We start from the raw sequence: 57671 nt of genomic DNA on the forward strand, positions 1-57671 counted from the left end.
AAATCAAGCAGGACTGGTTCGGCATGGTGCGGGAAGTCGCAGCACAGGCCACCCTGACGGTCGGTGAGGAAGATGCCTGGATGTACATGGGCGGCAAGCGCGGCGAGCACACCGAGCACCTAGGGCACATCCTGGCCGTGATGCAATTTCTGCCTCGCGCCTATCCGGATGCGACAACCTGGTAAGTCTGTCTTAATAGGGGAGCACTCCGGTGACCGAACACGAACCATCGTCTGTAGACGTATTGATTGCCAGCGACCGGGTACCGGCCAACGCCCGCCCGGAACTGCTGACAGAAGATGCAATCTGGGCACTGCTGGATAAAGTTCTGGATCCGGAAGTACCTGCCGTCAGCGTTGTTGAGCTGGGCATCGTTCGTGACCTGAGCTGGGATGGCACACACCTGACCATAGATGTAACGCCAACCTACTCAGGTTGCCCGGCAACCGAGCTGATCGAAGAGTTGATCGCCGAAGCCATGCGCGCCGCCGGCATTCGTGACCCGCAGATCAATCGTGTGCTAACCCCCGCCTGGACCACAGACTGGATAACCGAAGAGGGCCGGGAGAAGCTCCGGGCCTTTGGCATAGCACCGCCTGAGGGCAGTGCCAGCAAAATGAGCCTGCTGGGCGCCGATGAGGTGATCGCTTGCCCGCTGTGTGGCAGTACGCACACCGAGCGCCTCAGCGAATTTGGCTCCACTGCCTGCAAGGCACTTTATCGTTGCCTTGATTGCCGCGAACCCTTCGACTACTTCAAATGCATATAGAGCCGATACGATCATGAATAAATTCTACTCTCTGCCTCTCAAAGAGGTCAGGCCGGAAACAAGAAACGCCGTATCTCTAAGCTTTGATCTGCCCGAAGATGTGGCAGAAAAATTCAAGTACAAACAGGGTCAGCACCTTGTCGTGCGGACCAAGCTGGACGGCGAAGAAGTACGCCGCACCTACTCCATTTGCTCAAGTGTCAATGATCAGGAACTGCGCATCGCCATCAAACGTGTTCCCGGCGGCGCATTTTCCAACTTTGCCAACGAGCAACTGAAGCCTGGTTCCACTCTGGACGTTATGCCGCCACAGGGCCACTTCTCCATTGAGCTGGACCCGGAGCGCGAGGGCAATTACCTGGCCGTCGCGGCTGGTAGCGGCATCACGCCAATCTTGTCCATCGTGAAAACGACACTGGAAACCGAGCCCAAGAGCCAGTTCACCCTGTTCTACGGCAACAAGGGCACCAGTAGCACCATGTTCCGGGATCAGCTGCAGGATCTGAAAAACGAATACATGACCCGCTTTAACCTAGTGTACATCTTTACCCGGGAAGAGCAGGACATCGACCTGTACAACGGGCGCATTGATGGCGACAAATGTGATCAGTTATTTGACCACTGGATTGACGCCAAGAACCTGACCGGTGCCTTCCTTTGCGGCCCCCAAATGCTGACTGAAGTCGTACGGGAGTCTCTGGAACGTCACGGCCTGGACAAGTCGAAAGTTCACTATGAACTCTTCACTCCTGCCGGTGGTGTGCCTCAGGCACGTAAAGATCGTGCGGCAACCCAGGTGGATCCACAAGCTGTCAGCTCCGTTACCGTTAAGGCGGATGGCCGCTCGCTCACCTTCGATCTAGTGCGCGACACCAAGAGCATCCTCGATGCCGGTAACGATGAAGGTGCCGACCTGCCCTACTCCTGCAAAGCTGGAGTTTGCTCCACCTGCCGCGCCAAGGTAGTGGAAGGCGAAGTGGAAATGGACCAAAACTTTGCTCTGGAAGACTACGAGGTAGAAGCAGGCTACGTGCTGTCCTGCCAGTGCTACCCCGTGAGCGACAAGGTTGTCCTTGACTACGACGAAATGTGATTCTGGAGTTTTCTTACATGTCAGTTCTCAAGAGCTTTATTGCCGGTGAATGGATCGGTGAGCAGCAGGCAAAAGCCCTGCCCAGCGCCATTAACGGCGAGATCGTTGCGCACACGCACGGCGATACTCTGGATTTCAAAAAGGCCGCCGAATACGGCCGCAAGGTCGGCGGGAAAACCCTGCTGGCTATGGATTTTCAGGAACGCGCTCTGGCCCTCAAAGCCATGGCGTTGTACCTGCAAGAGCATAAAAAAGAGCTGTATGCCCTCTCGATGCACACCGGTTCCAGCAAAGCGGATAACGGTATTGATATCGACGGTGGCTTCGGCACCCTGTTTTCCTACGCCAGCATGGGCCGCAGGGAACTGCCATCCGGCAATGTGGTCCACGAAGGCCCCGTAACGCCGCTTGGTAAAAACAACCATTTCGCCGGCACCCATATTATGGTGCCCCGTGGTGGTGTCGCCCTGCATATCGATGCTTACAACTTCCCGGTGTGGGGCATGCTGGAGAAGTTTGCACCCACATTCCTGGCGGGTATGCCGTCCATTGTGAAACCGGCGACGTCCACCTGCTACGTGACCGAACTGGCTGTGCGCCTGATGCATGAATCCGGTGCGCTACCGGAAGGCAGCCTGCAGCTGATCATTGGCAGCACCGGCGACCTGTTCGAACACCTGGAAGAGCAGGATGTGGTTACCTTTACCGGCTCGGCAAAAACCGCCCGCATGCTGCGTAACCATCCGAACATCATCAACCGCTCGATTCCGTTTAATGCGGAAGCCGACTCGTTGAACAGCGCGGTTCTGGCTCCGGATGTAACGCCAGAGCACGAAGAGTTTGATCTGTTCGTGCGCGAAGTCGGTCGTGAAATGGTCGCCAAGGCCGGCCAGAAATGTACGGCGATCCGACGTGTCATGGTGCCTCAGGATCAGGTGCAAGCGGTGTGCGACAAGCTCAAAAAGCGACTGTCGAAAATCACCACGGGTGACCCTTCCGTCGAGGGCGTACGCATGGGGGCTTTGGCCTCTATCGATCAGCTGGAAGACGTGAAAGCCAACATTCAGGAACTGCTGAAAACCAGTGAGCTGGTCTTCGGCGGCGAAGGCAACTTCAAGCCAACAGGCGAAGGTACCGAAAAAGGTGCGTTCATCGAACCGCACCTGCTGGTATGCCGTAACCCGGAAAACGGCTGTGGCGCTCACGACATTGAAGCCTTTGGCCCGGTTGCCACGATTATTCCTTACAACACTCTGGACGAAGCCGTTGAGCTGGTTGCCAAAGGCCGTGGTTCACTGGTTACCACCGTAACCACCCGTGACCCTGTAACCATTGCCAAACTGGCTCCGGCGCTGGCTGCCTACCATGGCCGCCTGCACTTGCTGGATGCAGAGGCTGCAAAGGAATCTACCGGCCACGGTTCTCCCCTGCCCATGTTGAAACACGGCGGCCCGGGGCGCGCCGGTGGTGGTGAAGAACTCGGTGGCATTCGCGCCGTGTATCACTACCTGCAGCGCACCGCCATTCAGGGTTCTCCCACCATGTTGGCAGCAGTAACCGGCGAATATGTTCGCGGTGCCAAGGTGATCGAAAACGACATTCACCCGTTCCGTTATCACTTTGAAGATCTGCAGATCAACCAATCACTGCTGACCCACCGTCGTACGGTTACTGAGGCAGATCTGGTGAACTTCGGCTGCCTGTCGGGCGATCACTTCTACATGCACTTCGATGAAATCGCCGCGAAGAACAGCCAGTTTGGCAAGCGCATTGCCCACGGCTATTTCGTGCTGTCTGCCGCAGCCGGTCTGTTCGTTGATCCTGGCGAAGGCCCGGTGTTGGCGAACTATGGTCTGGACACCTTGCGCTTCATTGAGCCGGTCGCGCCGGGCGATACCATCCGCGCCCGCCTGACCTGTAAACGCAAAATTGATCAGGGCCGTACGTCGCCAGATGGCCACCCGCAAGGTGTGGTGGTTTGGGATGTTCAGGTCACCAACCAGGAAGACGAGCTGGTTGCCAGCTACGACATTCTGACGTTGGTCGCCAAGAAGCCGGAGTGATTCTTCCGGCATAAAAAAACCGCCAGTAGCTTCACGCTCTGGCGGTTTTTTTGCACCTGTCACATCACATGCCCAGATACGCCTCACGTACTTTTTCATTGCTCAACAGGTCACGACCAGAGCCTTCTATAACCACTCGCCCCGTCTCCAGAACATAGCCACGGTCGGCAAGGGCCAGCGCCTGGGAAGCGTTCTGCTCCACCAGAAAGATGGTCATGCCTTCGTTTTTAAGCTCTTTGACGATGTTGAAGATCTCTTCAATGATCAGCGGGGCAAGGCCCATGCTGGGCTCGTCCAGCAGTAACAACCTGGGTTTTGCCATCAAGGCACGCCCCATAGCAAGCATTTGCTGCTGCCCACCAGAAAGCTCTCCGGCCAGGTTGCGGCGCTTCTGCCGCAGAATGGGGAACTTCTCGTACATGCGCTCGAGATCGTTTTCTACCTCAGGGCTGCGACCACGTGTGTAGGCGCCCAGCAGAAGATTGTCCTCAACACTCAGATCTTTGAAGACCTGCCGACCTTCAGGAACCTGAACAATACCGCTGGCAACACGCTGGTCCGCACCGATTTTAAGCAGGTCTTTGCCTTCGAAGTTAATGCTACCGCTATCAGTTGGCTGCAGACCGGAAATCGTCATCAGCAGTGTCGATTTACCGGCGCCGTTGGCTCCGACCAGGGAAACAATCTCACCGCTATTGATACGAATATCAATCCCATGGAGCGCTTCAATCTGCCCGTAGGAGGTCTTCAGGCTCTTGATGGATAGCATTTCCTCAGTAGCATGCTGTGCCGTTCTACGCGGCGCGTGATGCAGCCCCAAGCCGCCCAGGCGTTCCGGGGTGTAACTCACAATGCGGTGGCGCAACTCCCGGAATTCATCCCGCACCCGTTCACCAAAAAGCGGGTCATTGGACTGATCACGAGATTCCGTAATCAGGCGCCAATCGTCTTCACTCAGGAGCTTGCGGGCCCGGGGAATGACCACGCCTTCTTCTTTCTTGATGTGCTTGCGCAAGGCTTCGGTAAATCGTGCCAACGCGTGGCTGAAGTCTTCCCTGCCATCAGGCCACTGCTCCATGCACACGCTTAACAGATGGCGCAACTCATTGATTTTCTGATCACCAATCACATAACCGTGGGCCAGTTTGTCCAATAGCGGCTTGGTGTCCGGTGACCTTTCACCCAGAACACGATACAACACAATTTCTTCAGGCGAGCTGTGCACTCGCCGTGCAAAGTGCTGAACATAGTCGAAGATTGTGCTGAACAAGGTTTCATCTGGCTGTTGTTCATTGATATTCATGTCGTGCTGAAACTGGTCCAGCAGGTCCAATATGCGCCAGAGCGCCTGATGCTCGTGAACGATCGTGCTGATGGCTTGTAGGCTGTAGCTGTCTTCAGGCGCAACGTTGGTCGGTGTCTGTGTCATTGTCGTTATTCCTCGCTCCGTTTAACCGCCCAGATAGGCTGCAATCACATCCGGGTTTGCACGAATCTGTTCCGGCGTACCTTCCGCCAGAACACGCCCGTAGTTAAGCACCAGCAAACGGTCGGAAATGCCCATCACCAGCTTCATATCGTGCTCTACCAACATCACCGTAATGCCCTGTTCGGCAATCTTGCGGATCAGCTCTTCCAGAGCAGCAGTCTCCACAGCGTTCAGGCCCGCCGCCGGCTCATCCAGCAGGACAACCTTGGGCTCTGCAGCCAGTGCCCGGGCAATCTCGAGGCGTTTAAGCGCACCATAGGACATAGCGGATGCTTCGGTATCGAGGTACTCGCCACAACCGACAAACTCCATCAGCTCAGCGGCTTTTTCCCGCGCGGCTTTTTCACCACGGGTAAGCGAAGGCAAACGGAACAGAGTGGTCAACAAATTGCTTTTCAGCGTCAGGTGCCGGCCCAGCATGACGTTTTCAATGGCGGTCATGTTCATACAGATTTGCATCTGCTGGAACGTTCGGCACATACCGCGCTCGGCCAGATCATTGGGCTGAAGCTTGGCGATGCTCTCGCCATTAAGCTTCACCTCACCACTGGTGGGCGTATACAAACCGGTGATCAGGTTGAACAAGGTCGTTTTACCGGCACCGTTGGGGCCGATGACCGAATACACCTGGCCGGCATCAACGGAGAAACTTACGTCTTCTACAGCGTGTACGCCGCCAAAGGCCTTGGACAGATTATTGACTTCCACCAGAGCGGTCATGCGTCACCTCCGGCAGACTTTGAGCGTCGTTTATTCAGATAATTCGCAGCCGTTGGCAGCAAGCCCTTGGGCATGAAGATCATGGTCAGCATCAGGATCAAACCAAACAACATCATTTCCATCTCCTGAAAATCTGCCAGCACTTGTGGTAACAACTCCAACACCACAGCACCAATGATCACGCCTATGGTCGAGCCCATACCGCCCAACACCACCATGGTGATCAGCAAAATCGAAAAGTCGAAACTTGCGATAGAAGGTGTAATGAAGCCCTGGAAGTGCCCGTAAAGCGCGCCCATCACACTGGCATAGACCGCTGAAATCACGAACACCAGGCTTTTGTACTTTGCGGTGTTCACGCCCACGACACTGGCCGCCACTTCCGAGCCATGAACGGAACGCAAGGCCCGGCCAATAGGCGAATCAATCAGGTTCTGCGCCAACCAGACGGCTGCGAGCAGTATTACACCAGCAAACAAGTACCAGGCCAGATCACCACTGATATCCATGCCAAACAGGGAGTACTGGCCAAAGACACTGAGCTCCCAGCCGAACACATCAAACGCAGGCATCGGCATGCCATCCGGCCCACCCGTAAGCTCACGCTCGTTATTCAGAATAATCGCGATAATGAAACCCACCGCGAGGGTTGCCATGGAGAGATAGTGGCCTTTGAGGCGCAGAATGGGGCGCCCGACAGCCCACGCAATAATCGCCACACCAATGGCACCAACAACCAGTGCTGGGATGGCCGACCAGCCATAATTGCTGGTCATGATGGCACTAAAGTAAGCACCTACCCCGAAAAACCCCGCATGCCCCAGACTGATCTGGCCGGCAAAACCCACTAACAGGTTGAGGCCGACGACAGCGCCGGCAATCAGCGCGATTTGCGTGGCCAGGCCATAATGAAACGGGTTGGAAATGAACAGTGGCAGGGCAAACACCACGATAGCGAGGAATACCAGACCCTTGAGACGAAACCGCGAAAATTGGGCCATCATCACACCCGCTCCACAACTTTGGCGCCAAACAGACCCCGGGGCATGAAGAACAGGACTACAAGAATCATCGAGAAGGCCACCGCATCTTTGTAATCAGACGACAGATACCCTGCGGCCATGGCTTCCACAACGCCAAGGGCCAGACCACCTACTACAGCACCCATGCCGCTTCCCAGACCACCAATGGCGGCTGCCACAAAGCCTTTCAGACCAAGGATGATGCCGATGTCATAGGAGGTGAAGGTAATCGGCGCTACCACAATACCGGCAACAGAGCCGAGCAGTGCAGACACCATGAACGCCAGCATAAGCACCACCTGGGTTCGGATGCCGACCAGACGTGCAGCGTCTTTATTCATTGAGGTGGCAAGAATCGCCTTGCCGGTCAGCGTGCGTGTAAAGAAGTACACCAACACGGCGACAAGAACCGCACCAACACCCAGCACCCAAAGGCTCTGGCTGTTAAGCACGGCTCCGAAAATCTGAATCGGCTCTTCACTGCTGAAGTTTGGCATAACGTGGTATTCCTTACCCCAGACCAGCTGAGCCAGACCACGAATGAAAATAGATGCGCCAATGGTAATAATGATCAGCGTAACCACATCCGCATTCTTGGCGGGTGCGATCGCCAGACGCTGCAAGGCAATACCCAGCACACCGGCAAGAACGACAGCAAGTACAATCGCGAGCAGCATCGGCACGCCCATGGCAGTCAAAGATACAGTCGCCATACCGCCAATCATCAGGAACTCGCCCTGGGCAAAGTTGATCACATGGCTGGCGTTATAGATCAACGTAAAGCCCAAAGCGATCAGAGCGTAGGTGGCACCAATGGTAATGCCCGTAAACAGGTATTGCAGGAATTCAGAAAACATAATCGATTCCGCTCGCGCAGCGGTAACCAGCCGTCCCGAAGGACAACTGGTAACCTATGGTACGGATAAAGGACAGGCTTAGTTGATCAGCTTCCAGCCGCCATCCTGAACTTCCAGGATGCGGAAGGATTCAGCTTCCAGACCGTTGTGATCTTCGGGTGACATATTGAAGGTACCCGTAACACCTACGTGGCCCTGAATGCTCTCAAGCGCATCACGTACTGCAGCTTTGTCTGTGCTGCCCGCTTTCTCGATGGCTTCAACCGCCAGCATCAGGCCGTCATAGGCATAGGCACCGAAGGTAGACACCTTGGAGTTCCAGCGCGCTTCGTACTCGGTTTTGTAAGCCTCAACCACCGGCTTTTGAGGATCGTCCGCTGGCAGCGACTCTGGTACCAGCAAGGGTGACGCAGGCAATCTCAGGCCTTCAGCACTGTTACCAGCCAGTTCGAGGAAGCCATCAGAAGCAACACCGTGGGATTGGTAGAACGGAAGCTCAATGCCCAGCTGGGCGTAGTTACGGGTAACGATGGCCGGGCCCTGACCAAAACCGAAGTTAAGAATGGTCTGCACGCCGTCGGTACCGCGAATATTGGTAAGCTGGGCAGTCATGTCAGTATCAGAACCGCCGTAGGTTTCATCAGCAACAATCTCGATTCCACCCATGGCGCTGGCCGCAGCAAGTGTTTGCTCCCGACCTGAACTGCCAAAACCACCGGTACCCGAGATCAGGCCGACTTTAGTCAGGCCACGCTCTTTCATATCGGTCAGCACACGCTCTGCCGCCATACGATCCGTTTGCGGAGTCTTGAAAACCCACTTTTTAACCGGATCAGTGATAACAACCGCACCCGCCAGGGAAATGAAAGGAATGCCCGCCTGCTCAACCATCGGCGCTGCCGCCATAGTGGCACCCGTGGTGCTGCCGCCAACAATAATATCTACCCGGTCTGAACGGATCAGCCGGCTTGCGAAATTACGGGCTTTTGAAGCGTTGCCTGCATCGTCGTAATGGACAAGCTCCAATTGACGACCCAGTACCCCGCCTTCTTTGTTGATTTTTTCAACGTACATTTCCAGAGTTTTCAGCTCCGGATCACCGAGAAAAGATGCAGGGCCTGTAACTGAAAGAAAAGAGCCGATGCGGATAGGGTCCGCAGCCTGAACGTTCATCGCTAATAGACCGGCTGCTGCAATAGCTGCAACCTTACTTGCTCGACGCGTTATTTTCTTGAACATTGTTATTGTTCTCCCGAATGTTATCAGGGCGTTTTGGTTTTATATGCCCCAGAGTTTCCGAAAACAGAACGATATTTCATGCAAAAAGGGTGCTTTGTGTATCACGTACCCTTTTACAATAGTCTGATTCCAGCGCAGCGCGACAGACATTGGTCTATCATCACAACAGCCTTATATGCGCCAATCCAATAATACGATACCGTTGACGAATATCAATGGAAAATATTGTATCACTACATTTCTGTCAACTATGTAGTAGACCAAACGGGGCGTGTATAGACCAATGGATGAATAGTTGGTTGTCGCTCACTACGGGGAAGGTAGGCGGCTTTACGCGGTGGCTGTAAACAGGATAATGACGCCAGTCCATCGCCAAGCCTGCAATTCCCATCGGGCCGAAAGTTTTGAAGAGATAAGAGACCATGTCAGCAAAACAACAGCTTGAAAGCCTTATTCTGGATTTTCAGAAAAAACGCCCTTTGAGGGCAGGCTCACTGATCATCACAATCTACGGCGATATCATCCATCCCCGCGGCGGCAATGTGTGGCTCGGTAGCCTGATGAAACTGCTCACTCCAATGGGCGTGAGTGAACGGCTGGTGCGCACATCGGTTTACCGGTTGGTTCAAGACGGCTGGCTACAAACCGAAAAGGTGGGCCGCTGCAGTTATTACAGTGTTACAGGGGCGGGCCTTCGTCGATTCCAGCAGGCCTTTGAACACGTTTATACCCTTGGCGCAGACGACTGGAACGGCAGTTGGTGTTTGGTTTTTCTTAACCAACTCGAGCCGGAAACCCGCGCTAAAGTACGCGAGGAACTAAAGTGGCTAAGCTTCGGCAATATGGCTTCCGGCGTTATGGAACATCCGCGCTTCACGCGTCATGAACTGGTGCCGCTATTACAGGAATGGGGTGCTCTTGAAGACACCATCGTTATGCAGACCCAGCCACTGGAACAGCGAAGCCCAAAGGCCCTACGTAGACAGGTAAAAGAAAGCTGGAACCTCGACGAATTGGGTTTTCGTTATAAGCGGTTTCTTGAAAAATTCCGTCCGCTCTGGCGCGAGCTAAGCACAAACGACAACCTGAGTCCGGAAGACTGTGTTACCGCGCGCATTCTACTGATTCATGAATACCGGAAAGTGTTGCTCAGAGATCCTCTACTACCAGATGAGCTCTTACCGGGGGATTGGGAAGGGCGTAGTGCCAAGCAGCTGTGCCGCAATCTGTACCGTGCGATTTACAGCCGTTCTGATACATATCTCGCTAGTGCTCTTGAAAACGCCTCCGGCCCACTACCTGGTCCTTCCGCCGGATTCTATCGCCGCTTCGGCGGCCTGACGGATGACTCCCACACCAACACCAAAACGGTTATAGCGGAAGGGTCAGCCTGACTCTTTCGCTTCACACACTCAGCCCCTCAAACGACCCGAACTTGATTTAGAACAACTGCAACCATCGTTCAATGGGGCCAGCCGCGTTACTGTATTGCAACTCTTCGACATCTTCTAAGCGAATACAAATACTGCTTTAAAAGCCTGCATTCTATTAAAAACGAATGTCGGGACCAATTAAGATGTATTTGTAATGAATCAACAGGAAAGACTATGACGCCTACCATCGCCATTCTCCTGATCATTACCTTCGTGTTATCCACGGTTGGTTTGCTGTTACTGATCTGGACTATTGCCAACAATCAGTTCAGTCACGGTCAGGCTGCGGCTCGCACTATTTTCTCCCCGGGCGAAGAAGGTCACAGTGAAGACCGTGCGCGGCCCGCCGACGAACCATTCACCGGTGATACCAGCGAACAGGCCCAAGCCATTGAGGCCCGCTGGACTGCCGATCAATCCTCCAGAACCGCGGTACTGACCTGGCTCAGCTCATCGGTTTTCTGGCTACTTTTAGGCTCGTTTTTCGGCCTAGCCTCTTCCATAAAGATGCACCTACCGGAGTTTTTGACGGCCAGTGAGTTTCTTACCTTTGGCCGAATTCGTCCCGTTCACCTTAATGCGGTTACCTACGGCTGGGCGTCCATGGCGGGCATTGGTGTGGCGCTGTTCTTGATTCCACGGCTGTTTAAAACGTCACTGGTCGGCGGCAAGTACGCCGTTATCGGCGGTTTTATCTGGAATATCGGTCTGATTCTGGGCTTGAGCGCCATCACGCTGGGCCTGTCCGATGGCGAGGAATGGCTGGAGTTTCCCTGGCAGGTCGATCTTCTGTTTGTGGTGGGCGGAGCGATGTGCGCCGCTCCCTTGCTACTAACTGCCGCTAACCGCAACGTTGAACACCTTTACGTAACCAGCTGGTACCTGATGGCGGCGCTGGTGTGGTTCCCCATTCTGTTTCTTATTGCCAACCTTCCCTTTGCCTTTCCGGGGGCGTCTGGCGCCACGGTTAACTGGTGGTTTGCCCATAATGTGCTCGGGCTCTGGGTAACGCCCATCGGCATAGGCATTGCCTACTACATGATTCCGAAAATTCTCGGAAGGCCAATTATTTCGTATCAATTATCGCTTATCGGCTTCTGGTCGTTGGCGCTGTTTTATAGCCAGGTGGGCATTCACCACCTCATTGGCGGCCCCATTCCCACGTGGCTGGTCACGCTTTCGATTGTTCACAGTGTGATGATGTCGATTCCGGTGATTACCGTTGCCATCAACCATCACGGCACCATGATGGGCAACTTCGGGCGCCTCAAAGACTCGCCAACTCTGCGTTTTGTATGGATCGGCGCGCTCATGTACACCGTGGCGTCGCTTCAGGGCTCTATGGAAGCACTGCGCAGCATTAACGTGATTACCCATTTCACACACTACACGGTGGCCCATGCGCACCTTGGTATGTACGCCTTCCTGAGTTTTATTCTGTTTGGCGCCGTGTATTTCATCATGCCCCGCCTTACAAACTGGGAATGGCCATGGCGCAAACTGATTAGCCTGCATTTCTGGCTAGTCAGCATCGGCATTCTGATTTACGTGGTATCGCTGACCGTGGCTGGCTGGAAACAAGGCGTTGCATTGCTCGATGCGGCAATGCCTTTCATGGATATTGTAAAAATGACACTTCCCGCTCTTCAGGCCCGTACTCTGGGCGGCGCTCTGATGACATTGGGGCATCTGGTGTTCGCATTCCATTTCATCGCCATGCTAATGCGCCAAGGCGCGGCCACTGAGCAACCGACACTCTTCCGCCCAGCCATCAAGGAGAACGCTCAATGAAACGTGCTCTCGCTATCATGGTCGGTGCAGCACTTATTCTGTTGCTGGCCACGCTTACGTTGGTGGTTATGCCTTACCTGCAAATGTCTGCTGAACAGGTGCCGCCAGACCTCAAACCATACACCGAGCAGCAACAGCGGGGCCGGCAAGTTTATATCGCCAATGGCTGTGTTTACTGCCATAGCCAGCAACCGCGCGACCCAAGCTTTGCGCCTGGAGATAAAGCGCGGGGTTGGGGCCGACCATCGGTGCCCGGAGACTACGCTTACGATGAGCCACACTTGCTGGGCACCATGCGTACCGGCCCGGATCTGTTCAACATCGGCGCCCGCCAGCCCAGCATCGACTGGCAGTTGATGCACCTATACAACCCCAGAGCAATCATCAAAGGCAGCATCATGCCGTCTTACCCTTTCCTGTTCCGCCATGTGGATGAACCGGTCGAAGGCGATAAAGTGGTGAACATACCGCCACCCTACGGCCCGGAGTCCGGCAAAATCGTTGCCACCGAAGATGCGCTGGCATTGGCGGAGTACATGCTCGCCCTTGATCACACTTACCCGGCGCCGACCTTACCGACACTGCCGCCAAAAACCGATGAGCCCAAGGAGAACCGCGCGCCATGAACCAGCATGATCATCGCGCTCAATTTCGTGAAGCGCCCGAACCGGAAGAAGGCACACGCGCCACGCCCAAGATCGTATTGGTCTGGATCGCCCTATTGATTGTGTGGGGGGTAGGCTATTACGCCTGGCAGATCGGCAAGCCCATGCTGGGTGGTGATAGCCGCTCAGCGGTGGCAACGATGCAGCAGGCACCCAAATCCGCTGACACAAATACCGGTAGCGGTGCGGAAGCCCCGGCGAGTGCGGTTGCCGACAGCAATACAGCCGCCGCAAAACCCGACGGCAAAGCCATTTACAGCGCTCAGTGCAGCGCTTGCCACCAAGCCAACGGGCAAGGTGTACCGGGCGCCTTTCCACCGCTGGCTGGAAGTGAGTGGCTGGTAGCCGACGCGACTATTCCTGTGGCTATCGTGCACGACGGCTTGCAAGGCAAGATCGAGGTTTCTGGCAACAGTTTTCAAGGTGTTATGCCTAAATTTGGCGGCACTCTCTCCAATGCAGAGATGGCTGCTGTTCTGAGCTATGCCCGCAGCGAATGGGGCAACAGCGCCAGCGAGATAGACCCGGCGGCAGTAACTGAACACGTGGAGCGCTTCGGCAAGCGCGGGGACTGGTCTGCCAAGGAACTCAAGGAGGTTTTCGGGGAGCCCTGAAATGGTCGCTAACAACGGGAGCACAGCACAGAAAGAGCAAAACCAGACCATCCTGATGGTTGAGGGGATGCGTTGTGGAAGCTGTGCTATCGCTGTTGAAGCTTTATTGAAGAAACAGCCGGGCGTTAGTGACGCCGCTGTCAACTTCGCAGCAGACGTTGCCATGGTTTGCTGGGATGGAGAAAAGCCGCCCTTGGCCGAGCTTCAGCAAGCTGTTGCCCGCCTGGGCTACCGTTTGCACAGTTCGGTTGACCCAGACCGCAGCAAGCTGCAAGCAGCGTCGGTGCGCAAGCATCTACAAAGTCGCCTCGCCGTTGCAGTGGTTTTCGGCATGTGGTGCATGATGCCAGCCCTGCTGATTTATCTGGCTCCACTGGGTGCAGTAGAGTCGGAAGCTCTATGGCCACTTGCGCTGGCCAGCGGCCTGTTCGCTGCGCCAGTTGTGCTCTATTCAGGCTCCCACTTCTACCGGGTGGGCTGGCGAACCCTTATTGCAGGTGCGCCGGGCCTAGATAGCCTGATCTTTCTGGCGGTATTCGCGGCCTGCATAATCTCGGCTTGGCAACTCACCGCTGGCAGATATCACGTGTACTTCGACGCCGCCGTTATGCTGATCACTTTCCAACTAATCGCGAGATTACTGGATACCAGCGTGCGTCGGCGCGCCTCGGAAATCATCCGCCGCTATCTTCAGCACGTACCCGAACAGGTCACCCTAAGAACCGCGACAGGAAAACTGGAAACCTGGCCAGCCGCAGATATTAAAACCGGCGAACGTATTGTGCTCCGGGCCGGTGAACAATTGGCGCTGGATGGCTTGATTGTGCATGGGCAAGGTCAAGCCGATCTCGCCATGCTGACGGGCGAGCACATGCCGCAGTCACTTAGCCCGGGCGCCGAATTGCTAGCAGGCTGCCAGTTGCTCGAAGGGGAGCTTGAACTGGTCATAACCGCCAGCACCGGCCAGCGTCGTATCGACCGGTTATCCCGCTCCATCAGCGCTTTGCTCAGCCGCAAAACCACTCTACAGCGACTCACTGATCGCATTGCCCGCATTCTTTTACCGGTTATCCTAATTGCCGCCGCACTGGCGGTTGGCCTGGCCCTTGCTCAAGGCGTTCCGGTACCAGAGGCAGCGGCCCGTGGGCTAGCAGTTATGATCATCAGTTGCCCCTGCGCCCTCAGCTTGGCCATCCCTCTGGTGATCACCATGGGCCATGCCAATATGATCAACCACGGCATTGTGTTGCAGGATCCAGCGGCTCTTGAGGCTGCCGCCGAAGTAGGTGCGATTGTATTCGACAAAACCGGCACATTAACTACAGGCGAGCCCAGCGTAGACAGCATCACGCCGGTCGGCCAATGGACCCAAAGGCAGCTATTGCAGTTGGCACAGGATACGCTCAGGGAATCCACGCACCCCGTTGCCCGAGGTCTAATGACGGAATTGGCCTCGCCACTTGCAGCAGCTCCAGAGGGCACACGAGAAAGCATTACCGGTGCGGGTACGCGCTGGGTGAGCGATGCAAATGTCACTCTGGCGGGTCGCGCGAGCTGGCTAAGGGAACAGGGTGTCAAGGTACCTCCAAGCGAAGATACCGGAATGAGCGTTCATTTGGCCTGTAATGGGCTTTATGCAGGCAAGATTGGATTTCACGAAACCCTCAGACTGGAGTCGATAGCAACGATCCGCCAGCTTGTGCATCAGGGCTATGCCATCTATTTGCTCAGTGGCGATACCCGCAAGGCTTGTCTCGATCTGGCCAAGCGCCTTGGTATTGCACCAGAGCACGTGCTCTCAGAGTACTCGCCCGAGCAGAAACACAGCTTTATCGACAATCTGGAAAAACAGACTCCCACCGTATTTGTGGGTGACGGCCTCAACGATGGCTTGGCTCTGGCCGGTGCCAGGTTGGGTATCGCCGTCGGCAACGCCGCATCCGCCACGGGTGCCGCAGCGGCAGTCTACCTCACAGAATGCATCGACAAAGTGCCCGTCACCCTGCAATTGGCACAGCGGGCGCGCAAACTCATGTACCAGAACCTCTTCTGGGCAGTGGGCTACAACGCTCTGGTGATACCGCTGGCGGTTATAGGCTGGATTCAGCCGGTGATTGCCGCCATTGCCATGTCACTCAGCAGCCTCTGTGTTCTGCTCAACAGCCTGCGCATGCAAAAGCAGACACATCCTTGCCTTTAATTCCAAAGCTGCTATGGTGCCGTCAACCTCAATGAAGGAGCTTTCCATGGTTTCTTTAATCCCACTTTCGATTACCTTCCATTAGTCGGCGAGCCCCGCCATTCGGTGCTCGCGAGCTTTCCTATGTTTTTGTAGAACACAATCGACAAAACGCTTGTGGTACCCGCAACAACAGAATTCTTAGTAGATAGAGATACTGACATGATGATGAATGTAGGTTTTAACCTGGGTTCACGTGATATCAAAACACTTAACGCAAAGCTGGGAAGGATTTACCGCAACCCCGTCACATCGCCTAAAAATACGGCGTTGATTGGCAGCACAGTTACGCTGATTAACTGCTTGGACTCTTCCGTGCTCACCTTCCGCTTAACGGATTCCAGCACCGGCCATGGCGGCGAAAAAGATAACGTATGCATAGGTTCCCCCTTCGGCCTTGCACTACTAGGCACCAAACCGGGCAGCGTGGTTAAGTTAGGGTTGTCCAACGAAGAAGGCCATGCCGTAGTGCTAAAAGTATCAAGCTGACTCTATTGAGCTGAAACCCGGTCACTCGGGCACAGCATTAAGGGACTCCCCTGCCACCCGCAATTGACACTGGCGCGCCCGAGTGACATGTTTGCATCCGTTTAGTGCAAACAACAATAACAGCGCCGAGTACTCCAAGCATGTTGATCTTGACCGGTTTTGGTCTGGCTTGTCTGGTCATTCTACTGATTACCACAACCCACGAATTACACCATTCATCCGCTGCGCGGGTGTTTGCGATTTTTCTCATTGCCAGCGCCGGGTTCTTGCTCCACCCGCTCACCCCTCCTAGTTGGCAATGGCTCACCCTGAATCTGGAAGTGATGGTGCCAGCCTTATTTTGGCTGCTTTGTCAGGCTACATTCCGCCAGCGTATCAATCTACGGTCAGGCTGGGGCGCGATGGCGCTTTACAGCGTTGTTGCGCCCTGGACAACAAGACTGTTCATCAGCCACCAAAGCGCCGAAGGCATGCTGCTGTTTTTCGGCTGGGAACTGGGTGAGTTATTTGAATTTTTTATCATCGCCAACGGCTTCTGGGTTGTACTCGCAGACTGGCCTGCCGACCTTGTAGAGCCACGCCGAAAGCTCAGGGCCCTCGTTTTTTTTATCGCAGGTACCGCCGTGCTCTTGGTCGCGTTGGCATTCAATTTGGGTACGGCTTACGCGATAAACCGGGCGCTGGTGGTCTCTATTGCCGGTGTCGCAATAGCCACTTTTCTGTTGCAAGGCAGGTTCAACGAACTGTCATTCCGTCAGGGGCCCACGCCGCCCGCTGAGCCCGAGCACTGCGACCCGGTCAACGACAGCCCCCCTCAAACGACAGATATCCAGCTCGAACACGCAGAGCGCCTTTCCAGCCTTATGCAACAAGGCTATTACCGAACAGAGCATCTAACCCTAAAAATGCTAGCTGAACAGCTGGAGCTCCCGGAGTACCGCACCCGGGCACTCATTAACAAGCAATTGGGTTATCGCAACTTCAACGATTACATCAATCAACTACGAATTGCGGAAGCTTCAAAACGCTTGGTCTCAGCCCCGGAGACGCCGGTGCTCAACATTGCGCTGGATGTCGGATACAGAACTCTCAGCTCATTCAACCGTGCATTCCGAGAAATCAAGCAGTCTACGCCTACCGAATTTCGTCGGAATAACACAGTTTCATAGCATTAAGGTGCGGGCGAACAACTTGCCGAAGGCAATTGGTTAATCCAACTACTTACAAGCGCTACACCTTCTTGATGCACGGTATTGCGCGCAAGTTCTGGCATTTTATGGCGGTTATCGTCAGTCGACATACGGAACAGCAAGTACGAATTATCCGGGCTGCCCGGAATGACATCGTATGGATACCCCACCTTTCCTCCAGCGACCGGCTCTTTGCAAACGCCGAACTTGCTAGGAGAGTCTGCATAAACTCGGTTGTACTCCAGTTGCACACCACTACTACCAGCAGGCCCAGCGTAATCGACTGGCAACGTTAGGTCTGCCCGGTGGCAGTGGGCACAATTAATGTCGAGGTAGGCTCGCGCAGCGCTGTTTAATTCATCGCCACTGAGCGAAGCAACGGGCACCTGATCATTGAACACTGGCGCCATCTCTACAGTCTGCATATCAAATGGCAAGCCCGTTAGCAGCTCACCTTCTGCCAAATATTGCAGCTGGTTGTATACCGTTCCATCGGCATAGGCATAGTCTTTGTTTAGGTAGCGCGCCTTCGGGCCAATAGGCAGAAAAATCTGCCCGCGGTCGTCATCCGAACCCGCCAGATTGGGCACGATAGAGTGACACGAACTGCAATCCGCAGCATTTGGCACCGAATAATCAAACGTAATCTCTTGCCCCTGATTATTTATGGTTGTGAGGCCGTTCAGGCGCTTACCGGCGATGGCCAGAGTAGCGTCGGATTCTGACGACCAGTAATAGGGCAGCGCGACCCAACCACTGGTGCGGTGGATCAGCAACCGAGTTTCAATAACCTGCTCATCGCCATCACGGAAGGACGTGTTTTCGGGTAACGCAAAGGTTTTGGTGATGACAGTTCCTACCGGGAAATCGAGCACCTCCGACGCGTTGTAACTAACTGATTTGCCTTCAGGCACAAATATAAAACGGTACTTGCTTGTGTAGTCAGAGAACAAAGCCGTAGACAAGTCATAAGGAACGCCACCCCGAGTTGGTGCTGCAGTCGGATCACTGGCATTGGTAAACAGGTTGTAGTCCGACAGCTTGGGACACGCCTCGCTCATCAACGCGTTCCAGTTAACTCCAGAAGTAGTCGCATCGCAGCTTCCCTCTGCCCCCGTCGGCGAGCCCGCTCCGGCATTCAGTGCGTTGCTGGCAGGCGGGGGTGTACCACCATCGGGAGCCCCGCCATCACTGTCACTACTGCTACCGCCACACGCTGCCAAAAACAAAGAGGCCGCCATAATCGCTATTGTCGTTTTATTGTTACTTCTCATAAGTAATGCTCTCGTGCCGCAGCATGTCACCGGGGCAAAGCTTTCCGATGACATGCCGCATTGACTCTCTTACAAGGTAGATTACTGCTCAAAGGGCCTGATTAAAGTGCGCAGGCCGCTTCCGCCAAATCATCCCCAGTACAACCGTAGATATTATTTCTGAAGTTCACCACCGCAGGCGGCAAGCGCGGCTGGGTGCAATTGAGGTAGGTATTGTTGACCATCTGATCAATCAACAAGTGAGGCAGCGGATTACCCTCAGCATCAATCTGTGTCACGTCCGCAGGGCTGGTTGGGTAAACTAAGCCAGTGTTAACGTCCTCATACTCCGGCGCCGGATTGCCGTTGATATTGCGGTTCGCACAAATCCGGTCTTCAGGACCATACGGATCGTAGTTCACACCGTCCGCAGCGGCATCTGCCCCCACAATCATATTAAACCCGGCAAGATCCGTGGTGTTTGACAGCAGCTCGCCGATGCCATCATAGAGGATAGCCGGGAAGGTTTGCGCCATACCTGTGCTGTTCTGATCAGAGGTGTAGCCACCAATAATGGGTGCTAGTAGGTCCCCACGTGGGGCTCCGCCATTACGGGCGATCGTGTTGTCGTGCAGATAGACGTTCTTCAGTATCGGGCTCCAACCATCAGCTATGGTTGCGCCGAAGCTCGTCGGGTAGCTCGCCACATCATCCTCAATTAAGAAGTAGCTGGTAATAGCAACTGCAGTGGTGTCGTTATCCGTAATCTGGTTGTTGTAGACCTCCACATCACTGGAGGAAAGGATAATAACCCCTGTGCCAGGCGGCACGGCACCGACCACACCTGCACCTACGTTATCGGCGTTGTTTGCGTAAATCTGGTTATTGAAAATCCTCACATTGCTACCATAGGCTTTGTCCAGCCCCGGCAAATCGAACGACAAAATACCGCCAGAGTTTCCAACTGCAATGTTGTTGTAAACATCGGCCATGCTGGAGTTTTCGATTTCAATACCTGCAACGTTGTTTTTCGCCGTGTTGTTACGCACCACGATGTTCTCTGACTGGCCAACGTAGATGCCCGCATCCGCCGAGCCATATGCGTAGTTGTTTTCCATCAGCACGTTCTGGCTTTTCAGCGGGTACAGGCCATAGGCGCCGTTATCTGATTCCAGTTCGCCTTCCCAAACGGTCGCGGTGTTGGTGATGTGAATGCCGTTTACGTTGGTCGTTTTGATGCCGTTTTTAGGGGCCTCGTAAACACCCAAATCTCGAACGGTAATACCGTTGCCGCCCTGAAAACGAAACGCGTCGTCGCCATTGGATGCGCTGAAATCGAGAATCGTCTCATTCATACCATAGCCAGCGATCGTAAGCCCTCTTGCGCTATTCACAACAATACTTTCTGTCACAACAAACCGGCCTTTCGGCAGCACTACCAACGCATCTTCCGGGGCCTCAAACAAGGCCAAAGAAAGCGCTTCGGTGATATTCTCGCCGTCTGCAACATCCGGGGCTACGAAGATGGCACCTTCCGGAATTACAAATCCAGAGGTGGTTGTTCCAACAACGCTTTGGGCATCTTCGCCGTCTTTACCGTCATCCCCACAACCTGCTAACAGCAATCCGCTGGCTAATGCTGAGATCGTGAAAATTTTTGAGAGCTTCGTTCTATGACGCATAGGTGTCCCCTTCTTGCTTATTGTTAGTTTTGCGCAGGCGCGTTCTTGATAAAAATGAACAACGCGTCCCACCAACACTATTCATGAGCAATAAGCAAAGCGAGAACAAACGACAATCAGAAACACCAAACCTCTGTGCAATTCCTTCAATGCGCTGTGTCGCAAGGTTTTCACGGCATTTTTTTCACTGACGAATTCTTAAAATGATAGCCTTTGAAGGTTTTGACTAGGCTTCTGAGGGTAGGTTCGTGTTTCCAAAACTTGGCGAAAGTAACGCTCTGAAACAATAACGGAGCCCTGAACGGGCTCCGTGTGAGGGCAATCAAAACAGGTTAGCGTTCAACCACATGTGCGTGACAATCGACGCGGCGTATCCCAGTGCAATAACCGGTGTCCACCGCAGGTGCGACATGAGCGTGTAGTAGCCTCTTGCCTGGCCCATCAGCGCTACGCCGGCGGCAGAACCGATGGACAGCATGGAGCCGCCAACGCCAGCCGTAAGCGTAACCAGCAGCCATTGGCCGTGGGACATGTCTGGCTCCATCGAGAGTACGGCGAACATCACCGGAATGTTATCAACAATCGCTGACATAACACCTACCGCAATGTTGGCGCCGGTGGCGTTCCAGTCGCTATACAGGACCTGAGATACCTCGGCAAGGTAACCGATGTAACCAAGCCCGCCTACACAAAGCACCACACCGTAGAAAAACAGCAGTGTATCCCACTCTGTGCGCGCCATCGGGTTGAAAATGTCGAAGGGTACCGCTTTGTCGAGCCGTTCAAGCAGGCGGGTGTTCTTGTGATTTTCAGCCCACACCCGTTCACGGGCCACACCTCGCTTGAAGCTCAGTTGCAGGTAATAGCTCAGGAACTGCAGATAAGCCAAACCCATCATCATACCAACCACAGCTGGCAGGTGCAGGAAGTTGTGGCCCAACACCGCAGTCGTGATGGTGAGGAGAAATAATGCCACGGTGCGACGGGCACCGCGCTTCATGATCACAGGGTCTGATGTATCTTTGGGTGGCTCATTGGGAATGGCAAAACTCATGATCACGGCTGGCACCAGAAAGTTGACAGCAGAAGGAACGAACAATCGGAAAAACTCAGTAAACTCCACGACGCCTTTCTGCCAGACCATCAGTGTAGTGATATCTCCGAACGGTGAAAAAGCTCCACCCGCATTCGCCGCCACCACGATATTGATACAACCAAGGCCGATAAAACGCGGGCTGTCCTCACCCACTTTCATCAACACTGCACACATCAGTAATGCTGTAGTTAGGTTGTCGGCAATGGGCGAGATGAAGAATGCCAACACACCAGTAATCCAGAATAGGCTGAGATAGCTAAAGCCTTTGCTAACCAACCAGCCACGCAATGCGTCGAAAAGCTGGCGTTCCTCCATGGCATTTATGTACGTCATAGCCACTAGCAAAAATAGCAGCAGCTCAGAGTATTCCAACAAATTATGCTTCAAAGCCGCATTAGCGCTCTCGGTATCGCCGTTCATAGCCGCCGCGCCAGCGACTAGAAACCAGATTAAGCCCGCTGCCAGAAGCACCGGCTTGGACTTGCGTAGGTGCAGCTTTTCTTCAAGCATGACGAACGCATAAGCAATAGCGAAGATAACAACCGCAATGTAACCCACCGGATGGTGGGTAAGGCTCTGGGCGCCGGATTCGGCGGCGCTGGCAAATGCACTGAACCCAAAAGAAAAAATCGCGAAGATGAGCAAAGTCATTTTCGCGACGAGATTACGGGAGGCGGTTGCTTGCGTGCAGCAACGCCGGACGGGAAGCTTTTCAGAACTGTGATTTTCGGTCATGACACCTGGCTCAAAAGTTAGGGGCGCACATTATCAATCAAAGTGCACCTCGCAAACCATAGCTTCCGTCAAGTCGACTTGATTAATGTCGTTTACAGGTACCCTTCTCCATATACCCCCTATTCTCCCCAAAAACTGATTTGGAACTTGGTCAGCTATACAATGATTCAATCACTTCGGCGTATTTCTCATAGATTTTGCTACGGCGTACTTTCATGGTGGCAGTCACTTCGTCATCGTCGTGATCCAACTCTTTACTCAGCAGGTGAAAGCGCTTGATCTGGGCCACTTGCGGCAGTCTACCGTTACCCTTATCCACCTCTGCCTGAATCAGTTCCTGCACCTTCTCATGCTCGGTCAAGCTACGGAACGTGGTGTAGGCAATTCGCTCCTGCTCGGCCCATTTTGCCGCAGTTTCAAAATCCACCTGAATCAACGCTGAAACATATTTCCGGGCCTCACCGATGACAATGCATTCCTTGATGTATGGGCTCGCCTTAATCGTATTTTCAATCTCCGTGGGAGAGAGATTCTTACCGCCAGCGGTAATCATGATGTCCTTGAGGCGGTCAACGATTCTCAGTTGCCCATCCTGCCATTCACCCACATCGCCAGTGTGCAGCCAGCCGTCTCTTAGAGTAGCCTCCGTTGCTTCATCATTTTTGTAGTACCCTTTGAAGACCGTTCCGCCCCGCATGAGTATTTCATCGTGCTCACCCAGTGTCACCTCAAGCCCGGAAACCGCCGTACCGACCGTGCCAAGGCACACTTTGTCCAGACGTTGAGCCGTTGCAACACCGGTGCTCTCGGTCTGACCAAAAACCTCAACCAAAGGCACACCCAAAGTACGGAAGAACTGTAGAACACCTGTTGAAATGGGCGCCGCCCCGGTCAGCGCGATGGTGCATCGGCGCAATCCGATAAAATTCCGCAAGGCACGGAATACAAGCCAGTAGTAAACGCTATAGGTCAACCGCTCACCAAGGCTCCACTTGGCTTTGGGCTTGGTCGCCATCGGCTCACAGGCTTTCATGGCTCTGTTAAAAAGCCTCTGCCGAAAACGGCCCGTCTCCTGCATTTTTATATAAATAGCGGAATGGAGCTTTTCCCAGATTCGCGGAACGCCCAGAAAAAACGTAGGTGCAATTTCGCGAAGGTCTTCCTGGATTGTGCGCAGGCTCTCGCCAAAACTCACCGCACTGCCCACATAGACAGGCGCAATATTGGTCAGTGCCTGCTCTGCCACATGGCATAACGGCAGATAGGACAGGCTGGTGCTGTGCTGATCAACCCCCAGGAGTTCTACAAGCCCGGGCGCACCAGCATGCAGGTTGCCCCAACTGATCATGGCACCTTTAGGTCGACCGGTAGAGCCCGAGGTATAAATCATCAGGGCAATGTCGTCCATCTGCTGGCTATCGAGCAACTCGTCAATCAGCCCGGGATGGTTTTTCTCGAATTCCTGCCCCATCTTTTCAATGTCTTCGAACGACGAGGGCGGCTCCGGATAAGAACGCAATCCTTTCGGGTCAATAACAATATTGTGTTTCAGTTGCGGCAACTGCGGCCAGGCTTCCAGAACCTTGTCGGTTTGTTCCTGATCTTCGCACACCACCATTTCTGCATCGCTGTGCTCAAGCACGTAAGCCACTTCATTCCAGGGGCTGGTAGGATAGACCCCCACGCAGATACCCTTTACCAGGCCAATGCCCATCTGGGCGATAACCCACTCCACCCGGTTTTCCGAAAGAATGGCAACATGTCCGCCTTCGGAAAGACCGAGCGCTCGCAGGCCCAAACCAAAGTGGCGGGCACGCAGATAATAGTCCTGCCAGGAGTAGGCTTGCCAGATACCAAAGTCTTTCTGGCGAAGCGCCAACATATCCGGCCGCTCTTGTGCATGGGCCCGGAGCATTTGTACAAGCGTAAGATCACGAATCTGCGGTGTTGTCATGACAGCCACCGCTTACGGCGTTTGTAGTGTTTGATATCCCGGTAACTGCGGGCCTCTCCTTCTTTGCCACCCACACCGAGGTAAAACTCCTGTACATCCTCGTTGGATGACAGCTTGTCGGCAGGGCCATCAATCACAATTTTTCCGTTTTCCATGATGTAACCATAAGACGCAATGGCCAGCGACACCGCCGCGTTCTGTTCTACCAATAGTATTGCCGTGCCCTGTTCGCGGTTTATACGGGCAATAATGGTAAATATTTCTTCAACCAATTGCGGAGCCAGGCCCAGAGAGGGCTCATCCAGCATGATCAGTTCTGGCTGAGCGATCAGCGCACGGCCAAGAGCCAACATCTGCTGTTCACCACCCGACAGGTAGCCCGCAAGCTGCTTGCGACGCTCTCTGAGCCGGGGGAAATAGTCGTAAACCAGCTCATAGGCATCGTCCAGCGACGTTTTACGGCCACTGAGGGCGTATGTTGCCGCAACGAGGTTTTCCTCTACGGTGAGATCTTCAAAAACCCGGCGCCCCTCCATCACATGGAACAGGCCGTCGCGAACCAGTTTTTCCGGCGCCCGTCCTTTTAAAGACTCGCCCTTGAAGCGGATTTCTCCAGCGGTCACTTCGCCATCTTCAAGAGCCAGCAACCCAGACACACTTTTCAGTGTGGTGGACTTGCCAGCACCATTGGAACCCAGCAGCGCCACAATGGCGCCGCGAGGGACACGCAGCGACAGGCCCCGAAGGACCTGCACCGCCTTGTTGTAAACCACTTCTATGTTATCGATTTCCAGCAAGGCTTCCATAGAGCGTCTCAGTCGAGGTGAATCCAGTCAGATACGGGCTCGTAGCGGCCTTCTTTCGCATTCACACGCCAGATGCGACCAACCGGGAAAGACATGTCATGCGCAGTAACCGGAATGCCGATAATGCCACCGGTGTCCCAGTCTTTAATCGAAGCAAGGGACTCGGCCATATTCTCTGCGGTCAGCTCTTTACCCGCGTCCATGGTGCGCTTGATGACTTCCGTCCAGACCATGGCGTTAAACCAGCCCTGCATATAACCGGTCGGGCGATATCCGGCATCCGGGTCGCTTTTCTCTGCGGTGGCTCGCAGTGCGTCGAGCATCGGCCCGCCTTCAGCACTGTCATAGTAGTTGTATGGCATAACGCCCATGTAGCCATCGGCATCCTCACCCATTTTGTTGATGATGAGCTTATCAGAAGACCAGAAAGTACCCATGAACTGGGTATCCAGCCCCATCTGACGCATCTGCACCATGAACTCGTTTATGGGCGACAGCACGTAGCCATGGAATACGACAAAGTCCGGGCGTGCCCGGCGCATTTTCAGAACTTCTGCAGATACGTCCACGCTGCCGGGCTTGGTGACAATTTCCTCGACAACTTCGATACCCATCTCGGCCGCTTTGGCCTTCCCGTTTTCAATGGGGTCCTTACCAAATTCGGTATCGCTGTATACAAAGGCAACGGTCGGCTTCTCACCGTCTTTTCCCTGAGTCGCAATGTACTCAAGAATAATTCCGAACATTTGGGTGTAGTTAGGGCCTGGTACGAACTGATTCGGGTACTGTTCGTTATCTGTCAGTGCAGTCGCAAAAGAAGCGCCACTCATGAGTGTGGTGCCTCTGCTGTTCAGTTCTGAAGCAATGGTTTTCATAAACCCGGTACTGTCACCGTAATAGACCGGAACCGTGTTACTGCCGGTAATTTTCTTGAAGGCGGCCACGGAACGGTCCACTTCATAGCCGGTGTCTTCCATTACGTACTTGACCGGGTGTCCGTTGATACCGCCCTGACTGTTGATCCAGGTCGTATAGTCGGTCAGGCCGGCATGGAGGTGCACGCCGGCAAAGGCGAACACACCAGACAGCGGGATGGAGCCACCGAATACAATGGGATCTTTATCCTGCGCCACCGCGGGTGCCGCGGCCACCAGAGCAGCGGCAATACTGCCGATACCTGCGAGCCTGCGGCCTTTGCTGAGGATGCTTTTGAACATGTTTATTCTCCTTGCGGCTTCTTGTTGTTAAATCCACTAGTTCTTGAAGGGCCATAAACTGAAAAAGCGCCGTATGCGGTGCCAGATCTCCGCCAGCCCATGCGGTTCAAAAATAAGGAAACCGACGATCAGGGCACCGAAGATGATCTCAAGCATCGGCGACATGAATATCGGAGCGTTCGGATAAAACGGGGTCAGGGCTGCGGTAAGGAGCTTTAGTGCCTCCGGAATCAGCGTCATGAACGCTGCTCCGAGGATGCCCCCCAGCAGGTTGCCCATGCCGCCCACAATAACGGCTGCCAGATAGAAAATGGACATGGATAGCGGAAAGCTTTCGGGCGTGACAACCCGGAAAAAATAAGCAAACAAACCGCCGGCAACGCCCGCATAAAACGAGCTGAGAGCAAAGGACATCAACTTGTAATGCAGTAGATTGATGCCAAGAATTTCGGCCGAAATATCTCTGTCGCGGATGGCGATAAACGCTCGGCCGATGCGGGTACGGAACACATTTTTGGCGGCAAGTACCATCAGCACTGCCAGAGGCACAATGATGAAGTACATCCCGAAATCACTCTGGAACGTCAGCCCGAACAAGTGCGCAGGCTCCAGGCTCAAGCCCCCCATGCCGCCGGTCACAGACTCCCACTCAGCAAAGATAAAGTGCAGGAAAACACTTGCGGCCAAAGTAGCAATCGCCAGATACAGACCTTTTACCCTGAGGGATGGAAGCCCGACAAGAATACCGACCGCCGCCGCAAGCAGCCCGGCTAATAACAGCGTGACCGGAAAGGGTAATCCCGTGTTCGCGGACAACCAGGCCACGGTGTAGCCCCCCACTCCCATAAACCCGGCCTGCCCGAGAGAAATCAGCCCGGTAAAACCCGTGAGAATATTCAGCCCCGTGGTGCTGATAACCGCAATGCCGACCAGGCAACCCAGATACAACAGGTAAGCGTCTGCCATAAACGGGAACAACAGCAGAGCAAAGAGGAAAAGTGCAAACCAGATTTTCTGTGTGCTACTGGTCAGGATGGCCTCGTCGGCCTCATAGCTCTGTTTGGCGTCACCGATGCGCATCTTAAACTCGCTCTATTTCGTGGGTGCCAAAAAGGCCATAGGGTCGGAAAACCAGAATGACGGCCAATACCGCGAACGTAGCCGGCATTCGGTACTCGCCGCCCAGATACGCGCCTGCCACTGTTTCCAGCCAACCAATAAAGACACCGGCAATCAAGGCACCGACAATACTGTCGAGCCCGCCGACAATCACCACCACCAGAACACTGAGGCCGATAGCGCCGAACTGCGGGCTCAGGCCACCGGTTGCCGCCACCAGGACACCCGCAAGCGACGCCGCAAGCGAGCCAAACACCCAGGCCAGATTGAACACCCGGCGTACGTTAATGCCCATTGAATAAGCGGCCGCCTGATCTGAGGCGGTCGCCCGCAACGCCACGCCACCTCGGGAAAAGCGGAAATACAACAGGTAAACGATGAGCAGGGCTGCGCCAATGAGGAAGCCGTAAGCAATCTTGGGCGCCAGGTACATCTCCCCGATAAACACAGGTTTTCGAGGTAAAAAACTTGGCAAAAGCTGCGGATCTGCACCCCAGATCATCTCCACCACCCCCACCAAAATACTGGCAATACCGATAGTCACCATGACCACGGAGATGGATGACTCTCCCAGCATCGGGCGAATCATTATCTTTTCAATCACACCACCCAGCAGGCTCCCGCCAAGCACTGCCAGCGGCAGAGCTACCCAGGGGGACATTTCCATACCGCCGGCAAAGGCAAGAAACAGGTACGCAGCGAACATCATGATTTCGCCAATGGCGAAGTTAATAACCCGGGTGGCTTTGTAGATGATCACAAATCCCAACCCGATCAGAGCATAGAGGCCGCCCATGGCCAGGCCTGCCAGACTGATTTCCCCGAAAAATAACCAGTCCATTCAAGCCACCTCCTGTTCTGGATTCAGCTTCTTGCGCAGGCTGTCCATATCACTGGTCCCCAGATACGCTTCGATGACCTGCGGATTTTTCTGTACCTCCTCGGGGAGGCCTTCCGTTATAACCTGGCCAAAGTTGAGTACCGCAATATGATCGGAAATATCCATGACCATGCCCATATCATGCTCAACCATTAGCACGGTCACGCCCCATTCTTCGCGAATGTCGAGAATAAACCTCGCCATATCCTCCTTTTCTTCCCGGTTCATTCCGGCAACAGGCTCATCCAGCATGAGCACTTTGGGCCGCATGGCCAGCGCACGAGCCAACTCCACACGTTTCTGTAGCCCGTAGGACAAGCTGGCTACCGGTTGGCGGCGGATGTGGTCAATCTCAAGAAAATCAATAATGTGCTGTTCCACATGGCTGCGCACTGCCATTTCCTCACGGCGAGCCGCACCAAAGTAAGCCAGTGAGCCTAGCAGGCCACTTTTCATGTGCACGTGGGCACCCAGCTTGATGTTGTCGAGCACGGTCATACCCCGGAACAGGGCAATATTCTGGAAGGTACGCGCAAGCCCCATGGCGGCGCGGACAGGTGGCTTTACCCCTGCAAGCACCTCGCCCTGATAACGAATCGTGCCCTGCTGGGGCTTGTAAAACCCGGAAATGCAATTGAACAGCGACGTTTTGCCGGCTCCGTTCGGCCCAATTACCGTGGTAACCGTATTTTCAGGCACGCGAAAGCTCACATCCTGCAGTGCTTTGACACCACCGAACGAAAGCGAAAGATTACTGATTTCGAGGATACTGGACATTATTCCCCGCACATGAGCGATTATGTTTATTGTTGTTTACGTCAACGTCAGGTTATCTTCCTGAGCAAGAATAAAGTAGCCTAATTTCATCACAAAAACCAAGACAGTCTGTTCCAAGAATGTTCGAACAGGCTTTGCGACGGAATCCAGAACCATGACAACCAGCCCGTTAATCTCCGAATTTGACGCCCAAACCGGTGTAGCAACCTTGACGTTTAACCGCCCCGAAGTACTCAATGCGCTCAGCATACCCATGGCGGAGGCATTTCTGGCGGCAGTAAAAACGCTGCACAGCCAGTCAGGGCTACGCTGTATTGTGCTGACAGGTTCCGGGAGGTCATTCATGGCGGGTGGCGATGTTGCCAGCATGGCAGGCACTAAAGAACAGATCAGAGATTTTATTAACGGCTTGCTAGTGCCACTCAACGAAGCGATCCTTCTGTTGCGGAGTATCGGCGCGCCGATGATTGCCGCAGTGAAGGGCCCGGCTGCCGGCGCTGGTCTAAGTCTGGCACTGATGGCAGACATAGTCGTGGCGGAAGACCGAGCGAAGTTTCTTATCGCCTATAACGGTATAGGTGCGGTGCCAGACTGCGGCTGCACCTGGTTTCTGCCACACAAGGCAGGCGCTACCCGGGCCGCTGAAATGATGATACTTGGCCGACAGCTCAGTGCTCAGGAAGCCAAAGACTGGGGCTTGATAACCAGTATCGCGCCCTCAGATTCTTATGACGAAATTCTGGCAACCACGATCAAGCGCGTTGCCAGCGGCCCGACCAAGGCTTTTGGCGCCTTTCGCCAACTCGTTGATCAGGCAGCTGGCCGATCCCTGGCCCAACAACTTGAGGCTGAAAGACAGGCTTTCCTCAAAATTGCGCACACAGGCGATTTCGAGGAAGGTGTATCGGCGTTTCTCGCCAAGCGACCAGCTGCGTTTTCCGGCCAGTAGGATCACTTTTTCAGGGTGTTAGCGACGCGGTTACACAAAACATCATACAGCTCAATGCGAGGCATCATGAATCCCGTCATCGAACTACTGAATTCCCATCGCTCGATTCGTAAGTTCACAGAGCGCAAGATTCCCCGCGAGCTGTTCGTAGAGCTTATTCGTGCCGGCCAGAGTGCCGCTACCTCAAGCCACGTCCAGGCCTATTCCGTGATTCACGTGGTTAATCCGGAAAACAGGCAGAAGATCGCAGCCCTGGCCGGTGGACAGACCTATGTTGCCGAGTGCTCGGATTTCCTGGTGTTCTGTGCCGATATGAAACGATCCACAGAAGCGGCTGAAAGGGCTGGTGCCGAGGTGGTTCGCGGTATGACAGAGCAATTGCTGATTGCCAGTGTCGATACTGCACTCATGGCTCAGAACGTTGCCACTGCGGCTGAGTCCGAAGGTCTGGGGATTTGCTATATTGGCGGAATAAGGAACAACCCTGCCGACATCAGTGAGATTCTCCGCCTGCCAGAGCACGTATACCCGGTGTTCGGGATGTGCCTCGGTTATCCCGACCAGAACCCGGAGGTGAAGCCCCGGTTGCCGGTAGAGACCATCCTCAAAGAAGATTATTATCAGGACGAACAGGATGAAGCACAGGTTGCGCACTTCGACGAGACCATGAAGAGGTATTATCTGGAGCGCACCGGCGGCAACAAGGACACGAACTGGTCAGAGCAACTCAAGCCCCTGTTCACCACCAAACTGCGGCCGCACATGAAAGACTTTCTGCAGGGAAAAGGGTTTAAAATGCAGTAAAAAACCTGATCAGGAGCTAATCTTCTGCCAAACCGTTAGCTCCGAAAAACTGTGCTGAAACTTGTTGCGCGTCTCGCGGATAACAAATGGCAGGCTTCTGGATTCCAGTGCCAGCGCAAAGTGCGGTGCCAGCATGTCACGCAGCCCGTCGAGGGTGGTGTAGTCTTCCCCGTCTTTCTCGAAGCCGCCCACCCATTTTTCCTTTGGCGTATAGTCTTCCAGCCAGGTGTAAGGTGAGGCAATCAGCAGTAGCCCGTTCTCATTGAGTCGCTCGTGAATGCGAGTCAGAAAAAGAGCGGGATCATAGAGCCGGTCGATCAGGTTACCTGCCAGAACCAGATCATACCCGGTGAACTGAGGGTTCAGGTCGCAGGCGTCCCCCTGGTGGAAGGCCACTCTCCCGGCGGTATCTTCAAGGCCGAGTGACGCCAGAGAGCGCTCCTGATAGCTCACCAGCGCTCCTTCTTCCGGACGAGCGTAGCGAACCACCTTGTCCCGGGCCATCACCTGACATTGCTCGACGAACTTGTGGGAAAAATCGATACCGTCCACATGGGCAAATACCCACGCCAGCTCAAAACTGGTGCGCCCACAGGCGCAGCCAATATCCAAAGCCCGACCCAAAGTGCGACCGTCCATGGCATCCAGCGCCACCTTTGCCAGTCCTTTCGGAAAATTGGCCTCACCGTGCCACTGTTCACCAAAGTGAAACTCCAGATACTGGGCCAGCGTGGTGTCGTCTTCGTAATAGGCGCTTTGCTGCACAATCGCTTCCTTCACATTAGTGGGCATGCATTACACGAATACTAGTGTCCCACCCAATTTGAGATGGCTTGGGGTAGCACAGGCTTCAAGTGCTATCCTAGCATTATGAGCAACCAACCTGACTACTCACTACTCGAACTTGCTTCGGTTCGCGAAGGCGACTCCGTGGGCAAAACGCTGGCGAACAGCGTGGCCTATGCCCAGCACGCTGAAAAGCTCGGTTTTAAACGATTTTGGCTGGCTGAGCATCACAATATGGAGGGCATCAGCAGTTCTGCCACATCGGTACTAATTAGCCATATTGCCGGTCAAACCCAAACTATTCGAGTTGGTTCCGGCGGTGTAATGCTGCCCAACCACCCACCGTTGGTGATTGCCGAGCAGTTTGGAACTCTGGAAAGCCTTTACCCCGGCCGTATCGATTTGGGCCTTGGCAGAGCCCCGGGCACAGATCCGATTACAGCTCGCGCCCTGCGCCGGGATGGCTTGAGCGCCGAGCAGTTTCCAGAAGACGTGGCACAGTTGCAATCACTGCTTGGGCCCCTAAAGCCAGGTCAAGCGGTCAAAGCCATTCCCGGTGCTGGCACCAATGTACCCATTTGGTTACTGGGTTCCAGCCTTTATAGCGCCCAACTTGCGGCCATGCGGGGACTACCCTATGCCTTTGCAGGGCACTTTGCTCCGCGCCTTTACCGCGAAGCCCTAGCGGTGTACCGAGACAACTTCCAACCCTCCGAACAACTGCAACACCCTTACACCGTTCTAGCGGTTCCTGCCGTGCCTGCTGACACAGTGGAAGAAGCAAAATACTTGGCAACCACCAGTTACCAGCGCATCCTCGCGCTTTTTCGTGGACAACCTCTATGGATGAAGGCGCCCGTTGAGTCCATGGATGGATTGTGGAATGCAGGTGAGCGGGCTGGAGTGAAGGATTTTCTGGCGCTTCAGCTGCTCGGCGATGCCGCAGCTATCCGGAGCCAGCTTGATGCCTTGCTGGCGAACGCAACGGTGGATGAGGTGATGTTCACAGTGGACATTCATGATCCGGAAAAGCGCCGCCGTGCACTCGATATACTTGATGAAACCCGAAGGGGTTAAGCCACTATGAAAAAAAACATCACCCACGTTTTTCTGTCTCACGGTCTTGAGAGCGGCCCTGGCGGCACTAAAATTCAGGCCCTGAAAGCGGTAGCTGAGTCTTTTGAACAGGTTCAGGCCCACGCCATTGACCACCGCAGCAGCAAAGATCCGGACGTTCGTCTTGACCAAATGCAAGAAGCGATTTCTACCAGTGGCGCGAGCCCGGACAAGATTATTCTTGCCGGGTCCAGCATGGGTGGCTGGGTCTGCGCCCAAACCAGTGCGCAGAGGGCCGTTCTCGGGTGTTTTCTACTCGCACCTGCTTTGGCTATGCCTGACTACCCACAATCCAGCCCTCGCATTCAGGCCAAACACGTACAAATTATCCACGGATGGGATGATGATGTGGTGCCGCCAATGCCAGTGATGGAACTGGCCCGGCAACAGGCACTCCCAGCGCTGGTGTTGCCCGATGGCCACCGCCTCGCAAACAGTCTTGAACGAATTACCGAAGAGTTCCGAGCCTTTTTGGCAAGGATCGGCCTTCATTCAATAGGCGCTGCTCGAAAATAAACCAAATCGGTCAATTTCTTGCGAAAGTCGACAAGTTTTGCCAGTCTTTAGTAATGTAACAATAAATGTCTGAAAAAAAACGAACGGAGAAAACCCGATGAGTAGCATGAGTAAATTCAAGAAACTGGCCGGAATTTCAGCGTTCGCTTTCGCGGCTATGACCGCAGCAAACTCCGTGAATGCCGCCAACTGGCGCTATGCTCACGAAGAATATGAAGGCGACGTACAGGATGTATACGCATACAAATTTAAGGAATATATCGAAGACAACTCCGATCACACCCTACAAATATATCGTTTTGGTGAACTCGGCGAGTCTGATGACATCATGGAACAAACGCAGGCGGGCATCCTCAACTTTGTAAACCAGTCACCTGGTTTCACAGGTGCCTTGATTCCTGAAGCTCAGATTTTCTTCATTCCTTATCTGATGCCCACCGACATCAACACGGTTATCGAGTTCTTCCGTGAAAGTAAGGCCATCAACGAAGATTTTCCAAAGCTCTATGCTGAAAACGACCTTGAGCTTCTGCAGATGTACCCAGAAGGTGAGTTTGTTATCACTCTTGACGAGCCTGTCACCACTCCTGAAGGCATGAAGAATAAGAAGATCCGGGTTATGACCAACCCACTTCTGTCAGAAACCTATTCCGCGTTCGGCGCAACACCCACACCGCTGCCGTGGGGTGAAGTTTACGGTGCACTTCAAACCAACATGATTAACGGTCAGGAAAACCCGATTTTCTGGATCGAGTCCGGCGGGCTCTATGAAGTATCCCCGAATCTGGTCTATACCGGTCATGGCTGGTTCACTACTGCTGCGATGGCCAATAAAAACTTCTACGACGGCCTGCCTAAGGAAGACAAAAAGCTCATTCAGGACGCTGCAGATTACGCCTTTGAAAAAATCATCACTCACATTGATGGCTTAGCAGACGAAGCGCTCGCTAAAATTCAAGCGGCCAGTGACGAGGTTACTGTAACTCGACTGAATGACGAGCAGATAGAAGCGTTCAAGGCACGGGCGCCGCAGGTTGAGAAGAAGTTCATTGAGATGACTGGTCAGGGCGGTAAAGACCTGCTCAACCAGTTCAAGAAAGACCTAGAAGACGTGCAGAAAAACTAATACTGCACTTCTTCCGTCCGCCGGTGTCCCACCGGCGGACATTCCAATGAACTAACCCCGCCCCGCCAAGCCTCAATGTCCGGTCGGGAGCGACATGATCTGGAGCAGAACCCATGTCCGAAAACATCCCGGAGTTAGAAGACGACACCGGTACTTTTGAGTCCGGTCTGCCCGGGTTTCTGGGAACCATAGACGGGTGGATTGCCAATGCCGAAGCTGTGATTTTGGCTGCCGGTATCATCCTCATGGCCATCAACACCTGCGTCAACGTTGTTGCGCGTTTTGTATTTGGAGAGGGGTTCTTCTTCTCCGGTGAGATAAACCGCATCCTGATTATTCTGGTTACCTTTGCTGGCATTGGCTACGCCGCTCGCTACGGTAGGCACATTCGTATGTCTGCTGTTTACGACGCGCTTCCAACCAAGGGCCGCAAAGTGCTTATGATTTTTATTGCCCTGTTCACGTCAGCGGTGATGTTCTTCCTCTGCTACCACTCGTACGGTTATATAGAAACACTGTATAGCCGGGGCCGTATTTTGCCTGCACTGGGATTTGAAATCTGGTGGATTTATATCTGGGTTCCCGTGGGTTTCGCGGTGACCGGTATTCAATACTTCCTTACCGCCATCAAGAACTTCACCAGTGAAGATGTTTATCTCTCGACCGGTGTTGTCGATGGTTACGCAGATTCAGAATCGGAAGTCTGATCCGGTTTCGCTCCGGAAACGATAAAAAAAGGGCATATCTATGGCGACTATTTTAATGCTCATCATGATCGGGCTGCTACTGCTTGGTTTCCCGATGATGATCCCGCTAACGACCGCCGCTGTCGTTGGTTTTGTAATGATGTTCGACGGCTTTGGCCAGATGGGCACCTTCATTCAACAGATGATGGGGGGGATTCGACCAGCCTCACTCATTGCAGTACCCATGTTTATTCTTGCCGCAGATATCATGACCCGCGGCCAATCCGCAGACCGGCTCATTAACATGGTTATGGCCTTTATCGGCCATATAAAAGGTGGACTGGCGATCAGTACCGCAACCTCCTGCACACTCTTCGGTGCAGTTTCGGGCTCCACTCAGGCAACCGTAGTGGCTGTAGGCTCGCCCTTGCGACCAAAAATGCTCAAGGCTGGCTATTCCGATTCGTTTACACTCGCGCTTATCATCAACTCCAGTGATATTGCCTTCCTAATTCCGCCCAGTATCGGCATGATTATTTACGGGGTTATCTCACAAACCTCCATCGCGGAACTGTTCATTGCGGGTGTTGGCCCCGGCATCCTCATTCTGTTTATGTTCTCGCTCTACTGCCTATTTTACGCCTACAAGAACAACGTTCCCACCGAGCCCAAGGCAAGTTGGCGCGAGCGCGCGGTCTCTGTGCGCGATGCCAGTTGGCCATTGTTTTTCCCGGTTATCATTGTTGGTGGTATTTACGGCGGCATTTTCAGTCCAACCGAAGCGGCTGCCGTTTGCGTACTCTATGCCTTCTTGTTGGAATTCATCGTTTTCCGCTCGCTGAAGCTTGGTGAGATTTATAAAATTGCCAAATCTACAGGCCTGATTACCGCTGTTGTATTTATTCTGGTGGCGGTGGGCAACGGCTTTTCCTGGATCATTTCCTTTGCGCAAATCCCCCAAGCCATTCTGGAGTCGGTGGGTGTAAACGAAGCTGGTCCGATAGGCGTGCTTATCGCTATCTGTGTGGCCTTCTTCGTTGCCTGTATGTTTGTGGATCCGATCGTCGTTATTTTGGTACTGACGCCGATTTTCGCTCCTGCCATTCAAGCAACAGGGCTGGACCCGGTGCTCGTGGGTGTACTCATCACCCTGCAAGTTGCGATCGGCTCGGCAACGCCGCCGTTCGGCTGCGATATATTCACCGCCATTGCGATTTTCAAGCGGCCTTATCTGGAGGTTATCCGGGGTACGCCTCCGTTTATCATCATGCTAATCGTAGCGGCCGGCCTGATTATTGCGTTTCCGCAGATTGCCCTTTTCCTGCGTGATCTTGCCTTTGCAGACTGACGCGAACCCGGGTCTGGATTTTTAAGGAGAAAACCATGTTCAAACGGATACTGGTGGCGGTGGACGGCTCCAAGACTTCTCTTGGGGCTTTGGACAAGGCCATTGAACTGCAGAAGCTTATGCCGGAGGCGGAGATCTTCATTCTCTGTGTGTATAAGCACCACAGCCTGTTTGAAGCATCACTTTCTATCGGAAGACCCGATGACATGGATATTCCAGATAAGGTGCTATCAGAGTACGCCAAAGAGGTAGTCAATCACGCCAAGGACATGGCGCAGGATCATGGAGCAACTCATGTTCGCGGCTTTGTAAAAGCCGGGCGTCCCTCCAAAGTGATTACAAGGTTCGCCCAAGACAAGGAAGCTGATTTAATCGTTGTCGGCACCCGAGGCACCCACAGCGACAAAGACGGGATGTTCCTCGGCAGTGTTTCGCACCGTGTCGCCGCGCACGCCAAATGCCCGGTACTGGTAGTCTAGGCCGTATTTTTCTAGCCGGCTCAGCCCTACGCTGGTCGGCTAGAGTTCAGAGAACACTTCAACACTGTCGCGCCCGCCTGTTTTTGCCCGGTAAAGCATTTCATCCGCAAGCCGCAACAGCTTCCGAGGTTTATCGGTGCTACCCGGCCACGAGGCAACACCCACGGAAATGGTGAGACAACCCAAATTTTGCCCTTCATACACAACCGGCTCATTTCGTACGGCCTCACGCAGCTGTTCAGCGCACTCTCTGGCACCTGCTAAATCGGAGGCGGGCAAAATCACCACGAACTCCTCTCCACCATAGCGGCAAACAACATCGCTACCACGAAAACGAGATTCTAAAAGCGACGCAAGGGTTTGCAAAGCCACATCACCGGCCTCATGGCCATGGGCATCGTTAAAGCGCTTGAAGTAATCGATGTCCAATAATAGTAGTGATAGTGGCGACTTCTTGCGCAAAGCCACGGAGGCCTCGTGCTCAAATAGCTGATCAAAATATCGGCGATTTTTAATCCCCGTAAGAGCATCTTCATAGGAGAAACGCTGCAAATCCTCCCTGAGTGAAATACCTGAGAGCGTCACTCCAATGCGCTCCGCTACCAACTTGATTGAGGATATCAGCCTTGCTGCGCCATCTTTCGTGGTCCCGGAGTCGTTGATGCTATTGGCTTCCAGCAATAACACGCTTTCCGGCGTCGCTTCGTGGCTCATAAACTCTACATTGATGGAGAAGCACACCCATCCCTGACAGGTTTTGCAGGCCGCTTCTGCTTCTTCGACAGTACTAGCTAGCTGCCGAACCGGAGCTGGAAACCTGTCGAGGGTTGCCAGCTCCGGTTCCAACTTAGGAGGCGCAACGTCGTACCCCCATTGCGCAAGTCGAACGTAACCGCCGCTGTCTGTTCGCCGGTATATCATGCCTTTAATCGGATTACAGAGACGAGGCATAGCCTCAGTGAGCAATTGAAATGCCTGATCAAGGCTCACACAGGTCTGTAGTTCTGCAATAACCTCGGCAAACACGCCGCTTTTCTCATTCTCGAATGTCAACAAAGCGGCTCTTGCCTGCTCTCGCTGCAACAGCGTTTCAGCCTTTGCGGTTCGCTCGGCCACCTGTTGCTCTAGTGTCACCGTCAACTCATGTAAGGCTCTCTGAGTCATCGCATAATATCTTAGCGAAATAACAACAACGGCCAACGTAAAAACAAGCAAGCCATGGCTCACGGGCACCTGCCCCCAAGGCAGAAACCCGTGCGCCACAGCCATATCAGCAACCAGCAGCGCACTAAAAACACCGGAGGCCAGCACAAGGACCTGTTGTTCTCTGGTCATTGACCGAATATGGGGCACAGTGATGAGTGTCATCAAAAATAGAGATAACAGAAACAAAGCGTCAAAAGGAGGAAAGGTGGACGACAGGCCTACAACTCCAGCCAAAGCCAAGCTGATCGCACCAACCGCATAAACGAGATGTAACTGCCAAATCCAGCTGATCGCTCGGAGCGGCTGATCCGCCAACCATTGTTCGAACATCAGCCACAAGGCTACGGGTAGGAGATAGTAGCTTCCGGCGGCCAAATAATCCCAAAGTAATGGAGCAGGAACAACGAGTAGGCTGGCCTGACTCTCGGCAAGAAGCATAACGGAGGAAGCTAATGCGAACAGGGCAATACTGGAAAACGTCTTTCGGCCTACCTGAAGCAGCGATAACATCAGCGCAAGCAAGGCCACCAATAAAGTAAACCCAGCAACAAATAAGGCTTCCAGAGAATTTTTGAGCACATAAAGGACAAGTTCGGAATGATCCATCACACTGATCTCGCCCCAGAGACCAATATCCGTGTAATCAGAAAACACCCGAAAATATAACGGTTTATTCTCGTAACCCTCCGGCAGTGCAATCTCATGCCAGGGCCACCCTTCAAACTCGCCACGTCCGTCTTTGTCGAAGGTGCCGTAATGATAAATCTTTTCGCCATCCAGCCAAACCTGAACAATCAGGTCGACGCTGAAGATATATAGAACAGGATTTTGCCAGTCACCGGCCGGAAGTGTTACCCGGTACCACACTTGGTCTCGGCCATCGCGGCCCGGCGGGTTAGAAGGGAAATCAATAGCCTGCCACTGCCCGGGTTGCTGTGCAACCGACCAGTCTGGTTCCCCTGAGTCCTTGAAGGGGAGATCTCCCCAGCGGTATTCCCAGCCTTCAGTCACGGGATGTGGTGCTGCACCAGCAGCACATCCAAACCCGCAAAGAACACCGAGCAAGATAATCAGGATTTTCAAAAAGTGTGCGGGTATTGACACCGGAATCCTGCCGTTAGGAACTACACCCGAAAGTATAGAGCATCAACGCCCCAACGTGTACAAATCAAATACACTAGAAAATAATAAAAAAATTGAACTGCAGGGCCGGACAGAGGCCCTGCAATCTCAAATTCAGAATCCCGGCTTCAAAGACCGGACTTCAGTTTCTCCCAGTACTTTGCGTATACCTGCAATGCCTCATCGCCAATATCGGTCTGAAACTCTGCGTTAACCATGTCTTCCGGCGTAGGGTAGCTGGCTCGATCGCCAGCGACGTCATCACCTAGCAACTCTCTCGCTGATAACACCGGCGTAGCGTAACCAATATCTTCGCTGATCAACGCGGCGATTTCGGGTTGTAGCACAAAACTGATGAACTGGTGAGCAGCCTCCGGATTCTTAGCGTTTTTGGGAATTACAAAGCTGTCCAACCATGCGATAACGCCTTCTGTCGGATACACATACTCCAGCGCTTCCATGCTGTCCTTACCCATAACGGCCTCGCCGTTCCAGATCATGCCTACATCGGCTTCGCCCTCAAGGAACGGCATACGAGGTGCGTCTGAGTTAAAGGTGCGCACAGAGGGCATTAGCTCGGTCAGCTTTTCGTACGCCTCTTCAATTTGCTGCGGGTCAGTGCTGTTTCCTGAGTACCCCAAAACGCGCAGGCCCATGTGAAACACTTCGCGCATATCGTTGGTCAGGTTCACCCGGCCCTTGAAGCGCTCATCCCAAAGATCTTCCCAAGCCGTGACTGGTTCACCCTCAATATCGGCAGTATCGACACCAATGCCCGTCGTTCCCCACAAATAAGGCACGCTATACTGGTTTTCAGGATCAATATCCAGGCCGGTGAGCTCTGAATCAAGCTGGCCAAACCCGCTGATTTTGCTTCGATCAATGGGCAAAAGTAGCCCTTCGTTGCGCATTTTGCTCACATAGTAAGTAGATGGCACGGCAAGATCGTAGGCGGCGCTGTCGTCCAGAAGTTTGAGCCGAGCGTACATGGCTTCGTTGCTATCATAGGTGGTATACACCACCTTAACACCAGTCTCTTCCTCAAAGCGCGTCAGCACTTCCTGCGGCATGTACTCAGACCAGTTATACAGGTTCAGCACCTGCGGATCGTCGGAACTGCAGCCTGTCAGGCCCAAGGCCAACAGGCCAGCCAGTGCGAGTTTTTTCATTGTTTACTCCTTGAGAGAATCCATTGCGACAACATCAGCATTACCAGTGAGAACACCAGTAGCAGAGTGCCAAGTGCATTTACTTCGGGTTTGAGTCCCACACGCACCATGGAATAGATGCGCAGAGGAAGAATTTCGTAACTGGGCCCACTCACAAACGTGCTCACCACCACATCATCCATTGAGAGCGTGAAGCCCAGCAGCCAACCGGCCATCAACGCCGGCATAATAACTGGAATCAGAACCGTGCGGGTCATGGTGAAATCGCTGGCCCCGAGATCCCGAGCCGCTTCCGGCAAACGTTCATCGAAACCGCTGAGCCGGGCCATAACTGTAATCACTACAAACGGTAAGCAGAAGGTTACGTGAGCCAGCAGCAGCGATACGTACCCAAGCTTCAAACCCAGCAATAGAAAGAGCCCGAGCAGTGAAATGGCCAACACAATTTCCGGAGACATCATCACCACAAAGAGCATACCATTCAGCACCTTTTTGCCACGAAAGCGGTAACGGTGCAAAGCCAGAGCAGTGAGCGCGCCAATACACGTAGAAACCGTAGCCGCTGTCAGCGCCAGCCAAAGCGAGTTCCACATGGCCTGCACCATGGCGTGGTTGTTGAATAGTGATTCGTACCAGCGCAGGCTAAAGCCGCCCCAATTGTACCCGGTGCGCGAATCGTTAAAAGAAAACACAATCAACACCACAATCGGCACGTACAGCAGCAGATACACTAGCGCCAAATAACTACGGGAAAGCCAACGCACTAGGCACCCTCCTCACCCAAGCGGCGCTTACTCAGCCGGTGCGCGAACATCAACAAAGCCATGGTGAGGGTCAATACGATGCTGGCGGCCGCGCCGAACGGCCAGTTACGGGCGTCCAAAAACTGGTTTTTGATCACGTTGCCCACTAACAAATTGCGTGAGCCACCCAGAATATCAGGCACAAAAAACAGCCCCATGGCAGGCAGCAATACCAGCATAACGCCCGCCAACACACCTGGCAGTGTCAGCGGTACAATGACGTTTTTAAACGTTGCAAAGCGCCCCGCACCCAAATCGTGAGAGGCGAGAAGGACATCATCCCGTAAATCCTCAAACACAGAGTACAGAGGCAGAATCATAAAGGGCAGAAGCAGATACACCAGACCCACAATGACGGCCCCTTCGGTGTACAAAAGCTGCGCTGGCTCATCGAGCACGCCTAAGGATATAAGTGCACTGTTGAGCAGCCCATTGGTGGCGAGAATTAATTTCAGAGCGTAAGTACGGACCAGAGAGTTGGTCCAGAACGGCACGATCAACAGAAAGATCAGCAGCATCTGTTGTCGCTTGTCCACTCGCGACAAAGCCCAGGCAAAGGGATAACCAATCAACAAGCAAACCAGTGTGGTTATGGCTGCCATATACAAGGAGTGAAGGAACACCTCCAGATACAGCGGATTGAACAGTTGCCGGTAAGCGTCCAGATTTAAGGGCAAGGCGATAAAGGTAGAGGGATCCCGCGTCATCACACTCGCACCCACCACCAGCATATTGGGCGCCAGCACGAGGAACAGAAGCCACCCCCACACCAGCACCAGAACAGCCGCCCTGAACGGCTGCTGCTTAATGCTCAGCATCATCGGCAGCCAGCTCCTCTTCGTCGGTCAACGGCTCATCGCCCTCTTCCGCCAACAGCCATTCCCAGCCATCTACCCAACTAACGCGCACCCGCTCGCCAATGCTGTAGTCGAATGCAGGGTCGTCCTCGTCAAAGAATTCACTGGCCATCACATGGCTGCCGTCTTCCAACTCAATGACCGAGTCCAGAGTACTGCCCTTGTAGTTACGCTCTACAATCTTGCCTGCGACGCCCTCGGTATCATTTGGCGCAAGTACCCGTATATCCTCCGGGCGTAGCAAGACGTGCAAGGACTGATTCATGGCAACACGGAATGAAGGCTTGCTCAAATCCCGGTTCAGGCCGAACACGTCGACGCTGATGCGCTCACCTTCAATTTTTGTCACGCGGCCGGGAAAAAAATTGGTCTGGCCCACAAAGCGCGCGGTAAAGACATTTGCCGGGCGCTCGTAGACTTCGCGGGGCGTGCCGAGCTGCTGTATGCGGCCGTCTTTAAGCACCACAATACGATCAGACATCGACAGCGCTTCTTCCTGATCGTGGGTTACAAATACGAAGGTTATACCCAGCTCTCGCTGCAGGCGTTTGAGCTCTACCTGCATGGTACGGCGCAATTTGTAGTCCAGTGCAGACAAAGGCTCGTCCAATAGCAGCATTTTGGGGCGCTTCACCACGGCGCGGGCAATCGCAACCCGTTGCTGCTGGCCACCAGATAGCTGGTGGGGTTTGCGCTTGGCAAAGTCCTCCAACTGAACCATAGCGAGGGCTTCTTCAACTCGCTCCTGTATTTCGGCTTTCGGCCGCTTTTCCATTTTCAGGCCATAAGCCACATTGTCGAAAACCGACATATGGGGAAATAGGGCGTAGTTCTGGAAAACAGTATTCAGTGGTCGGTTCTCAGGTGGGGTCTGAGTGATGTCGACTCCAGAGAGCGTGACCGTGCCCTGATCCGGCAATTCAAAACCAGCCATCATGCGCAACAACGTGGTTTTGCCACAGCCGGAAGGCCCCAAAAGGGTAATAAACTCGCCATCGTCAATGGTGAGGCTGAGCTCATCCAGCACGGTCTTGTCGTCAAACTGCTTGCTGATATCGCTCAGCGATAGGAGTGTTTCAGTCATCAACCCTACCCAAAATAAAGTAAGTGAGCCTCTGAAAAAGCCCCTGTTGCGGCGTATTTTTCCAGAAAGCGGGCGATATAAAAAGCATCGTGCAGAATTTAGGCAGGAAAATGCGAGAGTACTCCCGCAATTCAAACACCCTGACCACCGCAGTAGTCAGGGTGTACGAGCAGGATCAGTCTGTAGCAATACTGTTTAGGTAGGCTTTATCTGAAATATTGGTCCACTGGCGAACCTGCTTTAAGTAGTCGCGCTGGGAGTTGATGATCTCTTTTGCCAAATCATCTTTCTCCGCTTCCGCCGCCAGCAACTTGTTAGTGGCGTCGCGCATCGCATTGATGACTTCCGGCGGGAAGGTTTTGTGGGTCACGTTCGGATAATCTTCCTTCATGCGATCCCAGGCTACGCCACTTTCGTGCGTGGTCTGAATGTACATATCATATGCTGCAGTCCGCATGGCAATACGCAAAATAGCCTGCAAATCTTTGGGCAGCTTGTTCCATGATTTATCGTTAATCAGGAACTGTACTTCAGCGCCTGGCTCCTGCCATCCCGAGTAGTAGTACTTTGCGATTTGGTGGAAGCCCATAGGGAAGTCAAGAGCCGGACCTACCCATTCAACGGCATCCACCGTACCGCGCTCAAGGGCTGTGTAGAGCTCGCCGGGGGGCAGGTTGGTAACAGCAACACCCAGCTCTGCCATAACCTCACCCGCAAATCCGGGAGTACGCATTTTCAGACCTTTGAGGTCCGCTACGGAATTAATTTCCTTGTTAAACCAACCGCCCATCTGGTTACCGGTATTACCGCCAGGAAAAGACAGCAAGCCGAACGGCTCGTAAACCTTCTGCATCAGCTCCATGCCTTGGTCGTGGTAGAACCAAGCATATACTTCCGGAGCAACCATACCGAAGGGTACGGTAGTGAAGTACATGGCGTTCGGAATGGTGCCCTTATAGTAATAAGACGCTGTATGGCCCATGTCGTACTGGCCGTTGCGCACCAAATCAAAGATACCGAAAGGCGCTTTATGTTTGTTGGCGCTGTCGATACGGATTTTCAGGCGACCGCCTGACATTTCTTCGGCCATCTTGGCCATATTCTCGGTAGTTTCACCAAGAATCGGAGAGTTCGGACCCCAGGTTTGCGCAAGCCGCAGAGTGAAGTTATCTGCCGCCACACTAAGTGAACTGACAGACAGCAACAATGCTGCCGCGGCTGTTCTAAATACACGAGTAATCATCGTTAGCACCGTTTATGGTTTTGTTATACTGTTTTGATATCACTTAGGCCACGACATTGCTAGGCCCGCCGTCAGACCTTAAACTGGTTCACCAGATCCCGCAAACTTTCGCCCAACCGCGCCAACTCATGACTGGCTTCATTCGTTTGGGTAACCCCTGTATCACTACGCTGCGCCGCATTAACAATTCGCACAACGTTCTGATTAATTTCTTCAGCCACTTGGCTTTGCTGTTCTGCTGCCGTGGCAATTTGAGCAATCTGGTCGTAGATCTGACCTACAGACTTTCCTATGGTTGTCAGGGCACCCGTTGCGTGGTTAATTCGTTCAACGGTTTCAGACGAACGATCTCGAGACCGGTTCATCCTATCCACAGCTGACCGAGTCTCGCTAACAAAATCATCGATCATCTCGCGTATCTGATCTGCGGACTCGGCGCTTCGCCGAGCAAGATTGCGAACCTCATCTGCGACGACAGAGAAACCTCGACCATGCTCCCCTGCTCTGGCCGCCTCAATTGCCGCATTTAGTGCGAGTAGGTTGGTCTGGTCAGTCACCGAGTGAATCACATCTAGAATTCTCTGGATATCGTCTGACTTCTCAGCCAGCGCATTAATATTGAGAGCACTCTCCTGAATTTCCTCTGAAAGCTTGTTCACTGCACCCTGCGCATTGGCAATGGTTTCACCACCCTCGCGGGCCATGCGATCTGCATCCGACGCAGCGTCCTGAACTTCGCTCGCGTTACCGGAAATTTGCTGAATTGTTGCAGCCATTTCGTTAATCGCGGAAGCAATTTGATCGGTTTCTGATCCCTGTTCCTGTACCGATGCCCGGGTTTCATTGGCAACACTACTCAACTCTTCAGCAGCAGACGCAACTTGATCCGTTGTGGCACCAACTTCCTGAATAGTAGTCTGGATCTTGATAATAAATGCATTGAAACGTCGACCCAACTCCGAAAGTTCATCGGTCCCTGCTTCAGGCAAACGCTGTCGGAGATCGCCTTCACCGTCGGCAATTTCCTGCATCATATCACTGACATTTTTAAGCGGGCGAGTAACCGTGCGGCCAACAAATACGCCGATCAACACCGAAGCAACCACTACGGCAAGGGTCACCAGAACGCCGAACCAGATGGCACGGGCGATACTTGCTTCAACCTCTACACGAGCGGAATCTACTTGCCGCTCTATATCGGTTACATATACACCCGCCGCGATTAGCCAGTCCCATTCCGGTATTTCGGCAGCATAACTAATTTTGTGTTCTTCATTACCCGAGGCAGGGTTGGACCAATCATATTCATAATAACCATCGGACTCTAGCGCTTGATAGAGTTGCGACAACACGCTGAGGAACGTGGGACCAGCTTTTTTACCCTCGATAGATGGGTTTGGCGAATAGGAGATTGCCTGCCCTGAACGGTTGAACGCAAATACATAGTTATTTTGTTCAAACCGGATTGCCCGCAGCCTGTCTGCTGCCGTCTTTTTAGCCTGGAGTTCTGTCAGCTCGGGGTTATTCCTTGCCTCCTCCGCTACAGCCTTTGCTGTATCAACAAGATTTTTAAGCCCCTGTTTTCGGGACTCCATAAGACTTGACTCAAGCCTCTTTAACTCGGCATCTCCACTGGCTTGGATTTGACTAATAGCAACCCAAGACACGGTGGTTGCAGTCGCCAAAACAGGTATTAGCACAGCAAGAAGTATGCGAGTTCGTATGCGCAGAGAGTTCATGAAATTCATTGAGGGGGTCCTAAGGATGAATTCTTATTCAGCTATTATCGACCAAACCAGTGGCATCTTGAATACAACTTAACGACGGGCTTATCAAAAGTCTGGAGGGGCGCCCTCCTCGCACTTGCGGCAATCGAGTTCAAAACCCAGCATTGATGCCCGACCCGCTTCGGTGATTACCCAAGGTCGATTCACCCAGGGCGGAGTGTGGCGCACATGCTGATTATGGCCACAGACCAACCGGGCAACCCAGTGGTCTTCTTCATCTTTGTGGTAGGCGGTGATCGGTTGTTTCATAGCGCCCAAGTTAACTGATCAGGCTGCGAATGAAAATCGCCGGGCGTACCGGAAGGCCTGAAAGATTCTTTAAAAGCCGCCACTTGAGGCGATCCGAGCGCCCTGACCAATTCGCTGGCAGGCTGATTTCCATCATCAGGTTGGGGCCAACTTTGGCCATTTTTACCTGCTCCGGCGCCAATCCAACAGAACTGATGGCTTCATGAACCTCCTCCACAAACTCTGCCGGCGGCGCTGCCAACAATAACTCACGCACGGCACCTACAGTCATTTTAACCGGGACCAGTATGAAATAGGCGGATATTACGATCATCATCAGTGGGTCCGCGTATACCGACCATGCCGACAAACTCCCCTGTTCCAACCACCAGGCAATTCCAAACCCCATCAGCACCGCGGCACTGAGAACAGAGTCCATAAACCATTGCCTCTGCTCGGCCACTAGCAATCCGGAAGGATCCCGACGCTCGGCCCACTTTAGATAAACCCAAACGGCGGCGCACCCAAAAACACTAACACCGGCAAACACCAGCGCCTTGTCGGCACTGACCGCACGGCCACCCTCAAACACCGCGGCAATGGCAGAGGCCAAGGACAGCAAACACACCAGCGCTATAACCAGCCCTTTTACGGCAATCACCAGCGGCTCAACCGCACCGCGACCAAATGGGTATTCCTTACTGGCCGGGCGGCGGATAATGCGCGCAGCGTAAAGTGACAATAGCGATAACAACAGGCTGACCAATGAATAGGCGCCATCAAACAGAATAACCAACGAATCAATCCACAAACCCCAAGTAATACCGGCCAGAGCAAACAGGCCAGCAGCTACCGCAGACAAACCCAGCGCCATATTTTCCCGCGCTATAAACTTAAACATTTTGATCTCCCGTGAGTTACCGGCATATTATCGCTGCATAGCTAACAGCGTGAGTCGGTGACCGACGGAAAAACCGTCGGAACGGGAGATTCCTTTTTAAAACATCGCAAATTCGAGTGTTTCTGGCCGTGGTTCGCAACGGCACTATCGCCGCTGCTGCCCGGGAGCTGAGCCGAAGTCGCACCACGGTGAGCACAGCCCTGGCCGCGCTGGAAGACGAGCTTGGCGTTGCTCTTTTCGAGCGCAGCGGCAACCAGCTTCAGCTGACCACCATCGGCCATGCCATAGTGACCGATTGCCGCCGGTTTGATCAGGTCGCCGGGCAAATTTTCGCACGCTGCCAGCACCATCTCAGCGGGGCCGAATCGGTTTTGCGAATAGCGCGGGACGATTCCATTCCAGAACCGGTATGGCGGGATTTGCTGCGTCGGCTCAAGATCCGCTTTCCCCAGACCAGCCTTTCCGTGTATCTGGCCACGCCCAGAGAATTGCCGCCTTTGGTAAAAAACCAGTCTGTAGATGTGGCCTACGGGCTTATGCCTGCGCTGGCAAGTGAGGGCTACCAATGGTTTCGGGAACTCGCCGATGTGCGCATGCTGACCGTTGCTGCACCGGATCACACCTTGAGCCAACTGAAACGGGTCACTCAAGACGATCTCATCAGTTTTACCGAAGTCACCCTCGCATTTATGGAGAACGATCGGCTGGAGGCAGAGTCGCCGGAAACCGCCAACTATCTGGCCTTCACCATGTACGAACTGATCCGGGATGCGGTGATTGATGGTGCCGGCTGGGCAGACTTACCCTTACCGCTGATCGCGGATGCCCTGAAACAGGAACAACTCAAGATTGTACATCACCGCAGTGCACGCTGGTGGAAGGTATTCAGCTCGCTGGAATCCGAACAGGCCCAAGGCGGGGCCGTTGTGGGCTGGCTGGCGGAAGAGCTGGCGCAGTATCTGGATACAATGGAGTAGGCATCATGCTGCTGCAGGCTTGCTGCGCCCTGCCCAGGCCGACCAGGAATAAATTCCCAGTGCAATCCAGATCATCACAAAGCTGGTTAATTTTTCCGGGCTCAACGGTTCGCTGAACACCAGCAGTGCAATCAAAAACTGAATGGTCGGGTTGATATACATAAGAAAGCCGACCGTCGAAAGCCGCAGCCGGCGAGCCGCACCGGCAAAGGCGAGTAAAGGCACCGCTGTCACTATGCCGCTGGATAGCAGTAAAAACGTGGTCGCGGTACTGTCCCCGAAGTGGGACACCCCGGCATAACTGAGAGCCGAAAGCGCAAGAAGGCCAACCGGCAACAGCAGAAGGGTTTCCACAAACAGACCGGAAAGCCCGTCCAATGCTACTTGCTTGCGGAGCAAGCCGTAGGTTCCGAAACTGAACGCCAGCACCAGAGTTATCCAAGGCACCACGCCGAGTAGAAACAGCTGATAAAGAATCGCAATGGCTGCCAGTACCACAGCCACTATTTGAAGCCGGGAAATACTCTCCTTCAGCACCAGCATGCCCAACCCGACATTTACCAGAGGCGTGAGAAAGTAGCCAAGACTAGCTTGCAGCACTTGTCGACTCTCTACTGCATAAATGTACACGCCCCAGTTCACCGCGATAAGCACGGCACAACCAAGCACATACCCTAGCCTGGATGGCTTCGCCAATGCCGCTTTTACCGGCGGCCAGCGCTTCAGGAAGGTCACAATCACCGCCAGAAAAACGCAGGACCAAAGCACTCGGTGAATCACCACTTCCCAGGCTGGCACACCGTCAAATAGTGCAAAATACAATGGAAAGCAGCCCCACATAATGTAGGCAGACAAGCCGTATGCGACGCCTTTACTGGTTTCCGGCAGGGCCATTGAATAGCTTCCTTATTAAACTGTGACACTGAATTTAGCACACCCGAAGGGTTACGCACCTGAGCAATATGTCTTAATCTGGCTAAACACTCATAACAGTATGGAGAGCCTTCCATGAAAACAGCTCAAGATTTTGTTGCGGAAGCAAAAAAACACATTCAAGAAGTTCCTCTGGATAAGGCCGACACTGCTATTCAGGCGGCAGACTTGCTGTTAGATGTTCGCGATAGTGACGAATATCAACAGAGCCATATTCCACAGGCTACGAATATTTCCCGAGGTCTGCTTGAGTTCAAATTCAGCAACGACCCGGCTCTGGCAGACCGGAGCATGAAAATCGTAGTGTATTGCAAAAATTCAGGCCGCTCAGCGTTGAGTGCGAAAGCCCTTCAAGATATGGGATACTTGCACGTGCAATCAATTGAAGGCGGGTTTGACGCTTGGCAGGAAGCTGGCAAGCCCATAGCCAAACGGGAGTTGCCATCCTTCGATTAATGGTTGCCATATCTGGCCAGCAGCCCCGATAATATGACGCCAATGACTACCGGAAAAAGCAAAAACGGCATTCCTGTGCGGCGCATCGACCCCGACCCAGCAGAGCCTTTGACTTCTGAAGAGCCGGCTGCCAATACAGGGCTAAAGACGGTTCTCGATAATCTAGACGCTTTGGTCTACGTGGCGGATTTCGAGACTCACGAACTGCTGTACATGAATGCTTTTGGTTACAACATGTTTGGTGGTTTTCAACAGGGGCAGAAATGCTGGCAGGTTCTTCAAGACACTGATAGTCCTTGCAGCTTCTGCACAAATCACCTGCTGCTTGACAGCTCCGGCAACGCCACCGGGGTTCATGTTTGGGAGTTCCAGAACACCGTAAACAAGCGCTGGTACCAATGTCGCGATCAAGCTATAACCTGGACCGACGGGCGTCTCGTTCGCCTTGAAATCGCCACAGACATTACTGACCGCAAAAACATGGAAATAGCCCTGCTGAGAGCGCAAGAGCGGGCTGAAGCAACATCCCTTCAAGACGAGCTCACACAGCTGAACAACCGCCGAGCATTTTTCCAGCTTGGCGGGCAGTTCCTAAAACACGCAAAACGGCGCAACACATCCATCGCAGCAATCATGTTTGACTTGGATCACTTCAAACTGATCAACGACACCTACGGCCACGAAGCCGGGGATGCCGTTCTCAGGGAAGTGGGTAGGTTGCTCCTAGCCGAAGTGCGAGACTCGGATATCGCCGCGCGTATTGGAGGCGAGGAATTTGCCGTGCTACTGCCAGAGTCTTCTCAGGAGCAAGCCATGGAACTCGCCGAGCGGCTGCGCAACACACTTGACAGCCTCAAGGTAAGATACAAGCAGACGGAGCTAAGGCCAACCGCAAGCTTCGGTGTTGCCATGCTGTCGCCAGACGATGACCGGCTTGAGTCGTTGTTATCACGAGCCGATGAAGCCATGTATCTATCCAAGGCCGATGGTCGAAACCGAGTACACCTTTTCCCGCAGTTCTAAGCCAAGCGTAAAGCAAGGCCTGAGAGAACCGCGTGGGTAGCTTAAAAGGTGGATCACGAGGATCTTTGAACTCACCCTGCTGTCTATGGATTAGGGTCGACGCGTAACCGCCATGGTCAGGCGGGAAACGCAGGTGGTTTTACCCTCTTCGTTTGTCATACGAATCTCCCACACTTGGGTAGAGCTGCCGATATGAAGGGGTTTGGCGGTTCCGTATACCCAGCCCTTGGTGACAGGGCGTATATGGTTGGCGTTAATTTCCAGCCCTACCGCAACAGTGGCCGGATCTTTCAGGCAGCAGTTTGCTGCCATGCTGCCAAGTGTTTCCGCTAAAACCACTGATGAGCCACCATGGAGGATGCCAAACGGCTGAACCGTGCGCTCATCAACGGGCATGCGGCCTGTTACGTAGTCATCCCCAATTTCGGTGTACTCAATACCCAGGTGGGAAACTGCCGTGTTAGCACTGGCTTTCGCCAACTGCTCAAGATCCGGTGTACGGGTCCAGATTGCCATACTGATAGAACTCTCTAGCTGGTTGGATAAATTGCCCCTGTCGCCCTATGGCTGAAGTGACATGTAGCGGGCCGTATACTCGCTGATAAGCGAGTCCAAGCGGCCTGAATTGAGTAGTGTATACAAGCGGTCGGCGATTCGCTCACGGAGTTCAAACGTATTGCACGGCGATTTTTTAGAAAACGTATAGAACAGCCCTTCAGTACTGATGGGGACATCCAGAGCGACAAACTCGTCTGCCAACCCTAAACGTTGAAGCTTAACTTGCCCTTGCAATCGCTCATATAAAACATAATCAACACGCCCGGCAAGCGCCATTTCAAAGGATTGCTCGATTGTCCGCACTCCAACTATCTCCAAACTCTTTTCGGCGAAGCTGTCAAACCCTTGCCCAAAGCTGTTATTGATCAGTGTACCTCCCTGCTTACCCTTTAGATCCGGCCAGTGGCGATATTCGAAAACTCTATCTTTAGGCACCCAAACGGATACGGTAAGTTGCGTAAACGGCGGCAATAGATAGTCCATATACTGGGTGCGCTCTGGGGTGATGAAAGCCCCGGCAATCATATCCAGCTCACCATATCTGGCATGGCGCTGAACGCGAGCCCATGAGCCGAGGCTCTTAACCTCAAGTTTGACCCCAAGAGGCTCAAGTATTTCCGCCAGCAACGCCGTGGCAACGCCCGTAAGCGCCTCCGGCTCTCGGGAGTCTTCCCAAAGCAGTGGCGGATACTCGGGGTTGCCGCTCACCGTTAGCGTTTTACAGGCACGCTCTTCCGCCAATCCCGGTTTGCACAACACCATTGCCGCCAGCAGCAAGATAGAAAGTCTGGCAGAGACGCCGAGCGAATGTTTTATATGAGCTAACACGTTAGCGAGCATCCTCTTCTCGGGTTTTCAGCCACAAATTTACGCCGGAACTATCGCTGTACCCAGCGTGTCTTCTCAAACTCTTGAGCTTAATGATCTGTATACTTCAATATCATATCTTCGTACAGGTCTTCCGCTTAAGTCAGTATAGACGCTCTCAAATCCAAGCACGCCCTGCCTGCGTAAAAAGACTCCAATCCCAACGGTTGAATTAATACGCGATCAGCACAAGGGAACAGAACACGTCAGGTAAAAACACGTGACTTTCACTTCACGACGAAAAGGACAAGCGGTATGAAGATCCTAATGGTACTTACCTCACATGACCAGATGGGCGACACAGGGCACAAGACCGGCTTCTGGCTGGAGGAGTTCACAGCGCCCTATTATGTATTCCGCGACGCTGGCGCAGATATCACTATCGCCTCACCCAAAGGTGGAAAACCGCCCATCGATCCCAACAGCGAGGCCGATGAAGCGCTGACCGACACGACGCGCCGCTTTCAGGCAGATGCCCACGCTAAGGAATCCCTCGCTAGCACAAAGAAGCTGAGCGATGTGCAGATGAACGAGTTTGATGCGGTCTTCTACCCCGGAGGCCACGGCCCCTTGTGGGATCTGGTCAGCGACGACAAGTCCATAGCCATACTCAAAGCAGCTTATGAGCAAGGCAAAGTGATTGGTGCTGTATGCCATGCGCCAGCGGTGTTCAAAAATGTTGAGATTAAGCCGGGGCAAAATCTCGTTGGCGGTCGCCAAGTGACCGGCTTTAGCAACAGCGAGGAAGAAGCCGCTGGCCTCACCGCTGTGGTGCCTTTTCTGTTGGAAGACATGCTGAAAGAAAACACAGCAACCTACTCCAAAGGCGACGACTGGGCGCCACATATCGTTGTGGACGGTAAGCTGATTACCGGCCAGAATCCGGCCTCATCCGAGGGTGCGGCCAAAGCGGTAGTGCAAACCCTCCAGCAAGACTGACAGGGCAATAGCAGCGACCCCGGCTTGGCCTCTTGTCTGGCCGGGCATTTTCGCTGCCACGATCTCCGGCAATTAAGCACCAACCTTCGCCAGTCTGTGCTAACGTTTTGAGGACTATCTTAAAAGGCTGGCTTTTTTCATGAGTAATCCAAAACACACCCTTTTCTGGATGACGCTCTTCCTCGCGGTTGTCGCAGTTGTTGGCGTATTGATCCACAAACCTCTGGCCTCTGCATTTATGGCCAATTGGGTTTTCAACCTGCTGATTGTTGGCGTGTTGCTTATCGGTATCGGCCTCACCTATCGTCAGGTATTTATCCTATTTCCGGAACTGCGCTGGGTTTCCCAATTCCGCACCGGCCACTCCGGCCTTTCGGTATTGCAGGAACCCCGCCTACTCAAGCCTCTAGCCCGACAGTTGGGTGAAGAATCCAAGCGAGATCGCTTCACGCTTTCTACCATGTCGCTTCGTACCGTTCTGGATGGCATTCATTCAAGAATGGATGAGCAACGGGAGATCACACGCTACTTTATCAGCCTGCTGGTTTTTCTCGGGCTCTTAGGCACCTTCTGGGGCTTGCTCGGCACCATCAATGCGGTAGGTGAAGTAATTACCAATCTGGACATGGGCCAAGGAGATTTCGGCAAAGTGTTTGCAGATCTCCAAGCCGGGTTACTAACGCCGCTACAAGGCATGGGCACAGCATTCAGCTCATCTCTATTTGGCCTTGGGGGGTCGTTAATACTCGGCTTTCTCGATATTCAGGCTGGCCATGCCCAGAACCGCTTCTACGATGGGCTGGAAGAATGGCTTACCGGTGTAACCAACCTGCTAGACCCATTCACCAGCAATGAAACCCAGCCATGATCGGTTCCAGACGCCGAAGCCGCAGTAATATCAACGTATGGCCAGGGTACGTAGACGCTCTCTCGGCCCTATTGATGCTGGTGATATTCATGCTGCTGGTTTACGTGGTGAGCCAGCTTTACCTTTCCCAAACGCTATCGGACCGCAACTCCGAGTTGGCCCGCCTGAACCAGCGTTTGAGTGAAATATCACAACTGCTGGGGCTGGAGCAGAGCAAAACGGCGGCACTGGAGCAGCAAATGCTCACGGTTCAGAGCAACTTCAGCGACAGCCAAGCTGAAAATGAAGACCTACAAAACCGGCTGGATGCCACCCGCAATCAGCTTATGCAGCAAACCGCCGATGCCGAAGCCCGCGCAGAAAGGCTGGCAAATATGAATCAAGAACTGGACGACAAGGAAGAGCTTTCCATTAGCCAGCAAAACATGATCCTGCGGCTATCCAACCAAATTGCATCGCTCCAGAATCAACTGCGCCAAATAACCGCTGCCCTTAAACTGCAGCAGGAAATGACTGCAGATAAAGAAGGTGAGCTAGAAAAAGTCAGTCAACGCTTGAACACCTTACTGGCGGAACGCGTCAACCAACTGGAGCAGTATCAATCTGAATTCTTCTCGCGGCTAAGGAATATTCTGGCCGCCAATGAAAACATTCGGGTGGTCGGCGACCGCTTTCTGCTGCCTTCGGAACTGCTGTTTGCATCCGGCTCCGCCCGGCTAGGGGCAGAAGGTAAGCGCGAACTTGATAAACTCGCCGGCGTTCTGCTTGAAGTGGTCGAAACCATACCGGCGGATCTCGATTGGATTCTGCGTATTGATGGCCACACTGATCTAATACCCATCAACACGCCGCAGTTTCCCTCCAACTGGGAACTTTCAACCGCCCGAGCGGTGGCCGTTGTTCGCTACTTGGCGGATCAGGACGTGCCACAAAACCGAATGGTTGCGGCAGGATTTGGCGAATTCTTCCCGGTTGCGAAGGGCACCACACCAGAGGCTTTGCAAAAAAATCGGCGCATAGAAATCAAGTTGACGGATCGCTAACCCAGACCATGCTCCAGAAGCGCATTCACGGTAGTGGTATAGGGGGCGTCAATTCCGAGCTCATTGGAGCGGCGAAGCACTGCCCCGGCGATGCCATCTAGCTCAAGAGGGCGGCCCTTTTCCTTATCGACCAGCATGGATGTTTTGATTGCGTTGAAGCTGCTGATCAGTGCGAACATCTCGTCAACATCGGCTTTGCCAAGCTCCACGCCGTCGGCCTTTGCGGCTGCGGCGGCCTCCGCCATCATGCCTTGCACTATTTGGCTGAACCGGGGATGTCGGGTCAGGCTTTGCGTATCCAGCCCGGTAAGGGCAGAGATCGGATTGACCCCATTGTTGATCACCAGCTTACGCCACAGTTCAGAGCGAATGTTATCCGACACCATTGACGGAATGCCGGCCTTCTCAAACGCGGTCTGCAGAATTTCCAGAAGCGGGCGACGGGCGTCCTGCTCATCCGGAACCACCGGCCACTCGCCCATAATAATCTGCGCGACGCCTTCCGCTTCAACAACGCCGGGCCCAACGATATGGCCACCGATGCGCACAGCTAGGCCACCAAGAACCCGGCTCTCGCCAAGCCTTTTGGCAATCAAAGGTTCGTTATCCACCCCGTTTTGCAACGACAGAACAGGCACATCACTTTGTGCCAGCCAGGGGCCCAGCTCATCCAGCACGGCCTTTGTGGCGGTGGACTTTAACGCAATGGCAACAACATCAAAGTCCCCGGGCTGGTAATCCTGCATCAACGTAGCATGATCAACTGCGGGAACCCGACACTCTATCTGACGATTCTCGTAATGAACCAGTAGGCCCTTTTTCTTCAGGGCCGCAAGGTGTGCTCCACGGGCCGTAAGAACAACCCGGTGGCCGGCCTCAGCCAACCTTGCCCCATAATAACCCCCAACTCCGCCTGCGCCGATCATGAGTACACTGAGCATGTGAAGAGTCCCCGTTGCCATCCTTTATGTTGCCAGTTTGCGGTCATTAAACACCATCATAGCCTGCAGGGTGGCCAAGGAGCCAAATGCAACCTGGTATCCCTCTGCCGGATATGCGCCAGCGTTCGCCCCACCCCAAAACCCGATAACGACTCCAATGCCCCACTGAAAAACAAAAGCCCCCAGAAACACCAGCAAGTTGAGCGCGGTGCTGGCTCGACCGGTCAGACTTCTGTCAAAGTGACCTGACACCAAAGAAAATAATGTGGCGGACGCGGAGCCCAGGAATCCCATCACAGCCATGAACAGAGGCAGTACAGCTACGTGCCAGCCAGATGCCATGGTCACAACCATGCTCATAAACAGCTGCCTCCAGCAGTCAGGCTACCGGTGTGGTTGCAGCCAGCGGCGAATGGCACAAATATACTCAAAGCAACTTTTCGAGTCTGTGTTGCTGGCGCTACTTCAAGCTCTATCATTGCCACTCCATCTATTCTAGGGTGCTTTATTTCATATACACCTGCGGGGTACTGCCAGCATCGGCCGGCATCAGGTGCTTGATCAGCAAGTGCTGCCGGCCGACATGATAACCGACGGCCTGACCCGACTTGACGGTATCAAGAAGCTGCTCGCTGGTACTGACTGCTATTTGATGTATATCGTGAATGTCCTGATTCAGCTGATGCACGGTCTGGTTTTGCTGCTCACTGGCCGTGGCAATCTGTTGATTCAGACCATTGCTCTCAGAAATGCCCGCTACGATATTCTGAAGCTCTTCGGTGCTGGCAGACACCTGTTCGACACTGACTGCGGACTGACGCTTGCTCTTTTCGGTGGACTCGACCACCCGCCGGGACCCTTCCTGCAAGGCGTTGATCATCTCTTGAATCTCGTCGGTGGATTCCTGCGTCCGTTGCGCGAGTGAGCGAACCTCATCTGCCACCACAGCAAACCCTCGACCACTGTCTCCGGCACGTGCGGCTTCGATGGCAGCGTTCAGGGCCAGCAGGTTGGTTTGCTCCGCAATGGCGACGATTACATCCAGTATCCGGCCTATGGACTGGCTATTCCTATCCAGCTCCTCCACGATCTGGCCGGACTCTTCCAGCTCCTGTGCCAGTGCGCGAATGCTGTTTCGGGCAGCGGCTGCCGAACGAGCACTCTCTTCTCCGGATGCCCGGTTCCGTGCACTGAGACTGGCGGCCTGCTCGGTGTTCTCTGAAACCTCCCGAATGCTTGCACTGAATTCTTCGATGGATGTGGCCACTGTGGACAGTGCCAACAGCTGCTTTTCAGAGGCGTCTGTGCTCACCTGCAACAAGCGGTTGGCCTGCAGGACATTGTCCTCAATCTGCCCGCTGCTATCGCGGATTCTGGTCGCCATGACCTCCAGCCGCACTTCCACCAGCCGCATGGCAAGTTCGATCTGACCAACCAGACCGGCATCGCCGGTATAAACCAGTTGCTTGATCGGATGGCTGACGATTTTGCGACACCGATGGTACAGCCGGTTCAGCGGGCGGTTGAGGCAGTACAGAGAGCCAAACGAAACGGCACCACCCAAGGCAAAAAAGATAGCAGACAGACCAATCTGGCCGAACATCCCCGCAACTAGCGAAGGAGTGAAGCAAAGCGTACCAACAAGCCATTGCTGGGTGGCTGGC

Annotated in this window: 55 protein-coding genes and 1 pseudogene (2 of these 56 cut by a window edge); 25 read left to right on the forward strand and 31 right to left on the reverse strand. The window is 53.7% G+C overall.

The genetic code is table 11. The annotated features are described in order from the left end of the window. The 4 genes in view from paaC to paaZ are tightly spaced (at most 26 nt apart) and all read left to right on the forward strand, a layout consistent with a single transcriptional unit that may run on beyond the window. Nucleotides 1–185, forward strand: partial view of a 1,2-phenylacetyl-CoA epoxidase subunit PaaC gene (gene paaC, locus KO508_RS01065; protein ID WP_216006503.1) — the final stretch only. It extends 580 nt beyond the left edge of the window; 185 of the gene's 765 nt are visible here — the last part of the coding sequence; its start codon lies off the left edge, out of view; it ends in the stop codon at nucleotides 183–185. A gap of 26 nt (nucleotides 186–211) precedes the next feature. Next, nucleotides 212–769 (forward strand): 1,2-phenylacetyl-CoA epoxidase subunit PaaD, encoded by a 558-nt coding sequence (gene paaD, locus KO508_RS01070; protein WP_216006504.1) that lies wholly within the window; start codon nucleotides 212–214, stop codon nucleotides 767–769. 13 nt (nucleotides 770–782) lie between these two features. Continuing rightward, a complete protein-coding gene (paaE, locus tag KO508_RS01075) occupies nucleotides 783–1862 on the forward strand; it encodes a 1,2-phenylacetyl-CoA epoxidase subunit PaaE (protein WP_216006505.1) in 1080 nt (359 codons plus the stop codon). A 17-nt stretch (nucleotides 1863–1879) separates the two neighbouring features. Next, nucleotides 1880–3925 (forward strand): phenylacetic acid degradation bifunctional protein PaaZ, encoded by a 2046-nt coding sequence (gene paaZ, locus KO508_RS01080; protein ID WP_216006506.1) that lies wholly within the window; start codon nucleotides 1880–1882, stop codon nucleotides 3923–3925. 64 nt (nucleotides 3926–3989) lie between these two features. On the opposite strand, the gene KO508_RS18765 is transcribed toward paaZ, so the two are convergent. The 6 genes and pseudogenes from KO508_RS18765 to KO508_RS01105 form a co-directional block, all read right to left on the reverse strand. Continuing rightward, a complete protein-coding gene (locus KO508_RS18765; RefSeq protein ID WP_252737857.1) occupies nucleotides 3990–4694 on the reverse strand; it encodes an ABC transporter ATP-binding protein in 705 nt (234 codons plus the stop codon). Between the two features lie 210 nt (nucleotides 4695–4904). Next, nucleotides 4905–5354 (reverse strand): annotated as a pseudogene (locus KO508_RS18770) (hemerythrin domain-containing protein); the annotation flags it as partial. A gap of 21 nt (nucleotides 5355–5375) precedes the next feature. Beyond that, nucleotides 5376–6134, reverse strand: coding sequence for an ABC transporter ATP-binding protein (locus KO508_RS01090; protein ID WP_216006508.1), 759 nt, complete (start codon nucleotides 6132–6134; stop codon nucleotides 5376–5378). After that, nucleotides 6131–7138, reverse strand: coding sequence for a branched-chain amino acid ABC transporter permease (locus KO508_RS01095; RefSeq protein WP_216006509.1), 1008 nt, complete (start codon nucleotides 7136–7138; stop codon nucleotides 6131–6133). The genes KO508_RS01090 and KO508_RS01095 overlap by 4 nt, the downstream gene beginning before the upstream one ends. Further along, on the reverse strand, nucleotides 7138–8013 hold the full coding sequence (locus tag KO508_RS01100; protein ID WP_216006510.1) for a branched-chain amino acid ABC transporter permease: 876 nt from the start codon (nucleotides 8011–8013) through the stop codon (nucleotides 7138–7140). Before KO508_RS01100 ends, KO508_RS01095 begins: the two co-directional genes overlap by 1 nt. A gap of 78 nt (nucleotides 8014–8091) precedes the next feature. Beyond that, nucleotides 8092–9252, reverse strand: coding sequence for an ABC transporter substrate-binding protein (locus KO508_RS01105; RefSeq protein WP_216006511.1), 1161 nt, complete (start codon nucleotides 9250–9252; stop codon nucleotides 8092–8094). 422 nt (nucleotides 9253–9674) lie between these two features. On the opposite strand from KO508_RS01105, the gene paaX reads away from it, so the two are divergent. The 7 genes from paaX (at nucleotide 9675) to KO508_RS01140 (ending at nucleotide 17652) form a co-directional block, all read left to right on the forward strand. Further along, nucleotides 9675–10646: a phenylacetic acid degradation operon negative regulatory protein PaaX gene (paaX, locus tag KO508_RS01110; RefSeq protein WP_216006512.1), complete on the forward strand. Its 972-nt coding sequence runs from the start codon at nucleotides 9675–9677 to the stop codon at nucleotides 10644–10646. A 213-nt stretch (nucleotides 10647–10859) separates the two neighbouring features. Beyond that, nucleotides 10860–12476, forward strand: a complete 1617-nt coding sequence (locus KO508_RS01115; protein ID WP_216006513.1) for a cbb3-type cytochrome c oxidase subunit I — start codon at nucleotides 10860–10862, stop codon at nucleotides 12474–12476. Next, nucleotides 12473–13102, forward strand: a complete 630-nt coding sequence (locus KO508_RS01120; protein ID WP_216006514.1) for a cbb3-type cytochrome c oxidase subunit II — start codon at nucleotides 12473–12475, stop codon at nucleotides 13100–13102. Before KO508_RS01115 ends, KO508_RS01120 begins: the two co-directional genes overlap by 4 nt. Further along, complete coding sequence (locus tag KO508_RS01125; RefSeq protein WP_216006515.1) at nucleotides 13099–13755, forward strand: c-type cytochrome; 657 nt, start codon at nucleotides 13099–13101, stop codon at nucleotides 13753–13755. Before KO508_RS01120 ends, KO508_RS01125 begins: the two co-directional genes overlap by 4 nt. Nucleotide 13756: 1 nt before the next feature. Continuing rightward, on the forward strand, nucleotides 13757–15955 hold the full coding sequence (locus KO508_RS01130; RefSeq protein ID WP_216006516.1) for a heavy metal translocating P-type ATPase: 2199 nt from the start codon (nucleotides 13757–13759) through the stop codon (nucleotides 15953–15955). Between the two features lie 201 nt (nucleotides 15956–16156). After that, on the forward strand, nucleotides 16157–16483 hold the full coding sequence (locus tag KO508_RS01135; RefSeq protein ID WP_216006517.1) for a GreA/GreB family elongation factor: 327 nt from the start codon (nucleotides 16157–16159) through the stop codon (nucleotides 16481–16483). A gap of 140 nt (nucleotides 16484–16623) precedes the next feature. After that, nucleotides 16624–17652, forward strand: coding sequence for an AraC family transcriptional regulator (locus KO508_RS01140; protein ID WP_216006518.1), 1029 nt, complete (start codon nucleotides 16624–16626; stop codon nucleotides 17650–17652). Nucleotides 17653–17654: 2 nt separating this feature from the next. Here KO508_RS01140 and KO508_RS01145 read toward each other — a convergent pair whose 3' ends face one another. The 9 genes from KO508_RS01145 to KO508_RS01185 form a co-directional block, all read right to left on the reverse strand. Continuing rightward, nucleotides 17655–18947 (reverse strand): SO2930 family diheme c-type cytochrome, encoded by a 1293-nt coding sequence (locus KO508_RS01145; RefSeq protein WP_216006519.1) that lies wholly within the window; start codon nucleotides 18945–18947, stop codon nucleotides 17655–17657. A gap of 101 nt (nucleotides 18948–19048) precedes the next feature. Continuing rightward, nucleotides 19049–20608 carry a parallel beta-helix domain-containing protein gene (locus tag KO508_RS01150; RefSeq protein WP_216006520.1) on the reverse strand — a complete coding sequence of 520 codons (1560 nt, stop codon included), beginning with the start codon at nucleotides 20606–20608 and terminating at the stop codon, nucleotides 19049–19051. Nucleotides 20609–20930: 322 nt separating this feature from the next. Then, nucleotides 20931–22439, reverse strand: coding sequence for a sodium:proton antiporter NhaD (gene nhaD, locus KO508_RS01155; protein WP_216006521.1), 1509 nt, complete (start codon nucleotides 22437–22439; stop codon nucleotides 20931–20933). A gap of 151 nt (nucleotides 22440–22590) precedes the next feature. Beyond that, the gene (locus KO508_RS01160) at nucleotides 22591–24393 is read right to left on the reverse strand and encodes an AMP-dependent synthetase/ligase (protein ID WP_216006522.1); all 1803 of its coding nucleotides are present in this window, start codon (nucleotides 24391–24393) and stop codon (nucleotides 22591–22593) included. Further along, complete coding sequence (locus KO508_RS01165; protein WP_216006523.1) at nucleotides 24390–25199, reverse strand: ABC transporter ATP-binding protein; 810 nt, start codon at nucleotides 25197–25199, stop codon at nucleotides 24390–24392. Before KO508_RS01165 ends, KO508_RS01160 begins: the two co-directional genes overlap by 4 nt. A gap of 8 nt (nucleotides 25200–25207) precedes the next feature. Further along, complete coding sequence (locus KO508_RS01170; RefSeq protein WP_216006524.1) at nucleotides 25208–26416, reverse strand: ABC transporter substrate-binding protein; 1209 nt, start codon at nucleotides 26414–26416, stop codon at nucleotides 25208–25210. Between the two features lie 36 nt (nucleotides 26417–26452). Further along, nucleotides 26453–27496, reverse strand: coding sequence for a branched-chain amino acid ABC transporter permease (locus tag KO508_RS01175; protein ID WP_216006525.1), 1044 nt, complete (start codon nucleotides 27494–27496; stop codon nucleotides 26453–26455). Between the two features lies 1 nt (nucleotide 27497). Continuing rightward, nucleotides 27498–28376, reverse strand: a complete 879-nt coding sequence (locus KO508_RS01180; protein WP_216006526.1) for a branched-chain amino acid ABC transporter permease — start codon at nucleotides 28374–28376, stop codon at nucleotides 27498–27500. Then, nucleotides 28377–29192: an ABC transporter ATP-binding protein gene (locus tag KO508_RS01185; protein WP_216006527.1), complete on the reverse strand. Its 816-nt coding sequence runs from the start codon at nucleotides 29190–29192 to the stop codon at nucleotides 28377–28379. It lies immediately after the preceding gene. Nucleotides 29193–29346: 154 nt separating this feature from the next. On the opposite strand from KO508_RS01185, the gene KO508_RS01190 reads away from it, so the two are divergent. Next, on the forward strand, nucleotides 29347–30141 hold the full coding sequence (locus KO508_RS01190) for an enoyl-CoA hydratase/isomerase family protein (RefSeq protein WP_216006528.1): 795 nt from the start codon (nucleotides 29347–29349) through the stop codon (nucleotides 30139–30141). Between the two features lie 66 nt (nucleotides 30142–30207). Further along, on the forward strand, nucleotides 30208–30945 hold the full coding sequence (nfsA, locus tag KO508_RS01195; protein ID WP_216006529.1) for an oxygen-insensitive NADPH nitroreductase: 738 nt from the start codon (nucleotides 30208–30210) through the stop codon (nucleotides 30943–30945). Nucleotides 30946–30954: 9 nt separating this feature from the next. Here the strand turns inward: nfsA and KO508_RS01200 are convergent, their stop codons facing one another. After that, nucleotides 30955–31737 carry a putative 4-mercaptohistidine N1-methyltransferase gene (locus tag KO508_RS01200; protein ID WP_216006530.1) on the reverse strand — a complete coding sequence of 261 codons (783 nt, stop codon included), beginning with the start codon at nucleotides 31735–31737 and terminating at the stop codon, nucleotides 30955–30957. Nucleotides 31738–31815: 78 nt separating this feature from the next. Between KO508_RS01200 and KO508_RS01205 the strand changes: the two genes are divergently transcribed. The 6 genes from KO508_RS01205 (at nucleotide 31816) to KO508_RS01230 (ending at nucleotide 37002) form a co-directional block, all read left to right on the forward strand. Then, a complete protein-coding gene (locus tag KO508_RS01205) occupies nucleotides 31816–32808 on the forward strand; it encodes an LLM class flavin-dependent oxidoreductase (RefSeq protein WP_216006531.1) in 993 nt (330 codons plus the stop codon). Between the two features lie 6 nt (nucleotides 32809–32814). Further along, nucleotides 32815–33363 carry a YqiA/YcfP family alpha/beta fold hydrolase gene (locus tag KO508_RS01210; RefSeq protein ID WP_216006532.1) on the forward strand — a complete coding sequence of 183 codons (549 nt, stop codon included), beginning with the start codon at nucleotides 32815–32817 and terminating at the stop codon, nucleotides 33361–33363. Between the two features lie 97 nt (nucleotides 33364–33460). After that, complete coding sequence (locus tag KO508_RS01215; RefSeq protein ID WP_216006533.1) at nucleotides 33461–34489, forward strand: TRAP transporter substrate-binding protein; 1029 nt, start codon at nucleotides 33461–33463, stop codon at nucleotides 34487–34489. Nucleotides 34490–34602: 113 nt separating this feature from the next. Then, nucleotides 34603–35196, forward strand: coding sequence for a TRAP transporter small permease (locus tag KO508_RS01220; RefSeq protein WP_216006534.1), 594 nt, complete (start codon nucleotides 34603–34605; stop codon nucleotides 35194–35196). Nucleotides 35197–35236: 40 nt separating this feature from the next. Beyond that, nucleotides 35237–36523, forward strand: coding sequence for a TRAP transporter large permease (locus KO508_RS01225; protein WP_216006535.1), 1287 nt, complete (start codon nucleotides 35237–35239; stop codon nucleotides 36521–36523). A gap of 35 nt (nucleotides 36524–36558) precedes the next feature. Next, entirely contained in the window at nucleotides 36559–37002 is a 444-nt protein-coding gene (locus KO508_RS01230) for a universal stress protein (protein WP_216006536.1), read from the forward strand. A 39-nt stretch (nucleotides 37003–37041) separates the two neighbouring features. Here KO508_RS01230 and KO508_RS01235 read toward each other — a convergent pair whose 3' ends face one another. The 9 genes from KO508_RS01235 to KO508_RS01275 form a co-directional block, all read right to left on the reverse strand. Next, nucleotides 37042–39312, reverse strand: coding sequence for a sensor domain-containing diguanylate cyclase (locus KO508_RS01235; RefSeq protein ID WP_354667987.1), 2271 nt, complete (start codon nucleotides 39310–39312; stop codon nucleotides 37042–37044). Between the two features lie 146 nt (nucleotides 39313–39458). Further along, nucleotides 39459–40499, reverse strand: coding sequence for an extracellular solute-binding protein (locus KO508_RS01240; protein ID WP_216006537.1), 1041 nt, complete (start codon nucleotides 40497–40499; stop codon nucleotides 39459–39461). Continuing rightward, complete coding sequence (gene potC / locus KO508_RS01245; protein WP_216006538.1) at nucleotides 40496–41263, reverse strand: spermidine/putrescine ABC transporter permease PotC; 768 nt, start codon at nucleotides 41261–41263, stop codon at nucleotides 40496–40498. Before potC ends, KO508_RS01240 begins: the two co-directional genes overlap by 4 nt. Further along, nucleotides 41263–42123, reverse strand: coding sequence for a spermidine/putrescine ABC transporter permease PotB (potB, locus tag KO508_RS01250; RefSeq protein WP_216006539.1), 861 nt, complete (start codon nucleotides 42121–42123; stop codon nucleotides 41263–41265). The genes potC and potB overlap by 1 nt, the downstream gene beginning before the upstream one ends. Further along, nucleotides 42107–43243, reverse strand: a complete 1137-nt coding sequence (potA, locus tag KO508_RS01255; protein WP_216006540.1) for a spermidine/putrescine ABC transporter ATP-binding protein PotA — start codon at nucleotides 43241–43243, stop codon at nucleotides 42107–42109. Before potA ends, potB begins: the two co-directional genes overlap by 17 nt. 175 nt (nucleotides 43244–43418) lie before the next feature. Further along, nucleotides 43419–44486 (reverse strand): TRAP transporter substrate-binding protein, encoded by a 1068-nt coding sequence (locus tag KO508_RS01260; protein ID WP_216006541.1) that lies wholly within the window; start codon nucleotides 44484–44486, stop codon nucleotides 43419–43421. A gap of 71 nt (nucleotides 44487–44557) precedes the next feature. Continuing rightward, the gene (locus KO508_RS01265) at nucleotides 44558–46234 is read right to left on the reverse strand and encodes a methyl-accepting chemotaxis protein (RefSeq protein WP_216006542.1); all 1677 of its coding nucleotides are present in this window, start codon (nucleotides 46232–46234) and stop codon (nucleotides 44558–44560) included. An 84-nt stretch (nucleotides 46235–46318) separates the two neighbouring features. Beyond that, a complete protein-coding gene (locus KO508_RS01270) occupies nucleotides 46319–46522 on the reverse strand; it encodes a DUF3565 domain-containing protein (RefSeq protein ID WP_216006543.1) in 204 nt (67 codons plus the stop codon). A 10-nt stretch (nucleotides 46523–46532) separates the two neighbouring features. Then, nucleotides 46533–47402, reverse strand: coding sequence for a cation diffusion facilitator family transporter (locus KO508_RS01275; RefSeq protein WP_216006544.1), 870 nt, complete (start codon nucleotides 47400–47402; stop codon nucleotides 46533–46535). A gap of 116 nt (nucleotides 47403–47518) precedes the next feature. Here KO508_RS01275 and KO508_RS01280 point away from each other — a divergent pair, with 116 nt between their 5' ends. Continuing rightward, nucleotides 47519–48379, forward strand: a complete 861-nt coding sequence (locus KO508_RS01280) for a LysR family transcriptional regulator (protein WP_354667988.1) — start codon at nucleotides 47519–47521, stop codon at nucleotides 48377–48379. 3 nt (nucleotides 48380–48382) lie between these two features. Here KO508_RS01280 and rarD read toward each other — a convergent pair whose 3' ends face one another. Continuing rightward, nucleotides 48383–49273, reverse strand: a complete 891-nt coding sequence (rarD, locus tag KO508_RS01285) for an EamA family transporter RarD (RefSeq protein WP_216006545.1) — start codon at nucleotides 49271–49273, stop codon at nucleotides 48383–48385. A gap of 114 nt (nucleotides 49274–49387) precedes the next feature. On the opposite strand from rarD, the gene KO508_RS01290 reads away from it, so the two are divergent. Together KO508_RS01290 and KO508_RS01295 are read left to right on the forward strand one after the other, a co-directional pair. Continuing rightward, nucleotides 49388–49768 carry a rhodanese-like domain-containing protein gene (locus KO508_RS01290; RefSeq protein ID WP_216006546.1) on the forward strand — a complete coding sequence of 127 codons (381 nt, stop codon included), beginning with the start codon at nucleotides 49388–49390 and terminating at the stop codon, nucleotides 49766–49768. Nucleotides 49769–49801: 33 nt separating this feature from the next. Then, nucleotides 49802–50791, forward strand: a complete 990-nt coding sequence (locus KO508_RS01295; RefSeq protein ID WP_252737751.1) for a sensor domain-containing diguanylate cyclase — start codon at nucleotides 49802–49804, stop codon at nucleotides 50789–50791. 90 nt (nucleotides 50792–50881) lie between these two features. On the opposite strand, the gene KO508_RS01300 is transcribed toward KO508_RS01295, so the two are convergent. After that, nucleotides 50882–51307, reverse strand: a complete 426-nt coding sequence (locus KO508_RS01300; protein WP_216006547.1) for a hotdog fold thioesterase — start codon at nucleotides 51305–51307, stop codon at nucleotides 50882–50884. A gap of 45 nt (nucleotides 51308–51352) precedes the next feature. Further along, nucleotides 51353–52177, reverse strand: a complete 825-nt coding sequence (locus tag KO508_RS01305; RefSeq protein ID WP_354667989.1) for a substrate-binding periplasmic protein — start codon at nucleotides 52175–52177, stop codon at nucleotides 51353–51355. A 294-nt stretch (nucleotides 52178–52471) separates the two neighbouring features. Between KO508_RS01305 and KO508_RS01310 the strand changes: the two genes are divergently transcribed. The 3 genes from KO508_RS01310 to KO508_RS01320 all read left to right on the forward strand — a co-directional run bounded on the left by KO508_RS01310 (nucleotide 52472) and on the right by KO508_RS01320 (nucleotide 55066). Continuing rightward, nucleotides 52472–53155, forward strand: coding sequence for a type 1 glutamine amidotransferase domain-containing protein (locus KO508_RS01310; RefSeq protein ID WP_216006548.1), 684 nt, complete (start codon nucleotides 52472–52474; stop codon nucleotides 53153–53155). Nucleotides 53156–53294: 139 nt separating this feature from the next. Further along, nucleotides 53295–54023 carry a MotA/TolQ/ExbB proton channel family protein gene (locus KO508_RS01315; RefSeq protein WP_216006549.1) on the forward strand — a complete coding sequence of 243 codons (729 nt, stop codon included), beginning with the start codon at nucleotides 53295–53297 and terminating at the stop codon, nucleotides 54021–54023. After that, nucleotides 54020–55066, forward strand: coding sequence for a peptidoglycan -binding protein (locus tag KO508_RS01320; RefSeq protein ID WP_216006550.1), 1047 nt, complete (start codon nucleotides 54020–54022; stop codon nucleotides 55064–55066). The genes KO508_RS01315 and KO508_RS01320 overlap by 4 nt, the downstream gene beginning before the upstream one ends. Here the strand turns inward: KO508_RS01320 and KO508_RS01325 are convergent. The 3 genes from KO508_RS01325 to KO508_RS01335 form a co-directional block, all read right to left on the reverse strand. Beyond that, nucleotides 55063–56007, reverse strand: a complete 945-nt coding sequence (locus tag KO508_RS01325) for a ketopantoate reductase family protein (RefSeq protein ID WP_252737753.1) — start codon at nucleotides 56005–56007, stop codon at nucleotides 55063–55065. The genes KO508_RS01320 and KO508_RS01325 overlap by 4 nt on opposite strands. 24 nt (nucleotides 56008–56031) lie before the next feature. Then, complete coding sequence (locus KO508_RS01330) at nucleotides 56032–56367, reverse strand: hypothetical protein (RefSeq protein ID WP_216006551.1); 336 nt, start codon at nucleotides 56365–56367, stop codon at nucleotides 56032–56034. 145 nt (nucleotides 56368–56512) lie between these two features. Then, a protein-coding gene (locus KO508_RS01335; protein ID WP_216006552.1) for a methyl-accepting chemotaxis protein crosses the window boundary here: on the reverse strand, nucleotides 56513–57671 show its 3' portion. It continues 437 nt past the right edge of the window; only the last 1159 of its 1596 coding nucleotides appear in the window; its start codon lies beyond the right edge, outside the window — the gene reads right to left on this strand; its stop codon occupies nucleotides 56513–56515.

Source organism: Marinobacter salexigens (assembly GCF_018860765.1).
In the GTDB taxonomy this organism is placed as follows: domain Bacteria; phylum Pseudomonadota; class Gammaproteobacteria; order Pseudomonadales; family Oleiphilaceae; genus Marinobacter; species Marinobacter salexigens_A.

Excerpts from the sequence above, each read along its gene's own strand:
- paaE (WP_216006505.1), top strand. The coding sequence starts at position 783 with ATGAATAAATTCTACTCTCTGCCTCTCAAAGAGGTCAGGCCGGAAACA.
- paaZ (WP_216006506.1), top strand. The coding sequence starts at position 1,880 with ATGTCAGTTCTCAAGAGCTTTATTGCCGGTGAATGGATCGGTGAGCAG.
- KO508_RS18765 (WP_252737857.1), bottom strand. The coding sequence starts at position 4,694 with ATGCTATCCATCAAGAGCCTGAAGACCTCCTACGGGCAGATTGAAGCG.
- KO508_RS01090 (WP_216006508.1), bottom strand. The coding sequence starts at position 6,134 with ATGACCGCTCTGGTGGAAGTCAATAATCTGTCCAAGGCCTTTGGCGGC.
- KO508_RS01095 (WP_216006509.1), bottom strand. The coding sequence starts at position 7,138 with ATGATGGCCCAATTTTCGCGGTTTCGTCTCAAGGGTCTGGTATTCCTC.
- KO508_RS01100 (WP_216006510.1), bottom strand. The coding sequence starts at position 8,013 with ATGTTTTCTGAATTCCTGCAATACCTGTTTACGGGCATTACCATTGGT.
- KO508_RS01105 (WP_216006511.1), bottom strand. The coding sequence starts at position 9,252 with ATGTTCAAGAAAATAACGCGTCGAGCAAGTAAGGTTGCAGCTATTGCA.
- paaX (WP_216006512.1), top strand. The coding sequence starts at position 9,675 with ATGTCAGCAAAACAACAGCTTGAAAGCCTTATTCTGGATTTTCAGAAA.
- KO508_RS01115 (WP_216006513.1), top strand. The coding sequence starts at position 10,860 with ATGACGCCTACCATCGCCATTCTCCTGATCATTACCTTCGTGTTATCC.
- KO508_RS01120 (WP_216006514.1), top strand. The coding sequence starts at position 12,473 with ATGAAACGTGCTCTCGCTATCATGGTCGGTGCAGCACTTATTCTGTTG.
- KO508_RS01125 (WP_216006515.1), top strand. The coding sequence starts at position 13,099 with ATGAACCAGCATGATCATCGCGCTCAATTTCGTGAAGCGCCCGAACCG.
- KO508_RS01130 (WP_216006516.1), top strand. The coding sequence starts at position 13,757 with ATGGTCGCTAACAACGGGAGCACAGCACAGAAAGAGCAAAACCAGACC.
- KO508_RS01135 (WP_216006517.1), top strand. The coding sequence starts at position 16,157 with ATGATGATGAATGTAGGTTTTAACCTGGGTTCACGTGATATCAAAACA.
- KO508_RS01140 (WP_216006518.1), top strand. The coding sequence starts at position 16,624 with ATGTTGATCTTGACCGGTTTTGGTCTGGCTTGTCTGGTCATTCTACTG.
- KO508_RS01145 (WP_216006519.1), bottom strand. The coding sequence starts at position 18,947 with ATGAGAAGTAACAATAAAACGACAATAGCGATTATGGCGGCCTCTTTG.
- KO508_RS01150 (WP_216006520.1), bottom strand. The coding sequence starts at position 20,608 with ATGCGTCATAGAACGAAGCTCTCAAAAATTTTCACGATCTCAGCATTA.
- nhaD (WP_216006521.1), bottom strand. The coding sequence starts at position 22,439 with ATGACCGAAAATCACAGTTCTGAAAAGCTTCCCGTCCGGCGTTGCTGC.
- KO508_RS01160 (WP_216006522.1), bottom strand. The coding sequence starts at position 24,393 with ATGACAACACCGCAGATTCGTGATCTTACGCTTGTACAAATGCTCCGG.
- KO508_RS01165 (WP_216006523.1), bottom strand. The coding sequence starts at position 25,199 with ATGGAAGCCTTGCTGGAAATCGATAACATAGAAGTGGTTTACAACAAG.
- KO508_RS01170 (WP_216006524.1), bottom strand. The coding sequence starts at position 26,416 with ATGTTCAAAAGCATCCTCAGCAAAGGCCGCAGGCTCGCAGGTATCGGC.
- KO508_RS01175 (WP_216006525.1), bottom strand. The coding sequence starts at position 27,496 with ATGCGCATCGGTGACGCCAAACAGAGCTATGAGGCCGACGAGGCCATC.
- KO508_RS01180 (WP_216006526.1), bottom strand. The coding sequence starts at position 28,376 with ATGGACTGGTTATTTTTCGGGGAAATCAGTCTGGCAGGCCTGGCCATG.
- KO508_RS01185 (WP_216006527.1), bottom strand. The coding sequence starts at position 29,192 with ATGTCCAGTATCCTCGAAATCAGTAATCTTTCGCTTTCGTTCGGTGGT.
- KO508_RS01190 (WP_216006528.1), top strand. The coding sequence starts at position 29,347 with ATGACAACCAGCCCGTTAATCTCCGAATTTGACGCCCAAACCGGTGTA.
- nfsA (WP_216006529.1), top strand. The coding sequence starts at position 30,208 with ATGAATCCCGTCATCGAACTACTGAATTCCCATCGCTCGATTCGTAAG.
- KO508_RS01200 (WP_216006530.1), bottom strand. The coding sequence starts at position 31,737 with ATGCCCACTAATGTGAAGGAAGCGATTGTGCAGCAAAGCGCCTATTAC.
- KO508_RS01205 (WP_216006531.1), top strand. The coding sequence starts at position 31,816 with ATGAGCAACCAACCTGACTACTCACTACTCGAACTTGCTTCGGTTCGC.
- KO508_RS01210 (WP_216006532.1), top strand. The coding sequence starts at position 32,815 with ATGAAAAAAAACATCACCCACGTTTTTCTGTCTCACGGTCTTGAGAGC.
- KO508_RS01215 (WP_216006533.1), top strand. The coding sequence starts at position 33,461 with ATGAGTAGCATGAGTAAATTCAAGAAACTGGCCGGAATTTCAGCGTTC.
- KO508_RS01220 (WP_216006534.1), top strand. The coding sequence starts at position 34,603 with ATGTCCGAAAACATCCCGGAGTTAGAAGACGACACCGGTACTTTTGAG.
- KO508_RS01225 (WP_216006535.1), top strand. The coding sequence starts at position 35,237 with ATGGCGACTATTTTAATGCTCATCATGATCGGGCTGCTACTGCTTGGT.
- KO508_RS01230 (WP_216006536.1), top strand. The coding sequence starts at position 36,559 with ATGTTCAAACGGATACTGGTGGCGGTGGACGGCTCCAAGACTTCTCTT.
- KO508_RS01240 (WP_216006537.1), bottom strand. The coding sequence starts at position 40,499 with ATGAAAAAACTCGCACTGGCTGGCCTGTTGGCCTTGGGCCTGACAGGC.
- potB (WP_216006539.1), bottom strand. The coding sequence starts at position 42,123 with ATGATGCTGAGCATTAAGCAGCAGCCGTTCAGGGCGGCTGTTCTGGTG.
- potA (WP_216006540.1), bottom strand. The coding sequence starts at position 43,243 with ATGACTGAAACACTCCTATCGCTGAGCGATATCAGCAAGCAGTTTGAC.
- KO508_RS01260 (WP_216006541.1), bottom strand. The coding sequence starts at position 44,486 with ATGATTACTCGTGTATTTAGAACAGCCGCGGCAGCATTGTTGCTGTCT.
- KO508_RS01265 (WP_216006542.1), bottom strand. The coding sequence starts at position 46,234 with ATGAATTTCATGAACTCTCTGCGCATACGAACTCGCATACTTCTTGCT.
- KO508_RS01270 (WP_216006543.1), bottom strand. The coding sequence starts at position 46,522 with ATGAAACAACCGATCACCGCCTACCACAAAGATGAAGAAGACCACTGG.
- KO508_RS01275 (WP_216006544.1), bottom strand. The coding sequence starts at position 47,402 with ATGTTTAAGTTTATAGCGCGGGAAAATATGGCGCTGGGTTTGTCTGCG.
- rarD (WP_216006545.1), bottom strand. The coding sequence starts at position 49,273 with ATGGCCCTGCCGGAAACCAGTAAAGGCGTCGCATACGGCTTGTCTGCC.
- KO508_RS01290 (WP_216006546.1), top strand. The coding sequence starts at position 49,388 with ATGAAAACAGCTCAAGATTTTGTTGCGGAAGCAAAAAAACACATTCAA.
- KO508_RS01295 (WP_252737751.1), top strand. The coding sequence starts at position 49,802 with ATGACGCCAATGACTACCGGAAAAAGCAAAAACGGCATTCCTGTGCGG.
- KO508_RS01300 (WP_216006547.1), bottom strand. The coding sequence starts at position 51,307 with ATGGCAATCTGGACCCGTACACCGGATCTTGAGCAGTTGGCGAAAGCC.
- KO508_RS01310 (WP_216006548.1), top strand. The coding sequence starts at position 52,472 with ATGAAGATCCTAATGGTACTTACCTCACATGACCAGATGGGCGACACA.
- KO508_RS01315 (WP_216006549.1), top strand. The coding sequence starts at position 53,295 with ATGAGTAATCCAAAACACACCCTTTTCTGGATGACGCTCTTCCTCGCG.
- KO508_RS01320 (WP_216006550.1), top strand. The coding sequence starts at position 54,020 with ATGATCGGTTCCAGACGCCGAAGCCGCAGTAATATCAACGTATGGCCA.
- KO508_RS01325 (WP_252737753.1), bottom strand. The coding sequence starts at position 56,007 with ATGCTCAGTGTACTCATGATCGGCGCAGGCGGAGTTGGGGGTTATTAT.
- KO508_RS01330 (WP_216006551.1), bottom strand. The coding sequence starts at position 56,367 with ATGAGCATGGTTGTGACCATGGCATCTGGCTGGCACGTAGCTGTACTG.